The 57,671-nt window shown below is 37.7% G+C and carries 55 protein-coding genes and 1 other RNA gene (2 of these 56 cut by a window edge); 47 read left to right on the top strand and 9 right to left on the bottom strand.

The window, feature by feature from the left end:
• From IGJ32_RS05860 to IGJ32_RS05875, 4 genes are all read left to right on the top strand, one after another.
• A protein-coding gene (locus IGJ32_RS05860) for a DUF871 domain-containing protein (RefSeq protein ID WP_010719272.1) crosses the window boundary here: on the top strand, positions 1-200 show its end. Its footprint begins 895 nt before the window's first position; only the last 200 of its 1,095 coding nucleotides appear in the window; its start codon lies beyond the left edge, outside the window; the stop codon is at positions 198-200.
• Positions 201-541: 341 nt separating this feature from the next.
• A complete protein-coding gene (locus tag IGJ32_RS05865) occupies positions 542-1,477 on the top strand; it encodes an alpha/beta hydrolase (protein ID WP_342081687.1) in 936 nt (311 codons plus the stop codon).
• A gap of 355 nt (positions 1,478-1,832) precedes the next feature.
• On the top strand, positions 1,833-1,973 hold the full coding sequence (locus IGJ32_RS05870) for a hypothetical protein (protein ID WP_342081688.1): 141 nt from the start codon (positions 1,833-1,835) through the stop codon (positions 1,971-1,973).
• 29 nt (positions 1,974-2,002) lie between these two features.
• Complete coding sequence (locus IGJ32_RS05875; protein ID WP_373168818.1) at positions 2,003-3,832, top strand: hypothetical protein; 1,830 nt, start codon at positions 2,003-2,005, stop codon at positions 3,830-3,832.
• Between the two features lie 131 nt (positions 3,833-3,963).
• On the opposite strand, the gene gap is transcribed toward IGJ32_RS05875, so the two are convergent.
• Positions 3,964-4,974 carry a type I glyceraldehyde-3-phosphate dehydrogenase gene (gap, locus tag IGJ32_RS05880; RefSeq protein WP_010719268.1) on the bottom strand — a complete coding sequence of 337 codons (1,011 nt, stop codon included), beginning with the start codon at positions 4,972-4,974 and terminating at the stop codon, positions 3,964-3,966.
• Between the two features lie 329 nt (positions 4,975-5,303).
• Here gap and obgE point away from each other — a divergent pair, with 329 nt between their 5' ends.
• The 7 genes from obgE to IGJ32_RS05915 all read left to right on the top strand — a co-directional run bounded on the left by obgE (position 5,304) and on the right by IGJ32_RS05915 (position 12,805).
• The gene (gene obgE / locus IGJ32_RS05885) at positions 5,304-6,617 is read left to right on the top strand and encodes a GTPase ObgE (RefSeq protein WP_010719267.1); all 1,314 of its coding nucleotides are present in this window, start codon (positions 5,304-5,306) and stop codon (positions 6,615-6,617) included.
• A 267-nt stretch (positions 6,618-6,884) separates the two neighbouring features.
• Positions 6,885-7,436 (top strand): hypothetical protein, encoded by a 552-nt coding sequence (locus IGJ32_RS05890; protein WP_010737501.1) that lies wholly within the window; start codon positions 6,885-6,887, stop codon positions 7,434-7,436.
• Between the two features lie 164 nt (positions 7,437-7,600).
• A complete protein-coding gene (gene rnz, locus IGJ32_RS05895; protein WP_010719265.1) occupies positions 7,601-8,554 on the top strand; it encodes a ribonuclease Z in 954 nt (317 codons plus the stop codon).
• Positions 8,538-9,326, top strand: coding sequence for an SDR family NAD(P)-dependent oxidoreductase (locus IGJ32_RS05900; protein WP_010737503.1), 789 nt, complete (start codon positions 8,538-8,540; stop codon positions 9,324-9,326). Before rnz ends, IGJ32_RS05900 begins: the two co-directional genes overlap by 17 nt.
• Before the next feature lie 10 nt (positions 9,327-9,336).
• A complete protein-coding gene (locus IGJ32_RS05905) occupies positions 9,337-9,774 on the top strand; it encodes a LapA family protein (protein ID WP_010719263.1) in 438 nt (145 codons plus the stop codon).
• Between the two features lie 207 nt (positions 9,775-9,981).
• Entirely contained in the window at positions 9,982-12,279 is a 2,298-nt protein-coding gene (recJ, locus tag IGJ32_RS05910) for a single-stranded-DNA-specific exonuclease RecJ (protein WP_094940435.1), read from the top strand.
• A gap of 13 nt (positions 12,280-12,292) precedes the next feature.
• On the top strand, positions 12,293-12,805 hold the full coding sequence (locus IGJ32_RS05915) for an adenine phosphoribosyltransferase (protein ID WP_010719261.1): 513 nt from the start codon (positions 12,293-12,295) through the stop codon (positions 12,803-12,805).
• Between the two features lie 275 nt (positions 12,806-13,080).
• On the opposite strand, the gene IGJ32_RS05920 is transcribed toward IGJ32_RS05915, so the two are convergent.
• Together IGJ32_RS05920 and lexA are read right to left on the bottom strand one after the other, a co-directional pair.
• On the bottom strand, positions 13,081-13,299 hold the full coding sequence (locus tag IGJ32_RS05920; RefSeq protein ID WP_010719260.1) for a hypothetical protein: 219 nt from the start codon (positions 13,297-13,299) through the stop codon (positions 13,081-13,083).
• A 507-nt stretch (positions 13,300-13,806) separates the two neighbouring features.
• On the bottom strand, positions 13,807-14,430 hold the full coding sequence (lexA, locus tag IGJ32_RS05925) for a transcriptional repressor LexA (protein ID WP_010719259.1): 624 nt from the start codon (positions 14,428-14,430) through the stop codon (positions 13,807-13,809).
• 148 nt (positions 14,431-14,578) lie between these two features.
• On the opposite strand from lexA, the gene IGJ32_RS05930 reads away from it, so the two are divergent.
• From IGJ32_RS05930 to nth, 11 genes are all read left to right on the top strand, one after another.
• Positions 14,579-14,833 carry a DUF896 family protein gene (locus IGJ32_RS05930; protein ID WP_010719258.1) on the top strand — a complete coding sequence of 85 codons (255 nt, stop codon included), beginning with the start codon at positions 14,579-14,581 and terminating at the stop codon, positions 14,831-14,833.
• Positions 14,834-14,931: 98 nt separating this feature from the next.
• On the top strand, positions 14,932-16,926 hold the full coding sequence (gene tkt / locus IGJ32_RS05935; protein WP_010737506.1) for a transketolase: 1,995 nt from the start codon (positions 14,932-14,934) through the stop codon (positions 16,924-16,926).
• A gap of 274 nt (positions 16,927-17,200) precedes the next feature.
• Positions 17,201-18,064 carry a glucosaminidase domain-containing protein gene (locus IGJ32_RS05940; protein WP_063627063.1) on the top strand — a complete coding sequence of 288 codons (864 nt, stop codon included), beginning with the start codon at positions 17,201-17,203 and terminating at the stop codon, positions 18,062-18,064.
• Between the two features lie 136 nt (positions 18,065-18,200).
• A complete protein-coding gene (gene cysK, locus IGJ32_RS05945) occupies positions 18,201-19,127 on the top strand; it encodes a cysteine synthase A (protein ID WP_342081690.1) in 927 nt (308 codons plus the stop codon).
• Between the two features lie 164 nt (positions 19,128-19,291).
• A complete protein-coding gene (locus IGJ32_RS05950) occupies positions 19,292-19,732 on the top strand; it encodes a Fur family transcriptional regulator (protein WP_010719254.1) in 441 nt (146 codons plus the stop codon).
• 285 nt (positions 19,733-20,017) lie between these two features.
• Complete coding sequence (locus IGJ32_RS05955; RefSeq protein WP_010737508.1) at positions 20,018-21,370, top strand: NADH oxidase; 1,353 nt, start codon at positions 20,018-20,020, stop codon at positions 21,368-21,370.
• 405 nt (positions 21,371-21,775) lie between these two features.
• Positions 21,776-21,934 carry a hypothetical protein gene (locus tag IGJ32_RS05960; RefSeq protein ID WP_010719252.1) on the top strand — a complete coding sequence of 53 codons (159 nt, stop codon included), beginning with the start codon at positions 21,776-21,778 and terminating at the stop codon, positions 21,932-21,934.
• A complete protein-coding gene (locus IGJ32_RS05965) occupies positions 21,904-23,031 on the top strand; it encodes a hypothetical protein (RefSeq protein WP_229065643.1) in 1,128 nt (375 codons plus the stop codon). Before IGJ32_RS05960 ends, IGJ32_RS05965 begins: the two co-directional genes overlap by 31 nt.
• A gap of 314 nt (positions 23,032-23,345) precedes the next feature.
• Positions 23,346-23,633 (top strand): DUF5960 family protein, encoded by a 288-nt coding sequence (locus tag IGJ32_RS05970; RefSeq protein WP_014834686.1) that lies wholly within the window; start codon positions 23,346-23,348, stop codon positions 23,631-23,633.
• Between the two features lie 226 nt (positions 23,634-23,859).
• The gene (locus IGJ32_RS05975) at positions 23,860-24,561 is read left to right on the top strand and encodes a DnaD domain protein (RefSeq protein ID WP_010737511.1); all 702 of its coding nucleotides are present in this window, start codon (positions 23,860-23,862) and stop codon (positions 24,559-24,561) included.
• 1 nt (position 24,562) lies between these two features.
• The gene (gene nth / locus IGJ32_RS05980; RefSeq protein WP_342081691.1) at positions 24,563-25,225 is read left to right on the top strand and encodes an endonuclease III; all 663 of its coding nucleotides are present in this window, start codon (positions 24,563-24,565) and stop codon (positions 25,223-25,225) included.
• Positions 25,226-25,270: 45 nt separating this feature from the next.
• Here nth and IGJ32_RS05985 read toward each other — a convergent pair whose 3' ends face one another.
• The gene (locus IGJ32_RS05985) at positions 25,271-27,652 is read right to left on the bottom strand and encodes a PBP1A family penicillin-binding protein (protein ID WP_034866626.1); all 2,382 of its coding nucleotides are present in this window, start codon (positions 27,650-27,652) and stop codon (positions 25,271-25,273) included.
• Positions 27,642-28,289, bottom strand: a complete 648-nt coding sequence (recU, locus tag IGJ32_RS05990; RefSeq protein ID WP_010719245.1) for a Holliday junction resolvase RecU — start codon at positions 28,287-28,289, stop codon at positions 27,642-27,644. The genes IGJ32_RS05985 and recU overlap by 11 nt, the downstream gene beginning before the upstream one ends.
• Positions 28,290-28,351: 62 nt before the next feature.
• Between recU and IGJ32_RS05995 the strand changes: the two genes are divergently transcribed.
• The 9 genes from IGJ32_RS05995 to IGJ32_RS06035 all read left to right on the top strand — a co-directional run bounded on the left by IGJ32_RS05995 (position 28,352) and on the right by IGJ32_RS06035 (position 38,138).
• Entirely contained in the window at positions 28,352-28,891 is a 540-nt protein-coding gene (locus tag IGJ32_RS05995; protein WP_342081692.1) for a DUF1273 domain-containing protein, read from the top strand.
• A gap of 90 nt (positions 28,892-28,981) precedes the next feature.
• A complete protein-coding gene (gene gpsB / locus IGJ32_RS06000) occupies positions 28,982-29,395 on the top strand; it encodes a cell division regulator GpsB (RefSeq protein WP_010719243.1) in 414 nt (137 codons plus the stop codon).
• An 18-nt stretch (positions 29,396-29,413) separates the two neighbouring features.
• An RNA gene (gene rnpB / locus IGJ32_RS06005) (RNase P RNA component class B) lies at positions 29,414-29,784 on the top strand.
• 238 nt (positions 29,785-30,022) lie between these two features.
• On the top strand, positions 30,023-31,186 hold the full coding sequence (locus tag IGJ32_RS06010) for a THUMP domain-containing class I SAM-dependent RNA methyltransferase (RefSeq protein WP_353875673.1): 1,164 nt from the start codon (positions 30,023-30,025) through the stop codon (positions 31,184-31,186).
• A gap of 30 nt (positions 31,187-31,216) precedes the next feature.
• Positions 31,217-32,740, top strand: a complete 1,524-nt coding sequence (locus IGJ32_RS06015; RefSeq protein ID WP_014834685.1) for a carboxypeptidase M32 — start codon at positions 31,217-31,219, stop codon at positions 32,738-32,740.
• Positions 32,741-33,424, top strand: coding sequence for an HD domain-containing protein (locus tag IGJ32_RS06020; RefSeq protein WP_342081693.1), 684 nt, complete (start codon positions 32,741-32,743; stop codon positions 33,422-33,424).
• Positions 33,425-34,397: 973 nt separating this feature from the next.
• Positions 34,398-35,588, top strand: coding sequence for a glycine C-acetyltransferase (locus tag IGJ32_RS06025; RefSeq protein WP_373168822.1), 1,191 nt, complete (start codon positions 34,398-34,400; stop codon positions 35,586-35,588).
• A 177-nt stretch (positions 35,589-35,765) separates the two neighbouring features.
• The gene (locus IGJ32_RS06030) at positions 35,766-36,719 is read left to right on the top strand and encodes an L-threonine 3-dehydrogenase (RefSeq protein WP_373168824.1); all 954 of its coding nucleotides are present in this window, start codon (positions 35,766-35,768) and stop codon (positions 36,717-36,719) included.
• Positions 36,720-36,785: 66 nt separating this feature from the next.
• Complete coding sequence (locus IGJ32_RS06035) at positions 36,786-38,138, top strand: APC family permease (protein ID WP_342081696.1); 1,353 nt, start codon at positions 36,786-36,788, stop codon at positions 38,136-38,138.
• 92 nt (positions 38,139-38,230) lie between these two features.
• Here the strand turns inward: IGJ32_RS06035 and IGJ32_RS06040 are convergent, their stop codons facing one another.
• Positions 38,231-38,557, bottom strand: a complete 327-nt coding sequence (locus tag IGJ32_RS06040; protein WP_081129032.1) for a hypothetical protein — start codon at positions 38,555-38,557, stop codon at positions 38,231-38,233.
• Positions 38,558-38,688: 131 nt separating this feature from the next.
• Here IGJ32_RS06040 and IGJ32_RS06045 point away from each other — a divergent pair, with 131 nt between their 5' ends.
• Both IGJ32_RS06045 and IGJ32_RS06050 read left to right on the top strand, forming a co-directional pair.
• Complete coding sequence (locus IGJ32_RS06045; RefSeq protein ID WP_342081697.1) at positions 38,689-39,834, top strand: VanZ family protein; 1,146 nt, start codon at positions 38,689-38,691, stop codon at positions 39,832-39,834.
• 100 nt (positions 39,835-39,934) lie between these two features.
• Positions 39,935-41,284 carry a DEAD/DEAH box helicase gene (locus tag IGJ32_RS06050; RefSeq protein WP_034697842.1) on the top strand — a complete coding sequence of 450 codons (1,350 nt, stop codon included), beginning with the start codon at positions 39,935-39,937 and terminating at the stop codon, positions 41,282-41,284.
• 130 nt (positions 41,285-41,414) lie between these two features.
• Here IGJ32_RS06050 and IGJ32_RS06055 read toward each other — a convergent pair whose 3' ends face one another.
• Entirely contained in the window at positions 41,415-41,843 is a 429-nt protein-coding gene (locus tag IGJ32_RS06055) for a GNAT family N-acetyltransferase (protein ID WP_014834680.1), read from the bottom strand.
• A gap of 366 nt (positions 41,844-42,209) precedes the next feature.
• Between IGJ32_RS06055 and alaS the strand changes: the two genes are divergently transcribed.
• The 3 genes from alaS (at position 42,210) to IGJ32_RS06070 (ending at position 47,097) form a co-directional block, all read left to right on the top strand.
• Complete coding sequence (gene alaS, locus IGJ32_RS06060; protein WP_178305987.1) at positions 42,210-44,852, top strand: alanine--tRNA ligase; 2,643 nt, start codon at positions 42,210-42,212, stop codon at positions 44,850-44,852.
• Between the two features lie 488 nt (positions 44,853-45,340).
• Positions 45,341-45,937 carry an ECF transporter S component gene (locus IGJ32_RS06065; RefSeq protein ID WP_010737525.1) on the top strand — a complete coding sequence of 199 codons (597 nt, stop codon included), beginning with the start codon at positions 45,341-45,343 and terminating at the stop codon, positions 45,935-45,937.
• Between the two features lie 20 nt (positions 45,938-45,957).
• Positions 45,958-47,097 (top strand): cation diffusion facilitator family transporter, encoded by a 1,140-nt coding sequence (locus IGJ32_RS06070; protein WP_342081698.1) that lies wholly within the window; start codon positions 45,958-45,960, stop codon positions 47,095-47,097.
• A gap of 51 nt (positions 47,098-47,148) precedes the next feature.
• On the opposite strand, the gene IGJ32_RS06075 is transcribed toward IGJ32_RS06070, so the two are convergent.
• Entirely contained in the window at positions 47,149-47,550 is a 402-nt protein-coding gene (locus IGJ32_RS06075) for a ribonuclease HI family protein (protein WP_010719229.1), read from the bottom strand.
• A 77-nt stretch (positions 47,551-47,627) separates the two neighbouring features.
• Between IGJ32_RS06075 and IGJ32_RS06080 the strand changes: the two genes are divergently transcribed.
• Positions 47,628-48,050, top strand: a complete 423-nt coding sequence (locus tag IGJ32_RS06080; protein ID WP_034697854.1) for an EbsA family protein — start codon at positions 47,628-47,630, stop codon at positions 48,048-48,050.
• A 577-nt stretch (positions 48,051-48,627) separates the two neighbouring features.
• Positions 48,628-48,858, top strand: coding sequence for a hypothetical protein (locus tag IGJ32_RS06085; protein ID WP_228011854.1), 231 nt, complete (start codon positions 48,628-48,630; stop codon positions 48,856-48,858).
• Positions 48,859-49,709: 851 nt separating this feature from the next.
• On the opposite strand, the gene IGJ32_RS06090 is transcribed toward IGJ32_RS06085, so the two are convergent.
• Positions 49,710-49,916, bottom strand: coding sequence for a cold-shock protein (locus tag IGJ32_RS06090; protein ID WP_010719225.1), 207 nt, complete (start codon positions 49,914-49,916; stop codon positions 49,710-49,712).
• Between the two features lie 182 nt (positions 49,917-50,098).
• Here IGJ32_RS06090 and IGJ32_RS06095 point away from each other — a divergent pair, with 182 nt between their 5' ends.
• The 9 genes from IGJ32_RS06095 to IGJ32_RS06135 all read left to right on the top strand — a co-directional run.
• Complete coding sequence (locus tag IGJ32_RS06095; protein WP_342081699.1) at positions 50,099-51,769, top strand: formate--tetrahydrofolate ligase; 1,671 nt, start codon at positions 50,099-50,101, stop codon at positions 51,767-51,769.
• 329 nt (positions 51,770-52,098) lie between these two features.
• Entirely contained in the window at positions 52,099-52,551 is a 453-nt protein-coding gene (locus tag IGJ32_RS06100) for an LMxysn_1693 family intestinal colonization protein (protein ID WP_373168830.1), read from the top strand.
• A gap of 362 nt (positions 52,552-52,913) precedes the next feature.
• Positions 52,914-53,147, top strand: coding sequence for a CPBP family intramembrane glutamic endopeptidase (locus tag IGJ32_RS06105; protein ID WP_229060502.1), 234 nt, complete (start codon positions 52,914-52,916; stop codon positions 53,145-53,147).
• 357 nt (positions 53,148-53,504) lie between these two features.
• Entirely contained in the window at positions 53,505-53,891 is a 387-nt protein-coding gene (locus IGJ32_RS06110) for a hypothetical protein (RefSeq protein WP_207428065.1), read from the top strand.
• Positions 53,878-54,576 (top strand): CBS domain-containing protein, encoded by a 699-nt coding sequence (locus tag IGJ32_RS06115; protein ID WP_010719220.1) that lies wholly within the window; start codon positions 53,878-53,880, stop codon positions 54,574-54,576. Before IGJ32_RS06110 ends, IGJ32_RS06115 begins: the two co-directional genes overlap by 14 nt.
• Positions 54,577-54,580: 4 nt before the next feature.
• Positions 54,581-55,045 carry a signal peptidase II gene (gene lspA, locus IGJ32_RS06120; protein WP_010737534.1) on the top strand — a complete coding sequence of 155 codons (465 nt, stop codon included), beginning with the start codon at positions 54,581-54,583 and terminating at the stop codon, positions 55,043-55,045.
• The gene (locus tag IGJ32_RS06125; protein WP_010719218.1) at positions 55,042-55,953 is read left to right on the top strand and encodes an RluA family pseudouridine synthase; all 912 of its coding nucleotides are present in this window, start codon (positions 55,042-55,044) and stop codon (positions 55,951-55,953) included. The genes lspA and IGJ32_RS06125 overlap by 4 nt, the downstream gene beginning before the upstream one ends.
• A 238-nt stretch (positions 55,954-56,191) precedes the next feature.
• Positions 56,192-56,731 carry a bifunctional pyr operon transcriptional regulator/uracil phosphoribosyltransferase PyrR gene (gene pyrR / locus IGJ32_RS06130; RefSeq protein WP_342081701.1) on the top strand — a complete coding sequence of 180 codons (540 nt, stop codon included), beginning with the start codon at positions 56,192-56,194 and terminating at the stop codon, positions 56,729-56,731.
• Between the two features lie 13 nt (positions 56,732-56,744).
• On the top strand, positions 56,745-57,671 hold the 5' portion of the coding sequence (locus IGJ32_RS06135; protein WP_053766058.1) for a solute carrier family 23 protein. Its footprint extends 357 nt past the window's final position; 927 of the gene's 1,284 nt are visible here — the first part of the coding sequence; the start codon lies at positions 56,745-56,747; its stop codon lies off the right edge, out of view.

The following is a 57,671-nucleotide window of genomic DNA, read 5'->3' on the forward strand; positions in this document are numbered from 1 at the left end:
CCCGGGACATGTCTCGCGGGGATGTCTTGATTGATAATGTGGGGTATGACCAATACAAAGGTGAAACTCAAATTGCACTAAAAGAGATGAAAAATGACGGTCGTGTGAATGTAGTCGGACGTATTTCAGAAGATGAATTGTTCTTATTAGACTTCTTAAAACCGTGGTCAAGTTTTAAAATGATCGAAAATAAAAAATAATGGTTCCTAACTTTTAAATTTTTTGTTTAAAAGCTAAGAACATCGGGTAAACTTCAAAGCCGGTAAATTCTACTGGTTTTGAAGTTTTTTTTGTAAAAATGATTGAAAAATTGATTAGTCTAAATAATTTGTCAAGATGTTATGTCTCTGAGATAACAAGACTGATCTTGATAGATTAGTTGTGTGAAGATGGTTTTTTTACAACCATTTATAAATGAAATTTGAAGAGAAATGGGTGATGTGGAGCTTTATATTTACTCTTGGAAGGATTGCATCGAATAACTTCTTTGTTTATACTTAATCAAGAATTAGTATTAATAATGGATTAAGGAAGGAAAGCGATGAAACTTTTGACAAAAATAGTAATCGGAATTGCTATTGTCGTGATAGTGGTTCTATTATTTGCAGGCAACTATTTTTATAATTATGCAGTTGTCCCATCAGAAAAAGATTTTTTAGAAAACGATACGCCGGGAACTTCTCAAACAACAAAAGAAAACGAGGCGACAAAGTGGTTCAATCAGAAAGAGAATCGCATTTACTGGCATCTAACATCAACAGATCATTTGAAATTGTCTGCGATCTATCTGCCAGCAGAAAAGAAAAGTGATAAAACAGTTATTGTTGCCCATGGTTATATGGGAAATGCGGAAACAATGGCAAATTATGCAAAAATGTTTCATGATTTAGGCTACAATGTGTTAGTTCCAGATGCTCGAGGCCACGGGCGTAGTGAAGGGGATTATATCGGATTCGGTTGGCCAGAGCGAAAAGATTACGTCCAATGGATCGATAAAATCTTAGCAGAAACAGGGCAGTCGCAACAAATCGTGCTTTATGGAGTAAGTATGGGTGCTGCAACTGTGATGATGACGAGCGGTGAGAAGCTACCAAATAACGTGAAAGCGATCATCGAAGACTGTGGGTATTCGTCAGTTGATGAAGAACTTGCATATCAACTAAAAGATATGTTCAACTTACCTTCTTTTCCATTGATCCAAGTGACTAGCTTGATTACAAAAATTCGAGCAGGGTATTTTTTTGGGGAAGCAAGTGCCGTTGATCAATTAACTAAAAATACGAAACCAATGTTATTTATCCATGGTGATGCGGATACATTCGTTCCCTATAATATGTTAGCAAAAGTATATGCTGCAACTAAGGGACCAAAAGAAAAATACGTGGTCAAGGGAGCCGAACACGCAAAAGCGTATCAGGCAGACCCAGAAAAGTATCAGCAAACCGTCAAAGAGTTTTTAGCAAAATATGTCCAATGAGTTGTTTGCTAATAGCTAATACAAAAATAATTTTAGGATTCTAATAGAGAGAACTCATTCTTTTTATTTACCGGCAGTCATCCGTTCACAATAGAAATATGGGTGACTGCTTACATATATAGTTGAGAATTTTACATAAATCAGACAAAAAAACGAACGAAAATCAAGAATAGGCAAAGAGGAACCTTTCTGTCATTATCGAAAAATACATTGTGAAGAATGAAAATAGAGAAAATGAATTTAGGAGCCTTTTTGACATAAAAACGGATATAAAATCGTTTCATGAAAAAAAGCGAATCAACCGCACAAAACGATTTTTATTATAAAAAATGATCTCAAGAAAGGGAGCGAAAAAATGCCACTGGCAAATAAACTAGAACTAGAACAAGCTTTGCGCGCACGATTATTAGTCAATTCAATATCCTCTAAAGATACTAAACATTCAATTGTGAACCGCACAAAACGTTTGTTCAAAAAAAACCTTCAATTGAAGTAAATAAGCAAGACAAATTTGGGAATTTCAAAATGTATGAACAATTTTTTGATCTTCCAGTTGGAGATATTCGGCATATTCCTGATTTGAATGAGACGAAAGCGATGTTTAAAGAGTATTTGAAAAATTGGAGTCATATGATCAATGTGAGTGACGATCCTAACATAACAAGTTTAGCTGAAGAAAAGGGTCAGTTTACAATGTACGATTCATTCGAACGGAGTAGCGATGCTATCCAAGATACACAAAAAATAGAACAGGAACTTTTACACTTAAGTGGAGATGAAGCTCGTTTTCTCGTATTACCACTCCTAAGTGGGAGACCGTTACATAAAGAGGAAAAAGAGTTGATTAAGGACACCACTGAAAATGAGCCTATATATACTAGTTTAACAGGAGCAATTATCCAAAATCAAAACAATAAATATCTCGTTACATTGGTAACTTCGAATGACCAAGAGCTCACGATTCGCAAATGCGCAATCGATCAAGACAAAACCAAAGAGTTAGCCAATCTATTGGGCACGCCATTACACTCTAGCCATGAGAATGAGACTACACTAGTGGATAAATTTGAGAATCTTAGGAATAAACAAGAAATAAAAGAAACGGCAAAGAATATATCACATTCAAAAAAATTTCATTTCTTACTTCCGCAACTATATTACACCGTTGACTACATTTTTTATGGGAATGCTGTTGATCAAATTCATGAGGATGTTCAAAAGAACGGTCAAATACAAGGTCAGAAGGGGAAGGCAATTGATGAACAAACGAAGCCCCCAATGGATTACTTCAATCTTACACCAGCAACTCAACAAAATAATCATAAACGGTTGATGAATGAGTTTCATTACGCAGCACTTAAGAGGATGAACCAATTACAATATTCGGAAGGTCTTCTTCATTCGATGGTTATTGTACATAATAAAACTGAACAAGTGGAAAATATGGATAAGAATTGGAAAACAAAAATTGAAGATACAATACTCACAACTTCTCAACAAAGAAAATCGCCGTATAGACAAGATTCAGTAGAAGTAGAAGACAGAGGGATTTACCTAGCTGAGCTGCGGGAACCAAAAGAAATATTTGAGAAAGCAGAAGAACAATTAAAACAGTCAAGAGGGATTGTTCTGCCAAATGAAGTGGTAGCAATTAGCCGTTCACTTCAATATAGTAAGTATTATCAGTTAGAAAAAAATTCGATTGTACAAGAACTCTCTCGATTAATGCCAGGCGATCCAACTTCTTTTCTAGTTACTTCTCATGATATTCAGATCAAGTTGAAGGACAAGGGTCCTCATGAAAAACAGAATCTTGGTTGTGTGATACGGAAAAATACTTTCGGGAACTTTATCGTTTCAGTGGTTGATCCCACAGGTTACTATCAAAAAAGAACGCAAGTAAATGGTCTGTTACCTTGTGTACATGAATTTGAAATTTCTAAATCTAACCTATCAGAACTAGCACAAGCACTCAATAAGCGCAACGATAAGAACAAAAGTGACTTTATCCTTCAAAGGGATTTATCTTTAATTAGCAATGGAGGAAAAGTTACAGATTATATCATTGATCAAAGTGCTTATTTAAAATCAAAACAGGGATTTCATCATTTTTCTGCCGCAGTAGATTTTGCTATTTTTTCAAGTACAATGCAGTTAGGGCGTTATGTTTATATTAATGATCTTGAGAAATTGAGTGGAAAAAATACAGAGTTAGCGAATAATTTAGGAGAAGAAAGAGCATTGAAAATAGCTTATCCAGAACACTTTGCTCAAAAGAAAGTGAAAAAAACACGAGCTAGTAATTCGCAAATAAGGGACGTTTATAAAAATTCTATCTTTGATCAAGAGAGATGATAAGGTTTACCATCACTCGTTCTTTTTGAACCAGTTTAGAAGAACTAGACAAAGAGACCGTTTGAACCACTCAACGAGTCGTTCAAACGGTCTCTATTTTCTATCTTTGAAAACATGTGATTTTTTGGTGATTAAAGATTAGCAAATTTTTCCAACAAACGGATCATTTGGCAAGTGAAACCATATTCATTGTCATACCAAGCAACGGTTTTTACGAGTTGGTAATCGCCAGCCGTTGTGACTTCTGTTTGAGTTGGATCGAAAATCGAACCTTGTGTGGTACCGATTACGTCACCAGAGACGATTTGACGATCATCGTAACCAAATGATGGATTGTCTTCGGTATGTTTCTTGATCGCTTCGTTCACTTGTTCAGCGGTCACTTTTGTTTTTAAAATGGAAACTAGTTCTGTTAATGAACCATCCACTACAGGTACTCGTTGTGCGTGACCTTGCAATTTCCCTTGAAGCTCTGGAATAACTAAGCCAATTGCTTTTGCCGCACCTGTTGAGTGAGGGATCGTGTTGTCAGCTGCTGATCGAGCTGCCCGTAAATTTCCACCTTTTACTGGTCCGTCTAATAACATTTGTGTAGAAGTATAAGCATGAACGGTAGTCATAGTCCCCACTTCGATACCAAATTCATTATTTAAGAAATAAGCCATCGGTGCTAAACAGTTTGTCGTACAAGAGCCTGCCGAAATGATTTTATCATTAGCATCTAACGTATCATCATTTACATTGTATACGATTGTTTTCATTGCACCAGCAGGAGCAGAGATCACTACACGTTTTACCCCAGCGTTCAAATGGGCTTGTGCTTTTTCTTCCGAAGTATAAAAACCAGTACATTCCAGTACGATATCGACCCCGTTTTCTTTAACCCAAGGGATTTTACTTGCATCTGGTTCAGCATAGACACGCGTTTCTTCACCATCTACTACGATTGAGTCTTCTGTTGCAGTAACTGTACCGGGATAGGTTCCATGAGTTGAATCAAATTGTAGCAACTGTGCCAACATTGTTGGGCTAGTTAAGTCATTGATTGCTACGACTTCAATATCATCAGATACTTCTTTGATTCGGCGGAAAGCTAAACGTCCAATACGTCCAAATCCGTTAATACCTACTTTTACTGTCATAATCAAAAGTTCCTCCTTTAGTGATATTGAGGGTGCAAACTTCGCATCCTTGATTAATACACTGTCATTCTCCTCCTGTTCACAAAATTTGTCAAAAAAAGATACTTACAAAAGTAAAGTGATAAAATGGTCTGAGAGATGTCAAGCACTAGGAGATCTTTGAAACAATTTACTTAAGTAAAATAGAAAAAATGAACAAAACCTGGAAAGTTTAATTGAAACGATAGACAAAATAGCTTTTGACCGATAAAATAAATAAGACTTTTGTTTATTGTGGAAATTCAGGCAGTCAAATGAATAATAGATAATTAAAATAGGAGGACTTAAAGATGTCCATGTTTTTAGATCAAGTAACCATCGATGTGAAGGCCGGTAAAGGCGGCGACGGAATGGTCGCTTTTCGCAGAGAAAAATATGTACCTGATGGAGGACCTGCTGGTGGTGACGGCGGTCGTGGCGGTGACGTCATTTTGATCGTTGATGAAGGTTTACGTACATTAATGGATTTTCGTTTCAATCGCCATTTTAAAGCACAGCCAGGAGAAAACGGAATGAGTAAAGGGATGCACGGTCGGGGTTCAGAAGATACTTATGTAAAAGTCCCTCAAGGAACGACTGTCCGTGATGCTGAAACAGGCGCTTTGTTAGGCGATTTGATTGAAAATGGTCAAACCTTAGTCGTTGCTAAAGGCGGTCGAGGGGGACGAGGAAACATCCGCTTTGCTTCTCCACGAAACCCAGCACCAGAAATTGCAGAAAACGGCGAACCAGGTCAAGAACGCAGAATCGAATTAGAACTAAAAGTCTTGGCTGATGTTGGGCTGGTTGGCTTTCCATCTGTAGGTAAATCAACGCTGCTTTCAGTTATTTCTTCTGCTCGGCCTAAAATCGGTGCGTACCATTTCACGACATTAGTACCAAATCTTGGTATGGTAACAACTAGCGATGGACGCAGTTTTGCAGCAGCGGACCTTCCTGGATTGATTGAAGGAGCTTCTCAAGGTGTTGGCTTAGGAACGCAGTTTTTACGTCATATCGAACGTACTCGTGTTATTTTACATGTGATTGATATGAGTGGGATGGAAGGCAGAGATCCTTACGAAGACTATTTGGCGATCAACCATGAATTGTCTACTTATAATCTTCGTTTATTGGAACGACCTCAAATAATTGTAGCCAATAAAATGGACATGCCAAACGCAGAAGAAAATTTGAAAAAATTCAAAGAGCAGCTTAATAAAGAAAAAACAGATGAATTTGCAGACGATATGCCGATTTTTCCAGTTTCAGGGGTAACAAGAAAAGGCATTGATCCATTGCTGAATGCGACAGCGGATCTTCTAGAAGTAACACCAGAGTTTCCGTTATATGATGAAGAAATCGAAGAAGAAACAGTTCAATATGGATTCAATCCAGAAGGACCAGAATTTAAAATCGATCGCGATCCTGATGCTACTTGGATCTTATCAGGAGAAAAAATTGAGAAACTATTCCAAATGACGAATTTCGATCACGATGAAACTGTTATGCGTTTTGCTCGTCAGTTGAGAGGAATGGGCGTTGACGAAGCTTTACGTGCCCGTGGAGCAAAAGATGGCGATCTAGTGAGAATTGGTGAATTTGAATTTGAGTTTGTCGAATAAGATTACGTATGCTCATGAAAAGAGCCCATGTTAACACTCAATATCAACAAAGCGTCAAACCAGAAAAATGGTTTGGCGCTTTTTTGGTTTAAGCAATGGTAGGATTTGTCTTTTGGTAAAAATTTTTAAGCTATCACCAATAGTATTCAGAAAGATTTTTTAATAGGAAAAATTTATATTTCTTATGTGTTATTTATTAAAGGGTTTTTCCTTTTGTTTTTTTAAAATAAAAGTTAGAATAAAGAAAATGAATAGAGGAGTGTTTTTATGAGCAAACGAGTGATTATTTTGAATTTCCCTGTAGAGAGTCAAGCTTACCAAGCATTTTCTGAAATCAAACGATTACACGCTTCTCGTGCGATCAAGGGTGAACAAATGGCAGTGATTAGTCATGATCCTAATGGAACGCATCAATTCAAAATAGAGGATTTTTTGGATTTTACTGGAAACAATAAATCTTCAAAAGGTGGTTTAATCGGAATGTTAGTCGGTGTCTTGGGAGGCCCACTAGGGATTCTTTTAGGTTGGTTTGCTGGCGGGATGATCGGTGCTACGCAGGATGCCAAGGAAATCCAAGATGCTCAGACAGTTTTTGATTTTGTGGGCAATAAAATTGGCGAAGGAGCAACCGGTTTGATTTTGATTGCTGAAGAAGAAGATAATCGTCCTTTGAACCAATTAGTCATGATGGATTTAGGTGGCGAAATTACTCGCTTAGATTATGAAGAGGTCGAAGAAGACGTCCACGCTGCCAAAGAAGTCGAAAAACAAACACAAGAAACGGCACGGAAATCGTGGAAAGACAAACATCCTCAATAAAGAGACGAACAGAATAAAGAAAGAGAAACGCGTGAAAAAGGCGTTTTTCTTTTTTTAGTACCAATAAAAATGCAATTATTTAGGAAGCAATACGGACTTTCGGTTGATTATCCGACACATTTCCCATAAAATTAATAGTGAGTTTAAAGAAAGTCAGGTAGATTATGGAATTACAATTTTTAGGAACTGGTGCAGGGGTACCTGCCAAACATCGAAACGTTACCAGTATTGCATTAAAACTTTTGGATGAAAGAAATGAAGTCTGGTTATTTGACTGTGGTGAAGGAACGCAAATGCAAATCTTACGTACCAACATTCGTCCAAGAAAGATTGAAAAGATATTTATTACTCACTTACATGGTGACCATATCTTTGGGTTGCCAGGCTTGTTAAGCAGTCGTTCATTCCAAGGGGGAGATACGCCCCTGGAAATCTACGGACCAAAAGGAATCGAAACATTTGTCAAAACTTCGTTAGCTGTTTCGCAAACACGTTTAGGCTATCCGTTGAAATTCATCGAGTTAGTTGAAGATCAGCCGATTTTTCAAGATCAGCATTTTTCTGTCTATACTAAAAAATTAGATCATGGAATTGCCAGCTATGGCTTTCGGGTTGTGGAACATGACCATAAAGGAGAGCTTCAAGTTGAAAAATTACAAGAACTGAATATTCCGGCTGGACCAATATATGGAAAGTTGAAAAAAGGAGAATCTGTTCAATTACCTGATGGAAGGGTTGTGGACGGGAAACAGTTTGTGGGGCCAGACAAAAAAGGGCGGATCGTTACGATTTTAGGTGATACGAGGAAGACAGCAAATTCAATCGTATTGGCCCAAGACTGTGATGTTTTGGTTCATGAAAGTACGTTTAACAAAAATGAAGCCAAGTTGGCAAAGAACTACTTCCATTCGACGACTTATCAAGCGGCTGAAGTAGCTAAAGAAGCAGCAGCGAAAAGTTTGTTATTAACCCATATTAGTGCGCGCTATTTAGGAAAAGCTGCGCAAGAACTAGAAGAAGAGGCACGTGAGGTCTTTGCAAATACAAGGATCATGAAAGATTTTGATACTGTCGATATTCCATTTCGTGAGGAGGAAAAGAATGAATTTAGAAAATAAAGTTGTCTTAGTTACCGGTAGTTCTGGTGGATTGGGCGCTCAAATCTGTTATGAAGCTGCAAAAAAAGGTGCTATCGTCATTGCTTGTGCTCGACGCAGCCAATTGATTGATGAGGTTAAAGCAGAATGTCAGAGATTAAGCGGAAAGGAAGCCTATGCTTTTCCAGTAGATGTGAGTGATCCTGACAGCGTCGATCGGCTCTATGAACAAGTGATGCAAACAGTCGGACGTGTAGATGTGTTAGTCAATAATGCCGGCTTTGGCATTTTTGAAGATTTTTTAACTTTCGATTTAGGAAAAGCTTACGATATGTTTGAAGTAAATGTACTAGGTATGATGGTCTTAACCCAAAAATTTGCGATTGATATGGCTGAAAGAAGGCAAGGACATATCATCAATATCGCTTCAATGGCTGGGAAAATGGCGACGGCGAAATCAACGATCTATTCAGCAACAAAATTTGCTGTCTTAGGCTTTTCTAATGCCTTACGATTAGAATTAAGACCACTTGGAGTGGCAGTCACTACGGTGAATCCAGGACCGGTTGCTACTGAATTTTTTGATAAAGCTGATCCTACCGGCAGTTATTTAGAAAAAGTTAGTCAACTTGTTTTAGAACCGGAGAAACTAGCAAAAACAATTGTACGAACAATGGAACATCCAAAGCGTGAAGTGAATCGTCCTGTCCTTCTTGAAATAGCGGCTAAATTTTACACTCTCTTTCCGACTATTGGCGACTACCTCGCAAGTGGGATTTTTAATAAAAAGTAGGTGAAAGAGTATGAAAAAACAAAGTAGTGTGATTATTGGATTTTTGCTTGTCTTGATTATTGTCGTATTTGCTGTATTAAACAACAGAAATGTTCCTGTTAACTTTGGGATTGCTTCATTTTCTGCACCATTGATTTTAGTTATCATTGGTTCGGCGATTATTGGTGCATTGATTGTTTTTGTTACTGCATCAACCACTTTATGGCAACAGAAAAAACAAATCAAACAATTAAAGCAGGAACTATCAGATTATCAAGAAAATCTTGATAAAAAAATTGCTGAAGCAAAGGAAGAACAACAACGAACATTCCGAAATGAACGAGCAGAATTAGAAGCTGCTTATCAGGCAGAATTACAAGCAACGAAAAAACAACTACAACAAGCACAGTCGTCAACATCTGATACGCAGAAAATTTCAGCAAAGCAAAGCTATAATTATTTTGACTAAAGTTTTATGAACGAGATCAAAATAAAAGATGGCAGGAACCGTTGTTACATTTGGCTGAGAGGTAAAAGGCTGAGTTTCGGGTTTGTCAAATGGTCTTCAAAAAGTGAGTAACGACTTTTTGAAGACCATTTTAATGTGTTTGTGGCTATCTTTCTTCTTTTTTTTAAACTTTTCGTTTGCTATAATAACTAGGTTAGGGGTGAGCAAGTGAGACAAGCAAATTATGATTGGCAATTAAGTGAATCAGAACCGACTGAAATGTTTCTTCAAAGTATAAAGCAAGAGAATCTATCGCCTTTTATTGGCAAATTACTTTGGCAACGAGGCTATCGTGATGTAGAGAAAGTAAAAGAATTTTTGAATCCCAAACATCAAGAATTGCATGATCCTTACTTAATGCATGACATGGATAAAGCCATCAGTCGAATCCAAGAAGCGGTGATCAATGGTGAAAAAATAGTCGTTTATGGTGACTACGATGCAGATGGGATTACAAGTACGACAGTGATGAAAGAAACATTGGAACTACTCGGCGCCAATGTCGAAACATTTTTACCCAATCGTTTTATCCATGGCTATGGACCAAACAAAGCCGTTTATCAAGAAAAAATCGATGCAGGTGCGCAATTGATCATTACAGTGGACAATGGTGTGGCTGGTCACGATGCCGTAGCTTATGCGCAACAAGCAGGTGTTGATGTAATCATCACAGATCACCATGAAATGCCCAGTGAATTACCTGAAGCCTACGCTATCGTACATCCACGACATCCACAAGGGAATTATCCGTTCCCTGATCTAGCAGGTGTCGGAGTAGCTTTTAAAGTGGCAACAGCATTATTAGAAGAACCTCCTGCTGAATTTTTAGATCTAGTGGCGATTGGAACGATTGCAGACTTAGTATCAATGACAGGCGAAAATCGCACACTTGTTGCTTTAGGATTAGATACGATCAAAGAAACCGAACGGATCGGTTTACAAGCTTTATTTAATGAAAGTGGCGTCTCTATGAAAGAAGCAGATGAAACGACCATCGGCTTTTCAATTGCCCCTCGGCTCAACGCGATTGGCCGAATGGGTGATCCTAATCCAGCTGTCGAGATGCTAGCTACCTTTGATGAGGAAGCGGCACTCACGTATGCCAAAAAACTCAACACGATCAATGAAGAAAGAAAAGCAGTCGTTGAAAAAATTACCCAAGAAGCATTGGAAATGATTGATGAAACGAATCAGATCCACCTTCTTGCCCATCCTGGGTGGCATGAGGGAGTGTTGGGGATCGTAGCTGGTAAGCTGATGAATGCCACTGGTAAACCGACGATCGTCTTAACGATCAAAGAAGATGGTACAGCGAAAGGATCTGGCCGAAGTGTCGAAGCCCTGAATCTATATGAAATGTTAGATGCGATGCGTGACTTATTTACTTTCTTTGGAGGACACCATGCTGCTGTAGGGTTAACGATGCCTAGTGATAATCTTCAAGAATTACAAAAACGAATGAATCAGTATGTTTCCGAACAAAAAATAGATTTGACAAAAGGCGCAGCTTTACCGATCGACGAAGTCCTTACACCCAAAGATGTAACCATTGAATTGCTTAATGAATTAAAGTTACTTGCACCATATGGTACAGACAATGCGGTACCTCACTTTCTGTTTCGCCAAATCTTGGCTGAAAATGTGAAAAGAATTGGTACGAGTCAGCAACATTTGAAGTTAACATTGATGGAAGAAGCTAGTCCGTTAGATGCGGTAGCATTTGGTTTTGGCGACCAAGAAGCTGAGCTGTTAAATAATCCAGTGGATATCGTTGGGAAATTAGCTATCAATGAATGGAATGGTCGGAAAAAACCGCAATTACTGGTATCAGACTTTGTTGTTGATGGATTTCAAATTTTTGATTGGCGTTCAAAGAGATACCGTCAGTTAACGAAGGTTGATCCACAAACATTGTATCTTGCGTTTGATCGCTCTTCTTTAAAAGAAATCTCTGGACTGGCTACAGACAATGTCCACGTGTTCGAAAGTGTGGAACATATCAAGCAGTTGATCCACGATAATTCATATCATTCCTTGTTGGTAGTTGATTGTCCAAATGATTTAGAAATATTAAAAGAAATCCTTGCCTTTGGTTCTTTCGATCGAATGTACTTATTAGGGATTTCTTATGAAGAAGCTTATTTGAATGGAGTTGGGTCAAGAGAACAATATGCCAAATTGTTCAAACTTATCCATACACAAGAAAAAATAGATATTCGCTATAAATTAGGCTCAATTGCTCAATATCTAAAAATACCACAAAAATTATTAATTTTTATGATTCAGGTGTTTTTTGAATTGAAATTTGTTACAATAGAAGATGGCGTTTTGCAAAAGATCGCTAATCCCAAAAGTCATCCGTTGACTGATAGCGTGCGTTATCAGCAACGAATAAAAAAAATCAAAGTAGAGGAATTCTTATTGTTAAGTGATATTCCCTCTATTAAAAAAAGGTTAACAACCTAGGAGGAGACAAATAGTGGATTTAAAAAAATATATTGCAAGTATTCCTGATTATCCAGCAAAAGGAATTATTTTTCGTGACATCTCGCCCCTTATGGCTGATGGAGATGCCTACAGAGAAGCAACGAAACAGATCGTAGATTATGCGAAAGAAAAAAGAATCGATATGGTTGTAGGACCAGAAGCGCGAGGATTCATCGTTGGCTGTCCTGTAGCTTACGAATTAGGAGTTGGATTTGCACCTGTACGTAAAAAAGGGAAGTTGCCTCGTGAAACGATCGAAGTAACTTACGGACTGGAATACGGTACAGATACATTGACACTCCATAAAGACGCGATCCAACCTGGACAAAGAGTCTTGATTTGTGATGACTTATTGGCTACAGGGGGAACGATCAAAGCAACGATCGAATTAGTAGAAAAATTGGGCGGTGTCGTTGTTGGCTGTGCTTTCTTGATCGAACTAATGGACTTAGATGGTCGTGAAAAAATCGAAGGATATGATATGATCACCTTGATGGAATATTAAACGATTTTTTGCTTAATAAACATTAAAAATAAATGTAAAAAGAAGTGGGACATTAATCAGATTTTTTCTGACTAATTGTCCCACTCTCTTTTTTGTCAAGCAATCCCAAGTACGCTTGCTCACTATTTTTAGTTTGTGCAGGTGTATTTGTAAAAGTAGTCAATTGTTTTTTGATGGGGGGAACAATCGACTACTTTTTTGTGCATGAGCCGTTTTCTGACTCTTACATATGTGTTTTTTTTATTTCGTTATTCAGGATTCTTTATGGGTCAAGATCAAGAGTGTCTCGATCGATAATAGGAGTCTGGATAAAAAGTGTCATCATGAATCCGACGCCGTTCAGACTGACGGTATTTCTTTTCATCCCACAACATAAACCATAAAGCAAACAACGGAACAAAGATCAACAATGCTGTACGCATACCAAAATTACCAATAATAATGCCTAAAAATAATACCATTAATACTAAGCCAAGACGTCTCATTGATTTCATGATTTCTCACCTCATTATTTTATGCGAACAAAAGTTCGTATAATTAGTATACGAACTTTTGTTCGTTTTGTAAAGAGGGAAGAACAAAAAAGATCGAAATCTATGTGTGTAATACTCAGAATTTTTTTAAACCAGCACAGGTCATTTGCTTATTCACCGTATTCAAAGCAGTTAGCGGTATTTGATCTAAATCATGCCACAGATCATGGTAGGTAAATGACGATTGTAGTTGTACCAAATGAAAAAAATCGAAATGGAAATACGACAAAGATCGACAAAAAAGTAGGAAATCGGTGCATTTTATTTAAGGAGTGAGGAAAGCACAAGAGAAAAAAATCAGGCCGTTTATGGACACTTAATCATCGTTTATCCATCTTAATGCCCATTAAAGAACCCGAGACACGTTGCCCCGGGTTTTTCAGTCTTTATTGATAGATATAGCAGTTACTGCAAATAAATGAGTATGCGAGTAAGACCTTCACTTAAGTCTAGTCAAAAAAATCGTCTTTAATAGATATGACTGCGGTAGAGCCCAACGACTCGACCTAAAATAGAGACTTGATCTAAAATGATCGGTTCAAGAAGATCGTTTTCCGGTTGTAAACGAAAATGATTTTTTTCTTTATAGAATCGTTTACAAGTCGCTTCATCTTCTGCGGTCATTGCAATCACGATATCCCCGTTTTGGGCAGTTTCTTGTTTACGGACAATTACATTATCTCCGTCTAAAATTCCTGCATTGATCATACTTTCTCCGCGGATCGTCAACATGAACAAGCTTCCATCTTCAGAAGAAAGGTTAGGAGGGATCGGAAAGAAATCGGACGCATCTTCAACTGCTAAAATCGGTTCACCTGCAGTGACCACACCAAGCACTGGAATCGTGGAAGGTTTTACCCCTATTTTGGCTAATCCTTGTTTTGTTAATTCGATTGCACGTGGTTTCGTAGGGTCACGTTGAATAAATCCTTTTTTTTCCAATCGTGCAAGATGACCGTGAACTGTGGAGGTAGAAGAAAGCTGAACCGCTTCTCCAATCTCCCGAACAGTTGGTGGGTAGCCTTTTTGGGAAACTTGCTCGTGGATATATCGTAAGACTTCGATTTGTCTGGTTTCGGTTTGTCGGGCCACAGAGTACACCTTCTTTCAATTAATAATTAAATAGTACCACATAAAACTACTTCTTTCAAACAAATGTTCGTATTTAAAATATTTTATACTAGTTGTTTTTTTCGTGATTTTTATATAATATGAAGTAGAGTAAAAAGGAGGACTTGCTATGTTATCACCGGAAAAAATTACCCGCATCAACGAACTGGCCCAAAAAAAGAAAACAGAAGGCTTAACAGCTGACGAAGAAAAAGAACAATTGGCGTTAAGAGAAGAGTATCTGTCTGCTTTTCGTTCTGGGATGCGACACCATATCGAAGGGATGAAAATCGTTGATCCAGAAGGTAACGATGTCACTCCAGAAAAATTGAAAGAAATCCAACGTGAAAAAGGCTTACATCGTCGAGGAAATAAGTTTCAGTAATAATTACTAAAAAACATTGCTTTTTCTAGACGTATCTAATAAAATTAGTAAGTAAGAAATAAAGGTAAAAAAAACCTAAATTAATAGGAGGGGTTATTTTGTTCGACAAAATCGACCAACTTGGCGTTAACACGATCCGTACATTAAGTATTGAAGCAGTTCAAAAGGCAAATTCTGGACACCCAGGGTTACCAATGGGGGCAGCCCCAATGGCATATGCACTCTGGACGAAACATTTGAAAGTGAACCCAACGACTTCAAAAAATTGGGTTGACCGTGACCGTTTTGTCTTATCCGCAGGACATGGTTCGGCAATGTTATACAGCTTACTACATTTATCAGGTTATCAAGTCACAATCGATGACTTAAAACAATTCCGTCAATGGGATTCAAAAACACCTGGACATCCAGAGGTCAATCATACTGACGGAGTAGAAGCAACAACTGGACCGTTAGGACAAGGAATCGCTATGGCTGTAGGTATGGCAATGGCAGAAGCTCACTTGGCAGCAACATATAACAGAGAAAACTTCAAAGTGGTAGATCACTATACTTATTCTCTTTGTGGCGACGGCGACTTGATGGAAGGCGTTTCGCAAGAAGCAAGTTCAATGGCTGCTCACATGAAATTAGGTAAATTGATCGTATTGTATGATTCAAATGATATTTCATTAGATGGTCCTACTTCAAAAGCTTTCACTGAAAATGTAGGAGCTCGTTATGAAGCTTATGGCTGGCAACATATTTTGGTTAAAGATGGAAATGATTTAGAAGCCATCAATCAAGCGATCGAAGAAGCAAAAGCTGAAACTGAAAAACCAACATTGATCGAAGTCAAAACAGTGATCGGCTACGGAGCTCCTAAAGAAGGAACTTCTGCTGTCCATGGGGCACCAATTGGCGATGATGGAATTAAAATGGCTAAAGGAGTGTATGGTTGGGAGTATCCTGATTTCACAGTTCCAGAAGAAGTAGCTGAAAGATTCCACCAAACAATGGTTGAAGAAGGGCAAAAAGCTGAAAATGAATGGAAAGAAATGTTTGAAAACTATAAACATGCTTATCCAGAATTAGCTCAACAATTTGAAGATGCGTTTGCTGGAAAACTTCCAGCTGACTGGGATGCTGAATTACCTTCTTATGAAGTAGGCGAAAGTCAAGCTAGCCGGGTTTCAAGCAAAGAAGTGATTCAAGAGTTATCAAAAGCAATCCCAAGTTTCTGGGGCGGATCAGCGGACTTATCAGGTTCGAATAATACGATGGTCACTGCGGACAAAGACTTTACTCCAGAACATTATGAAGGTCGTAATATTTGGTTTGGCGTTCGTGAGTTTGCGATGGCAGCTGCGATGAACGGTATCCAGCTTCATGGCGGAACTCGTATCTATGGCGGCACATTCTTTGTTTTCGTTGATTACTTACGTCCAGCAGTCCGTTTAGCAGCTATTCAAAATACACCGGTCATCTACGTGTTGACACATGATTCAGTGGCGGTTGGTGAAGATGGACCAACACATGAGCCAATCGAACAATTAGCGTCTGTAAGATGTATGCCAGGTGTTCACGTGATTCGTCCAGCCGATGGGAATGAAACACGCGCTGCTTGGAAAGTAGCAATGGAATCGACTGATACACCAACGATCTTGGTTTTAAGTCGTCAAAATCTTCCAGTTCTGCCATCAACGAAAGAAGTGGCAGACGAAATGGTGAAAAAAGGAGCTTATGTACTATCACCAGCTCAAGGGGAAACACCAGAAGGTATCTTGATCGCGACTGGTTCTGAAGTGGATCTAGCAGTCAAAGCACAAAAAGAATTGGCAGCAGCTGGAAAAGATGTTTCAGTCGTTTCAATGCCAAGTTTCGATTTATTTGAAAAACAATCTGCAGAATACAAAGAAAGCGTCTTACCAAAAGCCGTAACAAAACGAGTTGCTATTGAAGCAGCAGCTTCATTTGGTTGGGAACGCTATGTTGGGACAGAAGGAACAACTATCACGATCGATCATTTTGGTGCTTCTGCTCCAGGAAATAAAATTCTTGAAGAATTTGGTTTCACAGTGGAAAATGTTGTAGCAACTTTCAACCAATTATAAAATGAGTTAAAGAAGTTTTACGACAAACGTTTAAGAACATCTGAAAAAAGGAGACTATTTTCAGATGTTCTTTTTTTGTAGTAGAAAATTAGAATAATGATTCGTGTTTAATATTACTTAATGTTTCTTTAACATTACGTTCGTGTTACAAAAAGAAAAATAGTAAAGATTGATTTGAGTTTCCCATAAATTAAAAGTATAATTTAATTAATTAAGATTGTTTAAAGATGGAAACTTTATCAAGAGTTTTTTATTTTTTTGAGGAGGAATTCGAATGCAAGAGCTGAAAACCCGCAGTGCCCGACACCAAAAGAATAAAAGAACCATGGTGATCAATAAAAAAGCGATTGCTCCTTTGATGGGGACAACTCTTTTAGTGGGGCCAATGATGGTTACAGCAGCACCGCAAAATGTACGAGCAGATGAGCAGGTCACACAAACGACTGCAGATCCACAAGCTTTCATCAATCAAATCGGTTGGGCAGCTTCTGAAGTGGCTGCAAACAATGATTTATATGCATCGGTCATGATTGCCCAAGCTTTATTAGAAAGTGCTTATGGCACATCTAGCCTGGCAAGTGCGCCAAACTATAATTTATTCGGAGTTAAAGGAAGTTATAGTGGTCAAGTTGTTTATATGGCTACAAAGGAATATCTTAATGGACAATGGGTCACGATGAATGAACCTTTCCGTAAATATTCTTCTTATTGGGAATCTCTGCAAGATCATGCCAACGTTTTGCGTTCAACTAGTTTTTCAACTGGAGACTATCATTATGCTGGTGTCTGGAAAAGTAATACCACGAGTTTTTACGATGCGACAGCATATCTAACTGGTCGTTATGCAACAGATCCGGGTTACGGAGCAAAATTGAACTCATTGATTAATACGTATAATTTAACCCGATTTGATACGCCTTCTTCTGGTACCACAACGACGACAAGTACTACCACAACGACTACTACTACGTCAACTACCTCTTCATCAAGTGGTAGCCAGACCTATAAAGTGGTTTCAGGCGATACTTTATGGGATATCGCACAGAAATTTGGTTTGTCAGTTGATGACTTAATGGCTAAAAATGGGATGACGATGTCTAACTATTCCTTATTAGTCGGACAAGAAATAAACGTTTAGTTAAATTAAGTGATAAAAACGGGAAAGGCTCTTCGCAGCTTTCCTGTTTTTTTACGTTGAAAAGGCGAATTATTCGCCAGAAGTTTCTTAGTTGTATTATCATTGAATAGAAGAAAATATTAAGGAGGAACTTAAAATGACACAAATTTATCATTCGATTACAGAATTGATTGGTCAGACACCGATCGTTAAGCTTAATCATTTGGTTCCAGAAGATTCAGCGGAAGTTTATGTGAAATTGGAATTTTTTAATCCTGGTGGCAGCGTAAAAGACCGGATTGCATTAAGTATGATTGAAAAAGCAGAACGGGATGGCCTTCTTAAGCCAGGAGACACAATCATCGAACCGACTTCAGGAAATACAGGGATCGGATTAGCCATGGTTGGGGTAGCTAAAGGGTATAAAGTGATCATCGTGATGCCAGAAACGATGAGTATCGAACGACGCTTATTGATGAAAGGTTATGGTGCTGAATTATTGCTCACGCCAGGTAAGGATGGAATCAGTGGCTCAATCAAAGAAGCGAAACGTTTAGCAGCGGAAAATGACTACTTCTTGCCGCTTCAGTTTGAAAATCCAGCCAATCCTTCTATCCATGAGAAAACAACTGGACATGAGATTCAAGAGGCGTTTGGTGTGAATGGGTTAGATGCTTTTGTAGCAGGGATTGGCACTGGAGGAACGATTTCTGGTGCTGGTAAAGAGTTGAAGCGAGTCTATCCAGCAATTGAAATCATTGGAGTTGAACCAGCCGAATCAGCGATTTTAGAAGGGAAAGAAGCAGGACCACATAAAATTCAAGGAATTGGGACAGGGTTTGTGCCAGATACTTTGGATACGAGCGTCTATGATCGGGTAGTTTCTGTAACAGGGGATCAAGCGTTAGCCACTGCTAGAGAAGTTGGAAAAAAAGAAGGAATCTTAGTAGGCATTTCATCAGGCGCAGCGATTGTTGCTGCTTTGGCAGAGGCGAAAGTGTTAGGTAAAGGGAAAAAAGTCTTAGCGGTTGTCCCAGATAACGGAGAACGTTATTTGTCAACAGCGCTTTATCAAGAAATGTAAAGAATTCTTACCACAACATTTAGACGTAATTAAGGAGATTTTTTCCTTAATTGCGTCTTTTTTCGCAATATTATGATTAATTTGAAATTTCTTTTCATGAAAAGTAGATTTTAAAAAGTAAAAATAGTATGATAGGACGAGAATAACAACGCGGGGTGTTAAAAATGGAGAATAAACTATTAGTTGAAGAAACAATCGAAAAATTGAAAAAGGAAAATATACGGATCACACCTCAGAGGTATGCAGTTTTAGAGTATCTGATTGAACATCATTCACATCCAACTGCTGACGAAATTTATCGTGCTCTGGAAGATCGTTTTCCGAATATGAGTGTGGCAACAGTTTATAACAATTTAAGATTGTTTACTTCAATTGGCTTTGTACAAGAGATGAAATTTGGGGATTCATCTAGTCGATTCGATTTTAGTTCAAAACGTCACTATCATGTGATATGCGAAAATTGTGGAAAGATCGTCGATTTTCATTATCCTGATTTAGCGGACATCGAAATGGCAGCTGGTCGATTGACGAACTTTGAGATCAATGAGCATCGTTTGGAATTATATGGTCGCTGTCCTGAGTGTCAAAAAGAACAAGCGATTTAGTTTGCTGAAAGTATTGATAAAAATATGAAAAAATAAAAAATTAGTCAGTTTGATAAACAAATCACTGACTTTTTTTATTTTTTTCTCTTTCTTTCACAAAGGTTATAGTGTATGTTTTTGTTTTCACAAGTAAAGCGTGGAGTAATCAGCAATTGCGCAGGAGAATGAACAGAAAACAACAAGGTTGAATTTGTGAATTCACAAGCATTAAACTGTTGTATCCGTTTTATTTTTGCTATATTTAAACTTGTCGAAGGACAAATCGTTAATCGGAGGGATTCACATATGAAAGTTGTAGTAATTGGCTGCACGCATGCGGGTACAGCAGCTGTTAAAAGTATCTTAAAAAATCACCCAGAAGCGGATGTTACTGTGTACGAGCGAAATGATAATATTTCCTTTTTATCATGTGGGATCGCATTATACGTGGGTGGTGTAGTAAAAGACCCAGCCGGTTTATTCTATTCTAATCCTGAAGAACTACATTCTTTAGGTGCAACTGTAAAAATGGAACATGATGTAACTGACGTGGATACTGAAAAGAAAACTGTGACAGCCAAAGATCTAAAAACTGGTGAAGTTGAAACAGTTTCTTATGATAAATTGGTAATGACTACTGGCTCTTGGCCAATCATTCCGCCAATCAAAGGAATTGAATCAAAAAATATTTTGTTATGTAAAAACTATAACCAAGCAAATGAAATTATTGCACAAGCAGAAGATGCCAAACGGGTGGTCATCGTAGGTGGTGGTTATATCGGTATCGAATTAGTCGAAGCTTTTGTTGAATCTGGTAAACAAGTTACATTGATTGATGGTTTAGATCGTATTTTAAATAAATATCTTGATAAACCATTCACAGATGTATTAGAAAAAGAACTTGTCGACCGTGGAGTTACTCTAGCATTAGGTGAAAATGTTTCTGAGTTTATTGCGGATGAAGAGGGTAAAGTGAAACAAGTAGCAACTGCTAAAGAAACTTTTGACGCGGACATGGTCATCTTATGTGTTGGTTTTAGACCAAATACGACATTAGTTGATGGAAAAGTTGATACGTTACCTAATGGAGCCATCAAAGTTAATGAATACATGCAAACAAGTGATCCAGATATCTTTGCTGCAGGGGATTCTGCTGTAGTAAGTTATAACCCAAGTGGTACCCAAAATTATATTCCTTTGGCAACTAACGCAGTTCGTCAAGGATTGTTGGTAGGAAATAACTTGACTGAACATAAAATGGCGTATCGTGGAACGCAAGGAACGTCTGGACTTTACCTATTTGGTTGGACGATTGGTTCAACAGGGGTGACAAAAGAGAGCGCACCTATGAATAATTTAGAAGTCCAAGCAACGGTCTTTGAAGACAATTATCGTCCAGAATTCATGCCGACAAATGAAAAAGTGATGATGGAATTGGTTTATGAAAAAGGGACAAACCGCATTGTCGGTGCCCAATTCATGTCGAAATATGATATCACTCAATCAGCAAATACGATGTCACTGGCTGTTCAAAATAAAATGACCGTTGAAGATCTAGCGCTATCTGATTTCTTCTTCCAACCTCATTTTGACCGTCCATGGAACTACTTGAACCTATTGGCACAAGCTGCATTGGGCGAAATCGAAACTGCGCAATAAGCAATCAGCGAATGGTTGAACCTTGTTTATTCGCTTTATAGCTATCAACGAGAGGTTGAGACAAAAGTGTTCAGCATCAAGAAATAAGAAGGAATTTCCGAAAATTGACAAGAAACACAAAAACTAGTTTTTGATGTTGATTGTTACCTACTTGGTGCTTCTCAAATTTTTGGTAAATTTCGGTTTATTTCCGAAGATGCTACTTTTGTCTCACCGTTTATTCGTTTTTTAGAGATACTAGAAGAGACTGAGACAACTTTTGTCCCAGTCCCTCTTTTTTTACGTAAAGGTATCAACGGGTATTATCGAAACAAAAGAATCTTTTTTTCTAAAAATAAGAAAAAGAGATTCTTTTGTTTCTTTTTTATATGATAAAATTCAACTATTCTAATCAGGAGTGATGTTATGAACTTGTTTGAACGATCTTATATGTTGTTGGCACTCGCTTATGGGTTGGCTGATGCAGGAGATTTTAAAGCAGTCGGTGAAGAAGGAAAAAAAATTATCAATTGTTATTCTCAACTTTTATTAAAATGCTTGAAAATGATGAACAGGAAGCATTGATTGACCGAGAGAAAAAACCAGCAATCATTGATTCCTTGAAAAGAACGATTAAATTTTATGAAATGAAAAATCCCAAAGAGTTACAGCAAATGATGGAAAACATGAAAAAAGATGATCCAACAGATTTTATAATTTTTCCAGCATATATCACTAAAAAAATTCAGGATCATGTATTTGGATTAATCCTTTATAGAAAAGAAGGACATTATTTAGTAGCGATGATTGATAAATTGGAAGATACGAACAGTGATCGTCCATCAGGTGTATTCACAACGATTCTTCCAGAAAAATTAAGTACTTTAAGTAAAATCATTTTCCAGACAAAATTTGAACATCACAAAGATAGTCGTTGCAATACAGCAAAAGTTATTCAGCAATTAGGCGAAGAAAAAATAGACCCTACATACCTCAACCTTAGTATGAGGGGATATAATGGAATGGCAAATTGTACGGTTAAAGAACTTTTTGGGACTTTTAGAGTCGTTCTCTACAACAGTCAGAAATCTATTTTTCAAGAGACAATAGCTACTGGGTTAAAAAAACTACCAGTAGAATTAAAAAGTAGAACAATTAAGCCAAAGGTAGGAAATACCAGAGATAATCGTAAGATGTTACTTGAAGCTTTTATAAAAGAAGCGAGATTTAATAAAAAACAAGTCAGTGCGTTGACTCATCTATATAACGTTTATTTAGAGCTTAAAGAACAACGAGAAAAAAGAATTGCTGAAAACCCCTATTATTTTTTGGAATACTCTCAGGGAGAATTTACAGCAAGTTTTACCAATAGTATAATCAACGACTCAAGTTCGCCGCTTACTTTCAAAAAAAGTCAATCGTTTGATAATTTTAAGGTGTTCACCTCGTCAAAAAGGCAATTACCAAACTTGGGGGAGATTTTAAAAGGAATACTTGATGAAGAAAATATCCATAAGAATCTTCATCATTTAACAAGAAATGCTAGTATAAATGCTAGTGTGAAAAATGAATTACATACAAGAAAACAACTGACATCAGATGATAAAAATCTGAGCGTCAGCAATAACAAAAAAAACGATTGTATTGATTATTACAGTAAAATGGATGTCAAATCCAAGTGAAAGTATATAGATAGTCAAGTCTATCAATTGAATGAAATAATTTGAAAAATTACTGTTTTCTATAGTTAAGAAATAGCGTCTTTTTAATATGCCTAGGTTTGTAAGGGGATAAGTGAGGAAGTAGTTTGAAAAAATTTAGGTCTAAATAAGCACATAGATAACAAAGTAGACAAAATTTAATATTATTTTGAGATAAAGTATTCTTTTAATTCTTAGACATAAAAGCTATAAGTTGTCTTTCAATTCGTTTTCTGACAAAATAAATAGAGGATGATGCAGATCATGTCAAACTATAATGAGGGAGCGATCAAATGATGGAAAAAGAATACTTTGTACAACAAGCAGCATTTCTGGATGATTATAAAAAAGAAGCAAAAGATGAAACGATCAATGTCGATCAATTAGCTGATCAAGTAATCAACCAATTGAATGAAACACAAGAGGATTATTATCTAATGAGTGGGGAAGTAGCGAAAGATGGCAATTCCCATCGTTTCCCATTCAGTCGTCGCGTTTATTCAGATGAAAACGATGGAACAATCAATACGGAGTATACTTATGAAGGAGAACCTTACGTCTTGCAAACGGAAGAAGATAAATAAGCAGTTCTCTAATCATTTAAAAAAAGTTCAGGTTTTTCAATCGACTGATGATTGGGAAACCTGGCTTTTTTGCGACGGCACATGTTCCTTGATAGAGCGAATATTATATTTATTCCGAAAAGTGAAAAAGTGAAACAAAAAATAAAAAACATATAGAAGTAAAGGAAAGCTACCTTGCCTCGAACAAGCTTTTTCCGTATACTGGATTTGAAGTGAGGGAAAAATCATGTTGAACTTAGAAAATTACTTAAAAGCGGGACAAACAACGATATCGAACTTGTTGTTAAAAAATTATCATCGTATCGGATTACAAGCAGAAGAGTTTTTATTTATTTTGCAATTGCAAAGGGCGCAACTCGAAGGAGACTTTTTCCCAGATTTACACTCGATTGCGTTGGATATGGGTGTCAAACAAGAGCGTATCTATCAAATTTTAAATCACTTGATCAGTAATGGGTTTATTAAAATTGAAACAGCAACAATTGATGGTAAGCAAGCTGATCGTTACAATCTATATCCTATATATGAAATTTTAGGGAATTTTTTGGAAAGTCAAAATCAAAAACAAGCTGATTTAAGTCAAGAAAAAATGGTGCAGTCTGTTTATCAGTTATTTGAACAGGAATTTGGTCGCCCATTGTCAGCCATCGAATTTCAACGGATCGGTCAATGGTTAGAAGAAGATCATTATCAACCAGAAATTCTGAAACTTGCTTTACGTGAGGCTGTTTTGAATCAAGCGTATAGTTTTAACTATGTGGATCGAATCTTGTTGTCTTGGGAACGTAAAAATTTAAAGACGAAGCAACAAGTAGAAGAAGATCAAAAAAGACGAAAACAACAAATGTTACAAAAAGAAGTGGAAACCACTAACGCACAACCAGAAGCCTTGCCAAAAGTTACGTTGAAAAATTGGCTGGAGGAATAATATGTTAAGTAAACAAAAAACAATGGAAGCCTTGACAAAAATGTACGACATGTTCCCAGAAGCACATGGTGAATTAAAACATCGAAACCCTTATGAACTGTTGATTGCTGTCATACTCAGTGCTCAAGCAACCGATGTCTCAGTTAATAAAGCGACCCCAGCTCTTTTTGAAGCTTTTTCAACTCCTGAAAAGCTGGCTGCGGCTCCGATTGATGACATTATCCCTAAGATCAAAACGATTGGTCTTTACCGCAATAAAGCAAAAAATATCAAAGCATGTGCCCAACAATTGATGGATCGCTTTTCAGGTCAAGTTCCTCAAACTAGAGAAGAATTGATTTCTCTTCCAGGAGTTGGACGAAAGACAGCGAATGTCGTTTTAGGGGATGCTTTTGGTATACCAGCAATTGCTGTGGATACTCATGTCGAGAGAGTAACAAAACGTTTAAGGATTTGTAAGTTGAATGCCTCGGTGTTGGAAGTAGAAGAAACGCTGATGCGCAAAGTACCAAAAGAATTATGGGTCAAGACTCACCACACTTTAATATTTTTTGGTCGTTATCATTGCACGGCAAGAAGTCCACGGTGTGAAGTTTGCCCCTTGTTAGACATGTGTCAAGATGGAAAAAACAGAATGAAAGAAAAAACATTGAACGTAAAATAAAAGATAAAAAAAGGAAGTTGAGGTTTTTCTCAACTTCCTTTTTTGTTATGTGCCAGAAGACGTTGAACGACTAGAGGACTGTCCGGACTGTGCATTGTTCTCCGGAGGTGTTTGCGCTGGTGGTGTCGTGGATGACTCAGGAGTTGCCGAAGATGAAGAGCTTTGACTACTGCTGCTATTTTCTGGCGTTTCAGCTGAACTACTTGAATCATTTTTGTCACTTGAACTATCTACCGATGTCGAAGATTCGGCAGATGACTCAGTTGTTGAAGTTTCTGTCGATTCCGACGAAGAAGATACCGGTGTCGAACTTTCAGGTACCAGTGTCACTGATGAAGATGGCACCGTTGTTGAAGGGATCGTCGTACTTGGTGTTTTCTTGAGTTGATCGGTAAAGTATAATTCACCGCCAGATCTTACCAGCCCGCTAGGCATTTGCCAATCGCTATTTGTGACGCTGGATGATACATATTTCATTAATTCTCGATAAACATCAGAAGCAACATGAGACGAAGCGGAGGTGACAGGTGTCATTTTGTTGTTATAACCGGTCCATACTGAGATGGCGTAGTTTGGTGTATAACCAGCAAATAAAATATCAGGATACACACCGCTAGAAGTTCCTAATTTTGCGTACTCATCATCCGTATAGTTGGAAGTCCCGGTTTTCCCAGCTTGGTATAATCCAGGAATCAACGCATTCGTCCCAGTTCCTTTTGTTAATGTATCTTTTAAAATATCTGTGACCATATAGGCTGTTTCTGGAGACATAGCTGTATTACCATCGGGATCGAACGTTTCTTCTGTGCCGTCTTGGAAGACGATCTTATTGACATATTGTGGTTTATAATACGTTCCTCCATTAGCGAAAGCAGCATAGGCAGCTGCCATTTTCAAGGAAGAAGCGCCATATTTTGTGCCGTCTTGTTTTTCTGTGTTACTTGAAATCGCATTTGATTGATGGATCGTACTATATTCAATTCCAAGATCTTTTAAAAAGGTGCTGACTTTGTCTGCGCCGACTTCATTGAACAATTTGACAGCTGGAACGTTTCTGGAAAGATACAAGGCTTGTCTTAAGGTGATCGTCCCCATAAAGCGGTTATCCCAGTTGCCTACTGGTGTTGAGGTTCCTTCATAGTTATAAGGAGCATCACTGATCGTTTTTCCTGTAGAGTATTTTAGATATTCAAAAGCTGGGCCATAATCTGTGACTGGTTTCATTGTCGAACCGAAGTCACGAGAAGTATTAACAGCTAAGTTCATACCTAGTGTGACATCTTCTGCAATATGGCGACCGCCAATTTGTGCTTTTACTTGACCAGTATTGACATCGATCAACGTAGAAGCAACTTGCATTTCATCATCAGGATAGTTGACATAGTCATCAGTGTTGACAATATCATAAAGATGTTTTTGTGCGTCTAGATCTAAGTTAGTATAGATATCCAATCCATCAGTAAATACATTTTTATCCGTTTTTTCTTGAACTTCATTGATGACTTCTTTGACATAATTATCAACGATTTTTGAATTATCATCTTCTTTTTTCATCTCTTGAAGACCATCATCGATTGGTGTATTCACTGCAGCATCATATTCTGATTGAGAGATTTTCTTGTTTTGTAACATGGTATATAAAACAGTATCTCGCCGTTTTTTGGCTTGTTCTGGATATTGGTATGGGTCATAGGCAGAAGGCGCTTGTGGCATTCCAGCTAACAAAGCAGTCTGTGGTAATGAAAGTTCTGGTAATCTTTTACCAAAATAATTTTCTGCTGCCGTTTCCATTCCGTATAATCCGTTGGACATATAGACTTTGTTCACATAGTAAGTCAATATTTCTTGTTTTGATTTTTGTTGTTCTAATTTTACAGCTAACCAAGCTTCTTGTGCTTTTCGTTTCAAGGTTTGATCTGAAGCGTTGGTAGAGAAGTAGGAGAGCTTAATCAATTGTTGGGTCAATGTACTACCACCTTGAAGTCCTCCAGAAGTAAAGTTAGAAAGTGCAGAGCCGACGATCCGAACTGGGTCGATCCCGATATGTTTATAGAAACGACGATCTTCAACAGAAACGATGGCGTTTTCTAACGTTTTCGGCAATTCGTTTGCGGTAATCTTTTCTCTTTTTTCTGCTCCTAAATCTTCAAATAATTCGCCATTTTGTGTGTAAAGTTTAGAAGAAACAGTCGCATCTAATGCAGTGTCCGTTAATTTTGGAGCATCTTTTGCATAAAACCAAAATAATCCGACACCGGCTAGGAAAGCGATACAAATCAAAGAAAATAAAATCAAGATGATACGGATGAAAAGCCCACGCTTCTTATGCCCGGAACCTTTGCCAGAAGTTTTATTTCTTGTTTGACTCGTCTTTTTAGAAGAAGAGGGACTGTTTCGTCTGGAAGTTCTTGTTTGCTCATTTGCCATTCTTGCGATCTCCTTCGATAGTTAATGTTGATAAGTATTGATCTACCGCTTTTAGATAAGGGATACGTGGCGAAAAACCTGTTTGGATCTCGATCCCTATTTTTTCGATCAATGAAAGCGGAAGCGACTTTTTCCCCTGATCATTTTGCGCATGCCAATAATCGATCAGATAAGTACTATCTAAATAAAAGCAACGCTTCAACGTAGAAAACCATAATAGGACAAAACAAATTCCTTGTTGCTTTAGACAAGCTTCCATATGGTCAATTTGATGCGCATGGAAATTTTTGAAGGGAAAAGATGTCTTATTCTTTGTTTCTTTCGCTTCAAAATCCAAATAGAAACCTCGATATACACCGTTATAATCTGTTGTGGAGGCCTGTGAGAAATAAGCTTCCTTAATAACAGCGGCGCTACGTCGAGGATAATCTACTTTAACAATTTGAATGGGGGTTGGTTTTTTATGGATAACAGCTACTTGGTGCGCTAAGTAATACTGGTTACTTTCGTTAATTGCTTCTTCAAAACGCATCCCTCGATTGCCAAATTCAATGGCTGATTCTCTTTTTTCTTGAACTTTTTCCTTTAAAGAGGCATTCTTATGATAGGGTTGGCCGTTTGGATAGCGTAAAACCATTTTAATCACACTCCTAGCCAACATTATAGCAAAAAAGAATCAAGAAAGAAAAGGAAACTCAAATGGACCGATTAAAAGTGATGTATATTTCCGGTTATCGAAGTTTTGAACTTGGGGTTTTTAAGGAAAATGACCCTAAAATAACGGTTATTAAAAAAGTCTTAAAAAAAGAGATACAGCAATTAGTCGAAGAAGGACTTGAATGGGTTCTTACTAGTGGAAACTTGGGTATAGAAACATGGGTCACGGAAGTAGTTGCTGAATTAAAGCAGGAATACCCTGAGTTAAAGTTGGGGATCATCTATCCATTCAAAGAGTTTGGAAATAATTGGAATGAGAATAATCAAGAAAAGTTAAGAATGGCAGAACAGTTAGCAGACTACGTTGAAGCAGTTAGCCATCAAGCCTATCAGTCGCCTAGCCAATTAAGAAACCACACGCGTTTTTTTCTTGACCATACCGATGGCTGTCTACTGATTTATGATCCTGAGTTTCCAGGGAAAACCCAGTATTTTCTGAAAGAGGCGCAAACCTATCAACAGGATCATTCTTATGAAATTCGGCTAGTCAGTATGGATGATTTACAAAATTTCAGTGAATAATTCAGATAGTGTTTGATTTATCAAGTTATTTCCGATACAATGATATAGGTAGAAACTGTTATTATGTAAATGAAAACTAGAGGTGTAAATATGGCGGAATTGGTTTATAGTCCTAAAGACATTTTACAACAAGAATTCAAAACAAAGATGCGTGGCTATGATCCCATCGAAGTAGATGAATTCTTAGACAATATCATCAAAGATTATGAAACTTACAGCAAAAAACTCCTTGCTTTACAAGAAGAAAATGATAAATTAAGTGCCAAAGTAGCACAATTATCAAAAACACAAGGAGCAGCACAAACGCGTGTTCAACAAGTTGAAACACCGAAAAGTGCAGCAGTCACAAATTTCGATATCTTGAAACGTTTGTCAAATCTTGAACGTGAAGTATTTGGAAAAAAATTGGATCAACAATCATCAACAGTGAATGTTTCCCAACCTAACCCAAACAACTACACAAATGCAAGTGACGATGATAACGAAAAGACACGTCAATTCTAAGATTGATGATACATTGCGGTTTTTGGGTAATCGCGGTCTGACATGATCAGGCTGAGGAAAGTCCATGCTCGCACAGGCTGTGATGCCTGTAGTGTTCGTGCTTAGCGAAACAATAAGCTAAGGTGCTCTATTAGAGTAACGGCAGGAAAACAAGCTAAGGTTTTTAACTATGCTTAAGTATCCTTGAAAGTGCCACAGTGACGAAGCGGATAGGGAAACTTATTCGGTGGAACGCGGTAAACCCCTCGAGCGAGCAACCCAAACAATGGTAGGGGCGCTTTTTGTTGGGAATTAAGAACGAGACAAAAAGGCAGGTTAACTGCAGATAGATGGTTACCACATTGCTTTTTCTCCCTGGAAAAGTAGTGTACAGAACATGGCTTACAGAAAACCGCAATATAACAGGGAATACCTTCCAACCATGTTGTGAAGGTTTTTTTTAACATTAGAGTGTCACCACTGATTTATACCATTCAATAAATGACTTGTTTGTTCAGGAACACAAAAGTGAACGAGTGAAGAATGGTAATTTAGAGACAAGTATGAAAAAAATACTGATTCATTTTTCGGTTTGATTTTACAAAAAGCTGGACGACCACGTTCAGCTTTTCTTATAAGGAGATAAGTATGGATACGACTAAAGAATTTAATCTTGTGGCAACGGCTGCAAGTGGGTTAGAAGCCCTTGTTGGAAAAGAACTACGTGACTTAGGCATAGATTGTCAAGTTGAAAATGGACGGGCACGTTTCAAAGGAACGATGGAAACGATCGCTACAGCAAATTTATGGTTACGAACAGCTGACCGGGTAAAGATCGTTGTTGGGGAATTTGATGCGTTTACCTTTGATGAACTATTTGAGAAAGTTAAAGCATTACCTTGGGAAGACTTTCTACCTTTAGATGCTGAATTTCCGGTTGCAGGAAAATCAATCAAGTCTAAGCTTTATAGTACACCTGATTGTCAGGCGATCACTAAAAAAGCGATCGTTGAACGATTGCGTAAGTATTATCACCGTCCGGCATCTGTTCCATTAACGGAGACAGGCGCACATTTTCAATTAGAAGTCGCTTTACTAAAAGATCATGTCATGATCACACTAGACACAACTGGTCCTAGTTTGTTCAAACGGGGATATCGTTTGGAAAAAGGTGGCGCACCGTTGAAAGAAAACATGGCAGCCGCTTTAGTGATGTTGACAAATTGGCGAAAAGATCGTCCGTTTTATGATCCAGTGTGTGGTTCTGGTACGATCTGCATCGAAGCTGCCTTGATTGGACACAACATTGCACCAGGATTTAATCGTGAATTTGCTTGTGAATCATGGGATTGGTTTAGTAAAGATGTTATGGAAAATGTTCGAGCATTGGCAGAAGAGCAAGCAGACTATGATATTGAACTCGATATCACAGGTTCTGATATCAATGGGCGGATGATCGAAATTGCTAAAGCGAATGCGGAAGAAATTGGCTTAGGCTCTTCAATCACGTTTAAACAACAAGCAGTCAAAGATTTCAAAACGGATAAAGAATACGGCGTAATCGTCGCGAATCCGCCTTATGGAGAGCGTTTAGGTGAAGAAGAAACGGTTCGTCGCTTGTATGAAGAAATGGGCGATGTTTTCCGTCCATTAAAGACATGGAGTAAATACATTTTGACAAGTGATCTTACTTTTGAAGAGTATTATGGGCAAAAAGCTACTAAAAAACGTAAACTGTATAACGGAGCTTTACGGACTGATCTCTTCCAATACTGGGGAACGCGGCCACCAAGAAAAGACAAAACGATTTAAAATTATATGGGATGGATGGAGGAATAAATGATGAATGAAAAAGAATTGATGAAAGAACTAAAAGAAATCAATCTCTTGCAACAAACCTTGGGCATTTTAGATTGGGATATCCAAACGGGTATGCCAGAAAAAGCGAGTGAGGATCGTAGTGAAGTCAATAGTTATCTTTATAGTCTTTATTTCTCAAAGAAAATTGGACCTAAGATCAAAGAAGCCATCCAATATTTTTCTGAACATCCCAATGAATTATCTGAAACGGGAAAAATCGTGTTCGAGAAGGTCAAAGAAGACTATGAACTTGAATATAAAGTTCCTGAAGAATTGATGACTGCATTGACAGCAGCAACTTCTACCGCACAGGTGCAATGGCAGCAATCTCGTGAAACGAAAAATTTTGCGGATTTTCAAGAAGCATTGACTAAAAATATTGAGTTAACAAAACAGTTGATCCCCTATTGGAAAAAAGACGAAGCAACAGATTATGATGTGTTACTCAACCAATATGAACCAGGGATGTCTGTTGAAATCTTAGATCGTGTTTTCCAACAAGTAAAAGAAGGGATCATGGAAATTAGAAAAACCTTAGCAGAAAAAGGTCATGAACCAGATACCTCTTTTCTTTCTCGAAAAATGACTAAAGCCCAACAAAAAAGGTTTGTCACAGGCGTGATTGAACAGTTAGGTTATGATTTCTCAAGAGGACGTTTAGATGACACAATCCATCCTTTTATGATCGGGATCAATCATAATGATGCACGTATTACGACTCGTTGGAATGAACATGACTTTAAAATGGCAGTCTTTGGCGTGATCCATGAAGCTGGTCATGGAATGTATGAGCAAGATATTGACGAAAAATTTGCTTATACTCCGATTTACCAAGGTACTTCGATGGGCATCCACGAATCTCAATCACTGTTCAATGAGATCATCATTGGTAGCAATCGAAGTTTCTGGGAAAAACAATATCCATTTTTCCAACAATGTGCAGAAGGAACATTCGATGATATTTCATTTACTGACTTTTATCGCTCGCTGAAACAAACCCAAGCAAGCTTGATTCGAATTGAAGCAGATAGTTTAACCTATCCATTGCATATCATTATTCGTTATGAAATTGAGAAAATGATTTTCAATGAAGGCGTGGACGTGGCTCAGTTACCAACTATTTGGAATCAAAAGTATGAAGAATATCTAGGAGTACGACCTTCGAATGATTTAGAAGGAATCTTGCAAGATGTCCACTGGTCAGGAGCTAGTTTTGGTTACTTCCCATCTTATGCTTTAGGATATATGTATGCTGCACAACTGCTTCACGCATTAGAAAAAGAGCTTTCGATCGATGAAGTGTTAGCATCCGATGATTATCGACCAATCAAAGAATGGATGAAAGAAAAGATCCATCAATATGGTGCATCTAGAAAACCAACGCAATTGATTCAGGATGCAACCGGTGAGGTGCTAAATCCGCAATATTTGATCGATTACATGAAAAAAATCTATTTTTCGGTCTATCAAGTAGCTGAATTCAGTAGCGAGAAAGAAGGAAAATAAATGGAGAAACTGCAGGCAATTGCTGATTACAGTTTCAAGCAATTAGCAATGGATCAAACTGGACACGGGATTGATCATACGGTAAGAGTCGTTAAATTAGCAGAGAAAATTTTAGCAACTGAACCGCAAGCTGATCCATTGATTACCCTTGCTTCTGCTTATTTGCATGATACGATCGATGATAAAGTAGTAGCCGATGAAACGAAAGCAAAAGCAGAGTTACATCAATTTTTGCAACGTTTAGAGCTATCAGATGCAACCATTGAATCAATCTTTTTGATTATTGAAAACCTGTCTTTTTCAAAAGGATTGTCAGGTGAAGGAATGGCATTATCTATTGAAGGAAAAATTGTTCAAGATGCAGATCGTCTTGAAGCCTTAGGAGCAATTGGTATTTTGCGTACGGCTTATTTTGGTGGTGGACATGGCCATCCCATTTTTGATGAAAGTCGGCACCCAATCAGTTATCAAAATAAAAAAGATTATCGCAAAGGGTCTACTGTGATCAATCATTTTTACGAAAAATTGTTCTTATTACCAGATAGGATGAACACCCCATATGGTATAAAGGAAGCAAAACGACGAGAAGCCTTTATGCGGGAATTTATTGATGAATTCTTCAATGAATGGTCAGTAGGAGACCCTGATTTTACTCCCGAAAGCTGGTTGGCAACAGGAGGTTGAGACAAAAGTGTTTAGCATCAAGAAATAAGAAGGAATTTCCGAAAATTGACAAGAAACACAAAAACTTGTTTTTGATGTTGATTGTTACCTACTTGGTGCTTCTCAAATTTTTGGTAAATTTCGGCAAATTTTCCGAAGATGCTGCTTTTGTCTCACCGTGAACAAGAGGTCGTGAAAAGAGTGCCTTGACCTGAGCGCTCACCAAGTAAAAACTGCGACGAGTAATCGAAGGAGCATTAAGGATGAAAATCTCGAAACAGCTCCCCATGTTTTGAGATTTTTTGACTTATCGCCGAAGGTCAGCTCTTTGAACACCGTTTAGCAAGAGGCTGTGAAAGAAGCGTTTAGCTCCGAGCGAATAAGAGAGGATTTTTTAAAATAGCTCCTCATATTTTAGAAAATCATCGCTTATTGTTGAGGAGTTGCTTCTTGAACGCCGTTTATCCGTTTTTAGAGAGACCAGAAGAGACTGAGGCAAGGTTTGTCTCAGTCTCTTCTTGTGGTCATGAGTAGTAACTGAGGACCATAGGGAACGTTTTTTGTGTTGGGAGAAAGACTTCTGAAAATAGCTACAGGTAAGCGCCTTGGACCAAGTAATATATAGCTAGAGAAGCAAACATTAAAAGAATTTAATATACAAATAGAATATTCGTTTTTTTATTTCATAACAAAAAACAAGGCTAACTAATGGCGGAAAATTCAGAATATATGGAATATTTATTGGAAAGTTGATTAAGTTAAGGGTTGATATTAGCTAGATGTGATCCTCTTAAAAATAACGACAGTTACTAAAATAAGTAAAAAAATATTTCGTTAGTGGAGTATCGATTGATTTGTTATGTAAGAAAATACTCAGTTAAATAACTCTCATAATTTGTGTAAGCGCTATCAGAAAAGGTATACTTATAAACAGGAATGAAAGGCTGCATATTCGTTCCTCAACCTTGAAGGTTAGAAAAATGGGGGTGGAGACATGTCTTCTGAAGTATTGTCAACTTATTTAGAACAGGAACTGGCTTTATTGAAGGAAAAGGGACTATACAACACGATTGATATCCTTGAAGGTGCAAATGGTGCGATCATTGAGGTAGCAGGGAAAAATTTGATCAATCTAGCATCGAATAATTATTTGGGGTTTGCTGATCGAGTGGAGCTGAAACAAGCGTGTATCGACGCAACGAATCGCTATGGTGTCGGCGCAGGTGCTGTCCGAACAATTAATGGCACATTACGTATCCATCAAGAATTAGAGAATAAAATTGCAGAATTTAAAGGTACAGAAGCAGCGATTGCTTTTCAATCAGGCTTCAATTGTAATATGGGAGCTATTTCAGCCATTATGACTAAGGAGGATGCAATCTTATCAGATGAATTGAATCATGCTTCGATCATCGATGGATGTCGCCTCTCTGGTGCCAAAATCATTCGTGTTAAGCATCAAGATATGAACGATCTAGAAGAAAAAGCAAAAGAAGCGGTAAATAGTGGGAAATATAACAAAATCATGTATATTACAGACGGTGTTTTTTCAATGGATGGCGATGTAGCTAATTTACCCGATATGATCCCAATTGCCGAAAAATACGGGTTGATTACTTATGTGGATGATGCCCATGGTTCTGGAGTGATGGGAAAAGGAGCCGGCACAGTGAAGCATTTTGGTCTCCAACATAAAATTGACATGCAAATGGGTACATTGTCTAAAGCAATCGGTGTCGTTGGTGGCTATGTCGCAGGATCTAAATCGTTGATCGACTGGTTAAAATCACGAGGACGTCCTTTCTTGTTTTCAACATCACTTACACCAGGTGCTGCTGGCGCTGCTCTAGCATCGATTCAACTGATGCAAGATCATCCAGAATTAGTCGAAAAAGTTTGGGAAAATGCCATTTATTTCAAAGAAGAACTGAAAAAAATCGGGTATGACATCGGCGTGTCGGAAACACCAATCACTCCAGTGATACTTGGCGATGAGAGTCTAACACAACAATTTTCTAAAAAGTTGATTGAAAATGGACTATATGTGAAACCAATCGTTTATCCAACCGTACCATTGGGAACAGGTCGTGTTCGTAATATGCCAACTGCAGCTCATACCAAAGAAATGCTCGATCATGCTGTAGCGATTTACCAAAAAGTCGGAAATGAAATGGACATCATTTGATTTAGTAGAAACGATCTCGCCTGAAATCTAAGAGAAAGACGATCACAGGATAGAGCGTTTCGGTTGTATTTCTGTGAAAATCGAAGAATCACCTTTTTTATATTTTGCTCGTCAATGAAATGTAGGTAGCATTTATTTTTAATAGATAGTGAAAATGAACTAAAAAGGAGTGTTTGTATGAAAAAAGTATTAGTTACTGGCTGCCTTGGACAAATCGGATCGGAATTAGTTTTACGTTTAAGGGAAGATTTGGGTAATGAAAATGTTGTCGCAACGGATATTCGTATGCCTGAAAAGCTAGAAGATGGTGAACTATTTGAAATTTTAGACGTCATGGATTACGAAAAAATGCGAGCGTTAGTCGAAAAATATCAAGTAGATACTTTGATTCATTTAGCAGCGCTTTTATCAGCTGTCGCTGAAGCAAAACCAAAGTTCGCTTGGGACCTCAATATGGTTGGGTTAGTCAATGCGCTGGAAGTCGCAAGAGAATTTAAGTTAAAATTCTTCACGCCAAGTTCAATCGGCGCTTTTGGACCTAATACACCAAAAGATGAGACTCCTCAAGATACACTCCAACGACCAACAACAATGTATGGCGTGACAAAAGTCGCAGGCGAGCTTTTGTGTGACTACTATTATACAAAGTATGGTGTAGATACACGAGGTGTACGCTTCCCAGGATTGATTTCTTATAAAACTTTACCTGGTGGTGGGACAACGGACTATGCAGTGGATATTTATTATTCAGCTATCAAAGAAGGAAAATACACGTGCTTTGTTGATCGTGGTACAGCTATGGACATGATGTACATGCCAGATGCCATTGAGGCGATTGTTCAGTTGATGAATGCTGATCCTAAAAATTTAGTTCATCGCAATGCATTCAATATCTCTGCGATGTCTTTTGAACCAGAAGAAATCAAAGCGTCAATCAAAAAAGTGTTTCCTGATTTTGAAATGGACTATGCAGTTGATCCAGTGCGACAATCGATCGCAGACTCTTGGCCAAATTCATTAGATATTAGTTGTGCGCAAAAAGAGTGGGGCTTTCAACCACGTTACGACCTAGATAAAATGACTCAAGATATGTTGACCAAGTTGCAAGAGAAATTGACAGCAACAGTCTAATCACTATAGTTTATCGTAAACTTCCGATCGAGTGGTGGGGAGTTTACGATAAAGGGAGGATAAGCGATGGAACGTAACCAAGTATCGGTTGAAAAAAACAAAGTCGAACTAAAGCGAACGATGGGCTTTTTTACTGCTTTATCGACTGTGATGGGAACAGTGATTGGAGCGGGAGTATTCTTTAAAGCAGCGAGTGTCGCAGAAGTTACAGGATCAGTTAGTTTACATATGCTTTCTTGGTTTTTGGGAGGGATCATCTCCGTCTGTGCAGGTTTAACTGGTGCAGAACTTGCCGCAGCGATCCCCGAAACAGGTGGTATGGTCAAATATATCGAACGAACCTATGGTCAAACGGCTGCTTTTTTGTTAGGTTGGGCACAAGTTGTGATTTATTTTCCTGCAAATGTAGCGGCACTATCAATCATCTTTGGGACACAATTTGTGAACTTATTTGCCTTAGAACAGCAATGGATTGTCCCCATCGCTATTATAGCCGCTGTGACGATCATGCTGATCAATTTTTTAGGATCAAAAGTTGGTGGAACTTTTCAATCTATTACCTTAATCTGTAAATTGATCCCACTGGCAGTCATCGTCTTGTTTGGCTTATTTCGCAGTGGTGGAGTAGAGTTTCAGCTGTTTCCCATAGAAGCAGGAAAAGATCTGCCATTGTTTTCAGCATTAGGTGCGGGCTTGTTAGCGACAATGTTTGCTTACGATGGTTGGATTCACGTTGGAAACATTGCGGGAGAATTAAAAAAACCGTCAAAAGATTTACCGAAAGCCATTTCTATAGGAATCATCGGGATTATGGTTGTTTATTTATTCGTTAATACCGTCTTTTTAAAAACAGCTTCGATTGGAGGAATCAGTGGCAACAGTAATGCTGCTAGCGAAGTGGCCACCATGATTTTTGGTGGTGTAGGTGGGAAACTTGTAACTGTCGGGATTTTGATTTCAGTCTATGGAACAATCAATGGCTATACACTTACTGGGATGCGCCTGCCCTATGTGATGGCCCAAGAAAAACGGTTACCTTTCAGTCACCACTTAGGAAAATTGAACGATCGAACGAAGATTCCAGTGGTTGCTGGTGTTTTGGAACTAGTGATTGCGATCGGTATGATGATGGTCGGTGGATTTGATATGCTGACGGATATGCTTGTTTTTGTGATTTGGATTTTTTATACGATGGTATTTGTAGGTGTAATTATATTGAGAAAAACAGCTCCAAAACTTGAAAGGCCTTATAAAGTTCCGCTATACCCAATCATTCCGCTAATCGCCATTCTTGGTGGTGCTTTTATCGTGGTTAGTACGTTACTGACACAAACACTTTTAGCATTTAGCGGAATCGCTTTGACATTAGTTGGAATCCCTGTTTATTTATATTTGAAAAATAAATATCCTGTAGTTTAACATATAAATGATAGTTAAACGTGCATTCTGTTGTAGCGTGTCAAGTTAAGCAATGCTAACTTTACCAACCAGCTACAAGAGAATGCACGTTTTTATCCTGTTTTTTTTCTTAACTGTTTTAGTCGGCGCCAAGCACGAAAAAGGTTTAATAAGACGAGAAAACCAGCAACAGTAATGGGAATCCAAATCAAGTAGATCGGATAACCTAATTGATCTGATAAAGATTGAGAGGAAGCTTGCTCCATTTCAAGTAGTGCTTGTTGCCATGTCTGTAAGTTAAACACGAGCATGAAACTAGCAATAATTAACAAGATAAATCCAAGATAGCGGATGGTCGTTTTTTTACGTATATACGCAAAAATGAGATAGAGAATCAATAAAAAAGCGGGTACGCCAAACACAAAATAAATATTAAGCACGCTAATCGCCTCCTTTTGTTAATGATACTTCAATTAATATAAATTTAAAAATAATTACCCCATAACTTGCATAGTTTACAAGAGTACTGATAAGATGAAACCGTTAGTTAAGATGAAAAAGGGGGATGTTTATGGCTAGTTATATTGAACCGATTCGCTTTGCACTTATTGTTTTTCCATTTTTGGCATTAGCGATTTCTTCGGTTTTTTTCATTTATGAATATCGAAAGTATGGAACGTTTATTTTTTCGAGAGCGGTTATCTTATATTCGTTTGTTTTTTATTTGTTATGTGCTTATTTTTTGATTATTTTACCGTTGCCTTCAAAAGAAGCCGTTGCTCAAATGACCGGACCTAAAATGGAATTACATTTATTTGCATCATGGGTCCATTTCCAAGAGAATACCGTCTTGGTTTTATCTGATCCAAGTACGTATTTACCAGCGATGCGACAAAGCGTTTTTTTAGAACCGGTATTTAATGTTTTGCTTTTATTACCTTTCGGGATCTATTTAAGATATTATTTTCGATTATCTTTTGTGAAAACCATCATTGCAAGTTTTTGTCTTTCCTTATTTTTTGAATTGACACAGTTAAGTGGGTTGTATTTTATTTATCCTCGACCTTATCGGCTATTTGATGTCAATGACTTATTGACGAATACGATCGGAGGAACGTTAGGGTACATTATGACACCAATCTTTACCTTCATGTTGCCTACGAGAGCAAGAATGGATGAAGTGTCATACGAAAAAGGGAAAACAGTTTCTCTAACGAGACGATTAGTTGCCTATCTCATTGATTGGGCTTTCTTATCGGTTTTATCCGTACTGATTGCTGTGACTCTTCAATTGTCTTTGAAAATAGGAGATATCACTTCAAGTAGTTGGTGGGTATTTTTAGAAGTCTTGCTTTATTTCATGGTCATACCATATGTAACAAACGGTCTCACTTTAGGTAAAAAAATCGTACGCATTCGTGTGGTTTCAGATAACGGAAAACGACTTTCTTTTAAAGCACTGTTTATCCGTTATGGGTATCTTTACTTTTTATTTTATGGGTTAGCTTGGCTTAGTCAGACGATCCAACATATCACTGACCATACGACAGGTGTATTACAGGTAAGCGGGATTTTTATTGTGTTGGGTGTTGCATTTGCACAGTTTATCTTCATGCTGAATCTTTTCTTGTCATTCCTTCGTAAGAAAAGAGTGCTGTTCTATGAAAAAGCCAGTCAAACACATACGATTAGTACCATTCAACCAAAAGGGAACTAGTGGATCGTGAGCGACTTTGAAAAGGATCAAGCAAATTGCTTGAGGATGTGGTATAATGCGAAAGTCGTGTAAAAAAGAAAGAGAAGAGGTGCTTACTTAAATGAGTAATTTTGAACAATTTCATTTTAAACCATATATAAATGAGGCGTTAGCAGAAAAAGGTTTTGCTCAACCAACTGAAGTACAAGAGCGTTTGATTCCTTTGATCGCTAAAGGAAAAAATATCATTGGTCAATCACAAACTGGTTCGGGCAAAACGCATACATTTTTATTGCCTTTATTTCAAAAAATCAATGCGGAAAAAGCCGAAGTACAAGTAGTAATCACTGCACCAAGTCGTGAACTAGCTACTCAAATTTATGATGCTGCTAGTCAGATCGCTAAATTTTCCGATCCAGAGATCCGAGTGACGAATTTTGTAGGTGGAACGGATAAGCAACGCCAATTGAGCCGCTTGAAACATCAACAACCACAGATCGTAGTGGGAACGCCAGGTAGAATCTTGGATATGATGAATGAACAAGCATTAAAAATCCATACAGCATTTGCATTTGTTGTAGATGAAGCAGATATGACACTGGACATGGGCTTCTTGAATGAAGTGGATCAAATTGCTAGTCGCTTGCCTGAAAAACTGCAATTTTTAGTTTTCTCAGCGACGATTCCTGAAAAATTACGACCATTTTTACGTAAATACATGGAAAATCCAATCATTGAAGAAATCAAACCGAAAGCAGTTATTTCAGAAGATATCGAGAATTGGCTGATCTCTACTAAAGGGAAAGATAAAAATCGAATGATCTACCAATTGTTAACAATTGGTCATCCTTACCTTGCAATTGTCTTTGCAAATACGAAACAACACGTGGATGAAATTGCTGATTATTTGAAAAATCAAGGCTTAAAAGTAGCCAAAATCCATGGAGATATCACTCCAAGAGAACGAAAACGGGTGATGCGCCAAGTTCAAAACTTAGAATATCAATACGTGGTTGCGACAGATCTAGCGGCACGTGGCATCGATATTGAAGGGGTTTCTCATGTGATCAATGCAGAAATTCCTGAAGACCTTGACTTCTTTATCCATCGAGTAGGTCGTACTGGACGTAATGGTTTAAAAGGAACTGCGATCACTTTGTACTCACCAAGTGATGAACAAACGATTGACAGTATTGAAAAAATTGGTGTCACATTTGAACCGATGGAAATCAAAAATGATGAAATCATCAAGACTTATGACCGCAATCGTCGGACGAAACGGGAAAAATCCAAAGATACACTGGATCCTACATTGATCGGCTTAGTGAAAAAGAAAAAGAAAAAAATCAAACCTGGATATAAAAAGAAAATCGATTGGGCAATTGCTGAAAAGAACAAAAAAGACCGTAAAATCGAACGCAGACAACAAACTAGAACTGCAAGAAAAAATAAGAAAAACTCCAATAAGTAAATCAATGACCAGACCCTTTAAAAGAGACGTCATGACTTCACGCTCAAAGACCAAAGGATTGCATGTCTTCTGCATTCCTTTGGTCTGTTTTTAAGTGTTCATTTAGCAGATAATCTAGTGATAATAGATCTTAAATCAATTCTTTTTGCATCCCTACGCAGGTAATCCCATCCTCGATAAAAGGATCTGTACAAGTCTCGTAACCTTGTTGCTGATAGAAACTAAGGGCAGTCATTTCTGCTACTAGGTAACTTGATAGCAAGCCTTCTTTTTTCGCTTTCTGTTCAGCTAAGGACAACAGCTGACGACCGAAACCTTGTTGGCGATAATTTTTGGCGACGCAAAAACGATCGGGGTTAAGACAAGTGGACGATTTTTTTTGATAACGTAATGTTGCAATTGGAACATTGTTTTCCATTAACAGAAAGTAGTTATCAGAAGTGTCCGTTTCGTCAAATTCTAATTCTGGCAAAATGCCTTGTTCCAGAACAAATACCTGATAACGAAGATAAAAACTCGCCCCTCTGATCCAGGACTTGTTTCCAAAATAAACTTGCATCATCGATTCTCCTTTTGATTAATAGGCGTAATTCAAGCTTAACAAAAAATATTCTAGAAAGAAATAAGAGTTGAAGGAAAAGAGCGGTTGACAGAATAAAATAGAATACGTATACTTGTAAAGTACGAAAAGGACATGGTTTGTTTAAGTCTGACTTACAGAAAATTCTTTCCAGGCTGAAAAAAGAATAGTCAAAAAAACAAATTGCTCCCTTTTTTATTGATAGAAATATCAACGCTACTCAGCGTTATCGAGTTCAAGAGGTAATGATCGAACATCATTGCAACCAAGGTGGTACCGCGAGTTTTCGTCCTTGGCTGTGAGGGTGTTTTTTTGTCGTTTAAAATAAAGAAAGAAGGTAATAAAATGAAACAATTAAGCAGTGCACAAGTTCGACAAATGTTTTTAGATTTCTTCCAATCAAAAGGACACACGATTGAACCTAGCGCATCATTAATTCCAGTCAACGATCCAACGCTTTTATGGATCAACTCAGGGGTTGCTACGTTAAAAAAATATTTTGACGGCTCTGTCGTACCAGAAAATCCACGCATCACAAACGCTCAAAAATCAATTCGTACGAATGACATTGAAAACGTAGGGAAGACAGCACGGCACCACACAATGTTTGAAATGCTTGGGAATTTTTCTATTGGTGATTATTTCAAAAATGAAGCAATCCATTGGGCATGGGAATTTTTAACAAGTCCTGAATGGATGGCATTTGATCCGGAAAAATTATATGTTACCGTTTATCCAAAAGACACAGAAGCAAAACGAATCTGGCATGAAGAAGTCGGCTTACCACTTGATCACATTGTAGATGTTGAAGATAATTTCTGGGATATTGGTGCGGGTCCTTGTGGTCCTGATACAGAAATCTTCTATGATCGAGGCGAAGCATACAATGATGTCGCAGAAGATGATCCAGAAAACTACCCTGGTGGAGAAAACGAACGCTATTTAGAAATTTGGAATCTAGTATTTTCTGAGTTCAACCATAAACCAGATCATACATTTGAACCTTTACCACATAAAAATATTGATACGGGCATGGGGCTGGAACGGATGGTTTCGATCGTTCAAGACGCACCAACAAACTTTGAAACAGACTTGTTCTTACCGATCATTCATGCGGTAGAAAAACTAAGTAACCAAGTAAAATATGGTGAAAACCCGACAACCGACATTTCTTATAAAGTAATTGCGGATCATATCCGAGCATTATCTTTTGCGATTGGAGATGGGGCGCTTCCTTCAAATGAAGGTCGTGGCTATGTTCTTCGTCGTTTATTACGCCGAGCAGTGATGCACGGGAAAAAATTAGGGATCGAAAAAGCTTTCTTATATGATCTTGTTCCAGTAGTTGGCGAAATCATGGTTAGCTATTATCCGGAAGTCCTTCAACAAAAAGAATTTATTGAAAAAGTAGTTCGTACCGAAGAAGAACGTTTCAATGAAACAATCAACGAAGGTCTTGAAATCTTGAATCAAGTGATCGCTGAAGTCAAAAAAGCAAATGGAACAACACTTGCTGGAAAAGATATCTTCAAATTATATGATACTTACGGTTTCCCAGTGGAGTTGACCGAAGAAGTGGCAGAAGATGAAGGCTTGAAAGTCGATCATGAAGGCTTTGAAAAAGAAATGGAAGCACAAAGACAACGTGCGCGTGCTGCTCGTAGTACAGAAAAATCAATGGGAGTCCAATCTGCCCTATTAACAGATATCAAAGTGGATAGTAAATTTATTGGCTATGATCAAGTTGAATCAGACAGCAAACTATTGGTGATTATCAAAGATGAAGAACTAGTGAGTGAATTGTCTGCTGGACAAGGTCAATTGATTTTTGATCAAACACCGTTTTATGCAGAAATGGGTGGACAAGTGGCTGATCAAGGTTGGATCATCAATGCCTCTGGAGAAACGGTTGCGACAGTTGTTGACGTTCAAAAAGCACCGAATGGACAATTTATGCACACCGTAGAAGTGCTTTCAACATTGACTGAAGGCGAAGTTTACCACTTGTTGATCGATGTACCGATGAGAAATCGCATTATCAAAAACCATACAGCGACTCACTTATTGCATAAAGCTTTAAAAGAAGTTTTAGGGGAACATGCAAACCAAGCTGGTTCTTTAGTTGCTCCTGGACATTTACGCTTTGACTTTACTCATTTTGGACAAATCACAGCTGATGAATTAGTAAAAATGGAACGAATCGTTAATGAGAAGATATGGGAAGCAATCCCAGTAGAAACCATCGAAACAGATATCGATACCGCTAAGAATATGGGGGCTATGGCTTTATTTGGTGAAAAATATGGTCAAGAAGTCCGTGTAGTGAACATTGGTGGATGGTCTATCGAACTTTGTGGTGGAACCCATGTAGCAAATACTGAAAATATTGGGATCTTTAAAATCGTTTCTGAATCAGGAATCGGTGCCGGTGTTCGTCGGATCGAAGCTGTAACAAGTAAAGAAGCTTATGAGTTATTGGAAGCAGAAGAAAAACAATTAAAAGAAGTTGCCACAATTGTCAAATCACCTCAATTAAAAGAGGTTGTATCAAAAACAGAACAATTACAACAACAACTAAAAGAACTACAAAAAGAAAATGAACAATTAGCAAGTAAACTAGCGAACCAACAAGCAGGCGATGTCTTTAAAAATGTGGAAACAGTTAGTGGTCATTCAATGATTACTGCACAAGTAAAAGTAAAAGATATGAACCAATTACGTCAATTAGCAGACCAATGGAAACAAAAAAACATTTCCGATATTCTTGTCTTGGCAAATGAACAAGACGGAAAAGTTAGTTTGTTAGTCGCTATGACGAAAGAAGCAAATGATGCTGGGCTAAAAGCTGGTGACTTGATCAAAGCAATTGCACCAAAAGTTGGTGGTGGCGGTGGTGGTCGCCCTGATATGGCGCAAGCAGGTGGGAAAAACCCTGCTGGTATCCCAGATGCTTTATCAGAAGCTAAAACATGGTTGTCTAATCAATAATCAACTTTAAATACTTTTCCAAATAAAATGGGAAAGCGTCGAATAGCTCAGATGATAATAACCTCCTTTTGAAACGGTATTTTATGTTTGGGAGAGAAAAAACTTATTTCAAGGAGCGAATACTTGACCTGGTTTTAGCAAAAAATTGGGAATAGAATGCTTTCATTGAAGCGAGTAAGCGGTCATTTTTTAAACAGCTTTTCATAGTTTAAACACTGATCGCTTATTGCTTAAGGAAGCACCGATAATACTATTTATTTTCATACGTGCTAAAGGGCTCAAGAACGACCTTTTTTGTTCAAGGAGCATTAAATCCTCCTATTTGTTAAAGAAAAGTTCTACCGAATTTGTTTGAAACGGAAATCCCGTTGACAAATTCGGTTTATTTTATGAGAACTGAATGCAACCAATCAGCATTTTCTTTGAGAGTAATTAATTGACAAAAAAGCAAAACCTTTTACGATTAGAACAAAAAGGAGGGGGTAAAATTGAATAGTAAAAATAAAACTTTTCGTTTAGTTTTACGAGCGATTTTATTAGCAATCATTATCGTTCAAGCAATGGTTCCATGGTTAGGGTTTATTCCTTTAGGATTTATTAGTTTGACGATTATTCACATAACAGTTATCGTTGCTGCGGTTGTATTAGGACCGAAAGACGGCATGGTCATTGGTTTGTTTTGGGGGATCGCCACGATCATTCGTGCTTACGCTATGCCTACGACCCCATTTGATACCCTCGTCTTTACCAATCCGATCATTTCAGTTGTTCCTAGAGTGTTAGTTGGCTTAGTTGCAGGAATCATTTTTCACTGGATTTATCAACGTTATCATTCTGTAGTCGTTGGTTCGGTTTTAGCAGGAGTATTTGGCTCACTCGTGAATACACTTTTAGTTCTAGGGTTTATGGGACTGTTTTATACTGGGGCAACTGCTGATGCGTATGGCGTAGATGCGGATCTATTATTTAAAACTTTGGCAGGAGTTGCCGCAATCAATGGGATTCCGGAAGCGATAGGTGCCGGAATCATTACGCCACTGATTGCTAAAGCGCTGTTTGCTGCAACGCCACTCAAACCAGAATAAAGAATAAAGGAAGCGAAAAAGTGTCAAAAGAACAAAAAACGATTAGTGGGCAAGAACGTACCAAAAAAGGTATTATAGCTGGAATCTTAGGTCTTATCTCAAATATGTTATTGTTTGTTGCGAAGTTTATGATCGGCCTTTTTTCTGGCAGTGTTTCGATCATGGCGGATGCTATCAATAGTTTATCCGATACAGCTTCATCTATTTTGACGCTTGTTGGGTTTAAGATTGCTGCAAAACCCGCAGACCAAGAACATCCATTTGGACATGAACGATTTGAATATATCAGTGGCTTATTTGTTTCAATCATCATTACGTATGTAGGGTTTCAATTTTTGGACGCTTCTATACGGAAAATTTTTCGGCCGGAACATTTAGTCCTGACACCGATCGTGTTTCTTGTCCTGATATTTTCGATTCTGTTAAAACTTTTACAAGGACGTATGTACACTAGATTTTCAAAAACAATTCAGTCAGAAGCACTAAAAGCGACAGCCAAAGATAGTTACAATGATGTATTCACGACGTTAGCTGTTTTAGTATCTGCAGGCATCGAAAGATTCACTGGCTGGCGTATTGATGGCTATGTTGGTTTTGTCTTAGCCGGGTACATTATTTTTAGTGGGATCATGATGTTACGTGATTTTGTCTATGAATTACTAGGTAGCCGTCCAACAGCTGAAGAAATCAAAACAATGGAAAAACAATTAAGTTCTTATAAATCGATTTTAGGTTTTCATGATCTGTTGGTTCATAATTATGGACCAAATAAAAAGTTTGCTTCTGTTCATATTGAAGTTGATGACAGTTTGAACTTGAATGAAGCACATAAAATCATTGATATTATCGAAAAAGACTTTAAAAAGACTTTGGATGTAGATTTAGTTTGTCATCTAGATCCGGTAGCAATCCATAATGAACAATACCGTAAGATATTGAAACAATTGAGACAAATTATCAAAGAGTTGGGGAAAGAGTTGAGGTTGCACGATTTACGGATCATACGTAAAGGGAAAGAGTTGCAATTCGATATTGTAGTTCCTCAGAATTTCAAGTTACCAGATGATGTTTTAGAAGAAAAGATTCGTCAAGCTATTGAGAAAAAGGTTGGTTCTTTTGAACTCGATATTACTTTTGATCACAATTATCTTCTCTATTAAATCAGAAACTTTAAAAAGACTTTTTAGTAAGTAGCTAAAAAGTCTTTTTTTTTATGGATTTAATTGTTTTTGAAGCGCTTGGCGTGCCAGATTATCCGCCCCTTTATTCTTACTCTCGGGAATCCATTGTAAGATGAGTAAATGGAACTGAGCGAGTAATTGTTGGATCTCATATAGAAGGGAAGAGAAACTTTCGTTGTTCGTGTGGTTTTTGTCGATTGTAGAAACAAGTACTTTGCTATCGGAATAACATAGAATTGTTTCATTGACCCAGCCTTTTTCCTTTAAAATTTCTAAAGTTTTTAAAAAGACTTCGAATTCAGCTTGATGATTGGAGCCATCCGAAAGTGGGACGGTAAGCTGTTCTTGTTTATTTTCATGGATAATTAAAATGCCTCCACCACTAGGTCCTGGATTGCCTTTTGTGGAAGCATCAATGTATACTTTGATCATAATAAGGAAGCTCTCCTTTTTATAAAAATAGTGTTATGCTATAATTATACCATTACAAATAGATGCGAGGTTAAAGAATGAAAAAAATAATTCGCTGGCAGCCGGAATGGGCGCAGACGATCATCTATTGGTCTTTATCTTTGATCATTTTATTTTTTAGTTTGATTTTATCACTTGAAAACACTAGACCCTATTGGAAAAGTAACTTAGTGATGGGGCTATTTTTAATTTTTCTTTTTCTTGGGTATCGTCGGTCATTTATTTTGAAAAACCATGCAATCAAAATTAAATATGCTGCTTTTTGGAAGGACCAAAATATCCCGCTACAAGATATTGACTCTGTAACACCGGTTAAAAGAGGTGTAAAGATTAAATATGTAGGGAAGGCTGAGCCAACCTTCTATCTGATGCGCAAAAAAAGTCAGACAGCTTTTTTGTCCTACTATTCTGAAGGTAAAGAGCAACAAAGCACTAACAACCAAGTAAATACAACTAGCTGATTGATTTTACTTGTTTAAACCAATTGATTCAGCAGATATAAAATAGCTGCGAGAAAAACATAACTATATATAACCTCTGAGAAAACAAGCCGAAGAATCCGAAGATCATTTTATGATCAGGGTGAGATTCTTCGGCTTGATTGTGTCTTGCTGACGTTTGTATGAACTTGACCTTAGAATAATGGATGATATGATGTTCGACCAGTAACTTTCGATAAAGTAATGGACACCTGACCATTCAACCAAGGGATATATAACTTAATAACATAAAGGATATTATAAAAAATTTGCACTAAATATTTTTTAAAGGAAAAAAAGAAGTAAGATAACATTTTTTCTAATTTATAATAAAACTTACAGAAAAAGTATAAGGAGAAAAACGGACGTGGAAATAAAAAAAATGTTTGAAGATCTCTACCGAATTTGGAAGAAAACAGGCATTCTCAAGAGAAGAGGTGCGAAGCTATCGAGACTATGGCGGAGAAACGGTAGGAAGATAGTGAGACTATGGCGGAGGAACGGTAGGAAGATAAAAGGAATATGGAAAACGAAAGGTACAAAACTACGGAGAATGCACTTGGAAAAGCTAAATAAAAGAAAGGAAAATGGCAAAAGAACACAGATGAAAAAAGCACAGACATCAAGAGTGAAACAAGGTAGTTCGAATAATAAACAAGAAATACGTTCGCTATCTGTCCGTGCAACAAATCAAGCGAGTTGGAAAAATGCGCAAATTTCAAGAAATTTAGCGAATCAGCAAAAGGGCTACTCCAGGAGTCAACAGACATCTATCACCTCAACGAGATGAATCTTTCTATGGGTTCACATAGTTTTGATGTCAATCGTTGGATTCAGTGTTTTGAGTAATTAGGAGTGATAAATGGTAGGCAATTTTTAAAAGAAAACAGCAAAACACAGGGTTATAACCTTCAGGACTTAAAAAATATCATGGCTGGGTTTGATTCGCAGGAAATAACTTCAGGAACCAGTTCAAGAAGATACATAAATGAACGAATCATAAATAGTGAAAGTGATCGTTGAAACTAGTTATTAGAAAAGCTCGGTAAAAAAATGGTATAAAAGCAATCAAAAAAGATTATCAACCAAGGCTATATAACAATCAAGCCCTTGCTCGGATTGTCGATTCTTTAAATCCGTTGTCTCGATTTAGAAAGATTCTTTTAAAATGGCAATTAATGTTGAAAAGAAAATAAACTGATGCGAAAGACATCATTCACTTGGAAATAAGTGAGAAGGATGCATAGATACAACGATAAGAAATAATAGCGAAGAAAAAAGAAAAGAAATTTGTAAAAAATATTAAAGCAAACGCTAGAAATCAAGTTTTCAATACAGTCGAGCAGTCTTTTTCAAATCATCTGATAAATTCGAGATAACCTTCTTTCGATAGGATTAGAAAACAAACAGAAATATGTATCTTTTTATTGAAAAGTGAGATTTTGTAATATTAGTGAACGTTGTACTGTATGGAAGAGACGCAGCATAAGTTGATTTTCTATCGTTCAAGCAATTATAAAATTATAAAAAAGCCGATACTTTGCAAAGAACATTTTGCGGAGTATCGGTCTTTCTTTAAATTGAATATTTTTGATGCAATCTCTTCTGTTTTGAAGAGAAGTTACTATTGTTGAAACTTTCTTATAAGATCATTTTTTTGACATGAGCGGCTTGTGCCCCACGGTTTCCTTCGATTATTTCAAATTCTACAGATTGATTTTCTTCAAGGGTTTTGAAACCTTCTTCTTCAATTGCAGTAAAATGGACGAATATTTCTTCTGTTTCATCATAACTAATAAATCCATATCCTTTTTTGTTGTCAAACCATTTCACAGTTCCTGTGGTCAAAGCTCTCACGACCTTTCTAAAGTCTGATCATAACTAACATTATAAAGAGTATTTATATATACGTCAATTAAATTAAAAAAGCAATCTTGCCTATTTTGTTTTAAAATAAAAAAAGGTATAATAGATATAACTGAACAAATTCTTTTGTTTTGGGTATAAAGTTCGTGTAAAGGGGTAATTTGATGAAGAGCGATCTACAAATATCACAAGAAACAGAGTTAAAACCGATTATTGAAATTGCGGAAAAATTGGATATCCAACAAGATGACCTGGAGCTTTACGGAAAATATAAAGCGAAAATCGATTTTTCCACCATCAAGAAATTAAAGAAAAAACCAGATGGTCACTTGATTTTAGTTACATCCATCAATCCTACACCAGCTGGAGAAGGTAAATCGACCATCACGGTAGGTCTTGGGGACGCATTGAATCAAATTGGTAAAAAAGCAGTGATTGCGTTAAGAGAACCTTCCCTTGGTCCAGTCATGGGAATCAAGGGTGGTGCTGCCGGCGGAGGCTATGCACAAGTATTACCAATGGAAGATATCAATTTACACTTTACTGGCGATATGCATGCGATTACGTCTGCTAATAATGCATTGTCTGCACTTTTGGACAATCATATCCATCAAGGGAATGAACTGAGAATCGATTCACGTCGTGTGATCTGGAAACGTGTCGTCGATTTGAATGATCGCGAACTGCGAAAAGTGATTGTTGGCTTGGGCGGTCCGATTCAAGGTGTGCCGAGAGAAGATGGCTTTGACATCACCGTAGCAAGTGAAATCATGGCGATTTTATGCTTAGCAACAGACATCGATGATTTAAAAGCTCGTTTAGCTCGAATTGTTGTCGGTTATACCTTTGATCAAAAGCCAGTGACAGCTGGTGATCTCAAAGCAGAAGGCGCATTGGCACTGCTATTAAAAGAAGCGATCAAACCAAACTTAGTACAAACGATTTATGGCACGCCAGCATTTGTCCATGGCGGTCCTTTTGCCAATATCGCTCACGGGTGTAATAGTGTTTTAGCTACCCAAACAGCTCTTAAATTAGGGGAGTATGTGGTGACTGAAGCTGGATTTGGTGCAGATCTAGGTGGAGAAAAATTCCTAGATATCAAAGTTCCAAATTTGAAAAAGGCGCCTGATACGATCGTGATCGTAGCAACAGTTCGTGCCTTGAAAATGCATGGCGGTGCAACTAAAGAAGAGTTGAAAACGGAAAATTTAGCAGCATTGGAAAAAGGATTCAGTAATTTAAAACGTCATATCCACAATATGGAAAAATACCATATCCCCGTAATTGTTGCGATCAACGAGTTCGTGACAGATACGGAAGCTGAATTTACTTTGTTAGAACGTCTTTGCGAAAATCAAGGGGTGATCGTAAAACGAGCAAGTGTTTGGGAGTATGGCGCAGACGGTGGAATTGAACTTGCCAAAGCGGTCGTTCGTGCGATTGATAGTCAGCAAGCAGATTATCAGCCCCTGTATCAACCGACAGCGACTATTGAAGAAAAAGTGGCAACGATCGTCCAAGAGATTTATGGTGGAACAGGTGTCAGCTTTAGTAAAAAAGCAAAAAAACAAATCGATGAGTTTGTCCTTAATGGTTGGGATAAACTGCCAATTTGTATGGCGAAAACCCAATATTCATTTTCTGACGATCCGACACTTTTAGGCGCTCCTGAAGGATTTACGATTACCATCAGAGAGTTCGTTCCCAAATTAGGGGCTGGGTTTATCGTTGCGCTAACAGGAGATGTCATGACTATGCCGGGACTTCCCAAAAAACCAGCTGCATTGAATATGGATGTTACCAGTGATGGGGAAGTACTGGGATTATTCTAAAAAAGAAAGAGGATAGGGTGCTTCATAAAAAAGCCATCTATCAAAAATGTTTAGTGAGAATACACAAAAAACGAGTAAATACCTAAAATTAGGTAAAGGCTCCCTTTCGATCAAAAAAAAGTATAAAGTCAGCTCTTGTATATGTTCATACAAGGGCTGACTTGTTTTTATACATATTGTGTTAGTCAACAAGTAAATAATGGCGGTTTCACGGTCGATTTTGAGTTCAAAACAGCTTTTTATGATAGCAATCATATGTCTAAAATAAAATGATTTATAATCATTGCGAAGAAAACGTTTTTTTAATACTAAAATAGGAGTGCAAATTTTTGAAAAAGTATTTATTTAGAACAATTTTGGTGTCTACGTCACTTTTGATTTTAGGAACTGCTGTAACTCCGTGTGTTCCAGTATTAGCCGATGAAACGAATAGTTCTGGCATAGCAATTTGTAGTGATGATGAGTACTATGTATTAGACGAACCATCGATTCAGACAAAAACTTGGTCACAACCTCAAAGTTGGCGTATTTCTAAAGGAAATCGTACATATTCGGGTACAGAAACCTACAATAGAAAAACCACATTATCAATTGGTGCAACGATCTTCGGAATGAATATTAAAATCGGGAACGAATACTCAGTAAACGGAAAATTCAAGAAGTATCGTCAAAATTCAAGAATAACGGTCACTTACCGAGTTTATCGTAAAGTAGACAATAAATATATTCGTACTCAAACTGCTACAGCAAATACACAATATATTGATTATGTAGCAATATGATACATAGGAATACTAAGAAACATTGGAAATTCATTCTTTGCTTGAGTTACTTTATTATTTATTTTATGATCCCAAATATAGGGATCCCAATCAAATATGATTTCATATTTGATTGGATTTCTTGGTTTCCGTTGATCCTAAGTTTTATGTTTTTGGTGTTGTTCCACCAGCTTCTCTATCAATCATTAGTAGAAATACAATGGCTGAAACTCATATTTATTGCAGTCTTTTGTATCGTTAGTATTATTGTCATTAATACTGCTTTGCCTGATACAAATAGCTTACCCCTAAATTCTTTAGCTAATAGTGAATTGAAAAAATATATAATAAGTGCTACAACGTACGGTGTATTTTTAGAAGAAATGATTTTTAGATTTAGTCTAATCAGCTTACATTCTGACAGGAAAACAAAGGCTTCTCTCCTCATAATCTCTTCATTCTTGTTTTCAATCGTACACGGAGGAAATTTCAACCTTTTTTTCTGCGGCGTTCTATTTGGATTCGTTTATATAAAAACTTCTAATGTGTGGTACGCCATATTGACCCATGTTTTTTATAATGGTGTGGGTATATTTCTTTTTTTATTCTTTACTTAGTTGTTGCAAAGCAATGAACGATAAAGTAGTTAAAGCAAGTGGAGATTTACAAAAAGTGAGGTTGAAAAAAATACTTCTAAACAGTAAAAAAGGATGACACAATTATTCATTACGGATAGTTGTGTCATCCTTTTATTTTCGATCGAACATTTTTAATGGATATATAAGGAGTGAAAACGATGTTACAAAAGATTTCTAATAGTTTTGCTGGTTGGCTACTTTTGCTGTACTCGCTGCATTTGAGCAAAAAATGTCTATAAATTAGTTAAATATAGGGAACTCAAACACTTTGAGACATCTACTTTCTTGTTCGGGTGTTTTACGGTATACTAAGAAAGCATCAGGAGGAGGGGCGTTATGGACGTACGAGTGACAAGACGAACAGGTTTTTATGGCATGGGTAGTCCGATCCAACTGCGAATCAATGGAAAGAAAAAAGGACTATTGAATCATAATCAATCGGTTTTACTTAAGTTAGAAGCACCTTTTACAATGCAAGTTTCGTTTTATTGGTTAAAAAGTCCAGTGTATACAATAACGCATCCGTCCAAAGGATACGTCATTACAATGAATCTCTTATTGTTACAGATTTATCCCTTTTTATTTTTAGGAAGTGGATTAAGCGCATTGTGGTTACACAATCTAATTTATAGTATGTTCGTGGTACTTGTAATGATTGGCTTCTTTTTTTTCATCAAAAACCAAGCCTATGTAATCAAGGAGGAGAAAGATGGCAAACTCTGATATTTTTTTAAGTAGTTTTAATCGGATCGAAAAATGGATGAGAGATGAAATGGGTAACGCCCGCAATATGGGATTTACTGAGTTAGTTCGGCGACTTGCCCAACGCAAAAAAGCAGTGATTCGTCAATATGAAGAAGATTTGCTTCAGCTGGCGCAGTTGCGAAATGCCATTGTTCACGATCGGATTGCTGTGGATTTTGTGATTGCTGAACCCAATGATTGGGCAGTCAATAAGATCCAGCAGATTGAAGAAGACTTGATTCGTCCAGCAAAGGTTTTACCTCGCTTTGCGAAACATGTCACAGGTTTTGAACGAGATCTTCCTTTACTTGATTTGTTAGGAACGGTTGCCAAAAAACGATACTCACAGTTTCCTTTGTATAATAAAGGGAAATTCGTAGCGCTTGTGACATTGCGGGTCATTGGTTTTTGGCTAGCAAAGGAAAGTCAAAAAGGGACCATTGATTTAACAGATAAAAAAGCGGCTGATTTGATTTTTAGTGATGGCAAATATACGAATTATCGTTTTGTAGCTGAACATACTTATGTTTATGAAGTGGAAACAATGTTTCGGGAACAAGGAACTCTAGAAGCAGTCCTGATTACCAAAGATGGTCATCCTGACGGCAACTTACTGGGGATCATTAGACCTAGAGATATTTATCAACAAATAGAAAAGGAATGATTTTTTGTTAGCAATTTATTTTATGATCAGTGGATTATTAGTGGCTCTTGATCAGTGGGTCAAATGGTGGATCGTCAATGATTTATCTTTAGGCGAAACGAAGACATTGATTCCAGGCGTCTTATCGTTGAATCATATACGCAATACTGGGGCAGCTTGGAGTATGCTTGAAGGGAAGATGTGGTTTTTCGTCATAATCACAGTGATTGCTGTCATTGTTGTCGTGACATTGATGGTCAAGAATCGCAAACAGGGCAATCGATGGTTGCTGACAGGGTTAAGTTTTATTTTAGCAGGAGCTATTGGGAATTTTATTGATCGTGTAAGACTGGGATATGTCGTCGATATGTTCCAAACAGATTTTATGAATTTTCCGATCTTCAATGTAGCTGATATGACACTTGTTTGTGGTGTGATTCTTATTTTGATATATATTATTTTAGATGAAAAGGAACAAGGGAAAAAATGACAGAATTAAACGCAACGATTCAAACAGAAACAGGACGAATCGATAAAGTACTCACAGGTTTATTCAACGATTATAGTCGTTCACAAATCCAGCTTTGGCTCAAAGATGGTGCCGTTTCGGTCAACGGACAAGTGGTGAAAGCAAATTATAAAGTGAAGAAAAATGATGAAATCGTGATCGCTGTGCCAGAACCAGAGACCCTTTCAATTGAAGCAGAAGACATTCCATTAGAAATCGTTTATGAAGACGAAGCGGTTGCTGTTGTCAACAAACCACAAGGCATGGTCGTCCATCCTTCAGCAGGTCATCCGAATGGTACGATGGTCAATGCTTTAATGTATCATGTAAAAGACCTTTCGTCGATCAATGGTGTGATCCGTCCAGGGATCGTCCATCGAATCGATAAAGATACTTCAGGTTTGTTGATGGTAGCGAAAAATGATTTAGCACATGAATCTTTGGCCAAGCAATTAAAAGATAAAACTTCTTTACGTAAATACGTAGCGTTAGTCCATGGAGTGATTCCTCATGAAAAAGGAACGATCAACGCACCGATCGGTCGATCAAAAGTGAACCGTAAAATGCAGGCAGTCAGAGAAGATGGCAAACCAGCCGTGACCCATTTTAATGTCTTGGAACGATTCAATGATTTTACGTTGGTGGAGTTGACGTTAGAAACAGGTAGGACCCATCAGATCCGTGTGCATATGAAATATATAGGCTATCCTTTAGCTGGAGACCCAGTTTACGGACCAAGTAAGACATTGAAAGGAAATGGACAATTTCTTCATGCGAAGCTCTTAGGCTTTACCCATCCAATCACAGGTCAGGAAATGGTCTTTGAAGCACCGCTTCCTACAATCTTTGAAAAAACTTTAGAAAAACTAAGGAAAAGTGTTGCATTTTGATTTAGATAACGGTATAGTATTTAACAACGAAAGCATAAAAACTTCATATCAGTTCCTTTAAGTTTAGTCCCGTGAGGCTAAGAAGGGTGTGGGTAAGAGAGCTATGGTGCGCCATAACATCGATTACTCAATGACGTAGTATAACTATCAGTGTATCTAAATGTACACTCAGTCTAGACATTCCTCCTGTCCTCTTAGGGCAGGAGTTTTTTTGTGTATAAAAAAGGAGGAAACAAACATGCAAGCAAAAGAAGTTGTGGATCAATTAACCATGAAGCGGGCATTGACACGTATCACGTATGAAATCATTGAAAGAAATCAGACGATTCAAGATGTTGTCTTAATTGGGATAAAAACAAGAGGGATTTACATCGCATCAAGAGTTGCCGATCGTTTGAAGCAACTTGAAGGCATCGAAGTTCCGGTCGGAGAGCTGGATATCACATTGTATCGTGATGATAAAAAAGAAACACCAGCTGAAGCAGAACTTCATTCTTCAGATATTCCCGTTTCACTAGAAGGAAAAGAAGTGATTTTGATCGATGACGTCCTTTACACTGGACGAACGATTCGAGCAGCGATGGACGCAGTAATGGACTATGGTCGTCCTAGAAAAATTTCTCTGGCTGTCTTAGTAGACAGGGGACATCGAGAGTTACCGATTCGAGCAGACTATGTTGGGAAAAACATTCCCACAGCAAAAACAGAAGAAATCTTAGTCGAAATGCAAGAACTTGACGGCAAAGATCGAATCATGATTTTGAAAGAGGAAGAATAGAGGAGCAATTGATATGTCAGAACAGAAAAAATTCCATAATCACGATGCGGTTTTAGATATCCACGATCGCCCAAAAACAGGACATTGGATCGGCTTAAGTTTACAACATCTCTTTACGATGTTTGGTGCTACTGTACTTGTGCCGATTTTAGTGGGGATCGATCCAGGGATTGCCTTAGTCAGCTCAGGATTAGGAACATTAGTTTATCTTTTTACTACTAAAGGAAAGATTCCAGCCTACTTGGGTAGTAGCTTTGCCTTTATCGCAGCTATGCAAATGCTGATGAAGACTGACGGATACCCAGCGATCGCCCAAGGAGCCGTAACGACTGGTCTGGTTTACTTGATCGTCGCATGGATCATCAAAAAGATCGGTTCAGCTTGGTTGGACAAAATTTTACCACCGATTGTCGTTGGTCCCGTGATCATGGTCATCGGCTTAGGGTTAGCAGCGAATGCTGCAACGAACGCAATGTATAACCAAGGCAACTATGATTTTAAATATATAGCCGTGGCACTGATCACTTTAGCATTGACGATTTTCTTCAACATGTGGCTAAAAGGATTTTTAGGACTTATTCCAATTTTGTTAGGGATCATTTGCGGCTACCTCGTTGCTTTACTCTTCGGAATCGTCGATACAAAGCCGATCGCTGATGCTGCTTGGTTCGCTTTGCCAAACTTCGAGATTCCATTTGTTCAATATGAACCGAAGCTTTACTTAGGGGCAATTACGACGATGGCACCTATCGCTTTCGTTACGATGACGGAACACATTGGACATTTGATGGTCTTGAATAAATTAACCAAACGTAATTTCTTTGAAGAGCCAGGTTTACACAAAACATTGATGGGAGATGGCTTAGCGCAGATCGTTGCAGCTTTCGTCGGTGGTCCTCCAGTTACAAGTTATGGGGAAAATATCGGTGTGTTAGCAATC

The sequence above is a fragment of the Enterococcus sp. DIV1639a genome, from assembly GCF_050530445.1.
Lineage (GTDB): Bacteria > Bacillota > Bacilli > Lactobacillales > Enterococcaceae > Enterococcus_B > Enterococcus_B hirae.

What these genes read in the sequence shown, in the direction of transcription:
- IGJ32_RS05865 (WP_342081687.1), top strand. Translation starts at nt 542, where the DNA reads ATGAAACTTTTGACAAAAATAGTAATCGGAATTGCTATTGTCGTGATA.
- IGJ32_RS05870 (WP_342081688.1), top strand. Translation starts at nt 1,833, where the DNA reads ATGCCACTGGCAAATAAACTAGAACTAGAACAAGCTTTGCGCGCACGA.
- IGJ32_RS05875 (WP_373168818.1), top strand. Translation starts at nt 2,003, where the DNA reads ATGTATGAACAATTTTTTGATCTTCCAGTTGGAGATATTCGGCATATT.
- gap (WP_010719268.1), bottom strand. Translation starts at nt 4,974, where the DNA reads ATGACAGTAAAAGTAGGTATTAACGGATTTGGACGTATTGGACGTTTA.
- obgE (WP_010719267.1), top strand. Translation starts at nt 5,304, where the DNA reads ATGTCCATGTTTTTAGATCAAGTAACCATCGATGTGAAGGCCGGTAAA.
- IGJ32_RS05890 (WP_010737501.1), top strand. Translation starts at nt 6,885, where the DNA reads ATGAGCAAACGAGTGATTATTTTGAATTTCCCTGTAGAGAGTCAAGCT.
- rnz (WP_010719265.1), top strand. Translation starts at nt 7,601, where the DNA reads ATGGAATTACAATTTTTAGGAACTGGTGCAGGGGTACCTGCCAAACAT.
- IGJ32_RS05900 (WP_010737503.1), top strand. Translation starts at nt 8,538, where the DNA reads ATGAATTTAGAAAATAAAGTTGTCTTAGTTACCGGTAGTTCTGGTGGA.
- IGJ32_RS05905 (WP_010719263.1), top strand. Translation starts at nt 9,337, where the DNA reads ATGAAAAAACAAAGTAGTGTGATTATTGGATTTTTGCTTGTCTTGATT.
- IGJ32_RS05920 (WP_010719260.1), bottom strand. Translation starts at nt 13,299, where the DNA reads ATGAAATCAATGAGACGTCTTGGCTTAGTATTAATGGTATTATTTTTA.
- IGJ32_RS05930 (WP_010719258.1), top strand. Translation starts at nt 14,579, where the DNA reads ATGTTATCACCGGAAAAAATTACCCGCATCAACGAACTGGCCCAAAAA.
- IGJ32_RS05940 (WP_063627063.1), top strand. Translation starts at nt 17,201, where the DNA reads ATGCAAGAGCTGAAAACCCGCAGTGCCCGACACCAAAAGAATAAAAGA.
- cysK (WP_342081690.1), top strand. Translation starts at nt 18,201, where the DNA reads ATGACACAAATTTATCATTCGATTACAGAATTGATTGGTCAGACACCG.
- IGJ32_RS05950 (WP_010719254.1), top strand. Translation starts at nt 19,292, where the DNA reads ATGGAGAATAAACTATTAGTTGAAGAAACAATCGAAAAATTGAAAAAG.
- IGJ32_RS05955 (WP_010737508.1), top strand. Translation starts at nt 20,018, where the DNA reads ATGAAAGTTGTAGTAATTGGCTGCACGCATGCGGGTACAGCAGCTGTT.
- IGJ32_RS05960 (WP_010719252.1), top strand. Translation starts at nt 21,776, where the DNA reads ATGAACTTGTTTGAACGATCTTATATGTTGTTGGCACTCGCTTATGGG.
- IGJ32_RS05965 (WP_229065643.1), top strand. Translation starts at nt 21,904, where the DNA reads ATGCTTGAAAATGATGAACAGGAAGCATTGATTGACCGAGAGAAAAAA.
- IGJ32_RS05970 (WP_014834686.1), top strand. Translation starts at nt 23,346, where the DNA reads ATGGAAAAAGAATACTTTGTACAACAAGCAGCATTTCTGGATGATTAT.
- IGJ32_RS05975 (WP_010737511.1), top strand. Translation starts at nt 23,860, where the DNA reads ATGTTGAACTTAGAAAATTACTTAAAAGCGGGACAAACAACGATATCG.
- nth (WP_342081691.1), top strand. Translation starts at nt 24,563, where the DNA reads ATGTTAAGTAAACAAAAAACAATGGAAGCCTTGACAAAAATGTACGAC.
- IGJ32_RS05985 (WP_034866626.1), bottom strand. Translation starts at nt 27,652, where the DNA reads ATGGCAAATGAGCAAACAAGAACTTCCAGACGAAACAGTCCCTCTTCT.
- recU (WP_010719245.1), bottom strand. Translation starts at nt 28,289, where the DNA reads ATGGTTTTACGCTATCCAAACGGCCAACCCTATCATAAGAATGCCTCT.
- IGJ32_RS05995 (WP_342081692.1), top strand. Translation starts at nt 28,352, where the DNA reads ATGGACCGATTAAAAGTGATGTATATTTCCGGTTATCGAAGTTTTGAA.
- gpsB (WP_010719243.1), top strand. Translation starts at nt 28,982, where the DNA reads ATGGCGGAATTGGTTTATAGTCCTAAAGACATTTTACAACAAGAATTC.
- IGJ32_RS06010 (WP_353875673.1), top strand. Translation starts at nt 30,023, where the DNA reads ATGGATACGACTAAAGAATTTAATCTTGTGGCAACGGCTGCAAGTGGG.
- IGJ32_RS06015 (WP_014834685.1), top strand. Translation starts at nt 31,217, where the DNA reads ATGAATGAAAAAGAATTGATGAAAGAACTAAAAGAAATCAATCTCTTG.
- IGJ32_RS06020 (WP_342081693.1), top strand. Translation starts at nt 32,741, where the DNA reads ATGGAGAAACTGCAGGCAATTGCTGATTACAGTTTCAAGCAATTAGCA.
- IGJ32_RS06025 (WP_373168822.1), top strand. Translation starts at nt 34,398, where the DNA reads ATGTCTTCTGAAGTATTGTCAACTTATTTAGAACAGGAACTGGCTTTA.
- IGJ32_RS06030 (WP_373168824.1), top strand. Translation starts at nt 35,766, where the DNA reads ATGAAAAAAGTATTAGTTACTGGCTGCCTTGGACAAATCGGATCGGAA.
- IGJ32_RS06035 (WP_342081696.1), top strand. Translation starts at nt 36,786, where the DNA reads ATGGAACGTAACCAAGTATCGGTTGAAAAAAACAAAGTCGAACTAAAG.
- IGJ32_RS06045 (WP_342081697.1), top strand. Translation starts at nt 38,689, where the DNA reads ATGGCTAGTTATATTGAACCGATTCGCTTTGCACTTATTGTTTTTCCA.
- IGJ32_RS06050 (WP_034697842.1), top strand. Translation starts at nt 39,935, where the DNA reads ATGAGTAATTTTGAACAATTTCATTTTAAACCATATATAAATGAGGCG.
- IGJ32_RS06055 (WP_014834680.1), bottom strand. Translation starts at nt 41,843, where the DNA reads ATGCAAGTTTATTTTGGAAACAAGTCCTGGATCAGAGGGGCGAGTTTT.
- alaS (WP_178305987.1), top strand. Translation starts at nt 42,210, where the DNA reads ATGAAACAATTAAGCAGTGCACAAGTTCGACAAATGTTTTTAGATTTC.
- IGJ32_RS06075 (WP_010719229.1), bottom strand. Translation starts at nt 47,550, where the DNA reads ATGATCAAAGTATACATTGATGCTTCCACAAAAGGCAATCCAGGACCT.
- IGJ32_RS06080 (WP_034697854.1), top strand. Translation starts at nt 47,628, where the DNA reads ATGAAAAAAATAATTCGCTGGCAGCCGGAATGGGCGCAGACGATCATC.
- IGJ32_RS06095 (WP_342081699.1), top strand. Translation starts at nt 50,099, where the DNA reads ATGAAGAGCGATCTACAAATATCACAAGAAACAGAGTTAAAACCGATT.
- IGJ32_RS06105 (WP_229060502.1), top strand. Translation starts at nt 52,914, where the DNA reads ATGATTTTTAGATTTAGTCTAATCAGCTTACATTCTGACAGGAAAACA.
- IGJ32_RS06110 (WP_207428065.1), top strand. Translation starts at nt 53,505, where the DNA reads ATGGACGTACGAGTGACAAGACGAACAGGTTTTTATGGCATGGGTAGT.
- IGJ32_RS06115 (WP_010719220.1), top strand. Translation starts at nt 53,878, where the DNA reads ATGGCAAACTCTGATATTTTTTTAAGTAGTTTTAATCGGATCGAAAAA.
- IGJ32_RS06125 (WP_010719218.1), top strand. Translation starts at nt 55,042, where the DNA reads ATGACAGAATTAAACGCAACGATTCAAACAGAAACAGGACGAATCGAT.
- pyrR (WP_342081701.1), top strand. Translation starts at nt 56,192, where the DNA reads ATGCAAGCAAAAGAAGTTGTGGATCAATTAACCATGAAGCGGGCATTG.